Origin of the sequence: Pseudomonas sp. DVZ6, assembly GCF_024259445.1 — a bacterium.
GTDB classification, from domain to species: Bacteria; Pseudomonadota; Gammaproteobacteria; order Pseudomonadales; family Pseudomonadaceae; genus Aquipseudomonas; species Aquipseudomonas peradeniyensis.
Window position 1 is genome coordinate 56,698 of sequence record NZ_JANCLM010000017.1, and the last position, 47,444, is coordinate 104,141.

44 protein-coding genes (1 of these 44 running past the window's edge) are annotated in these 47,444 nt (G+C 64.8%); 12 read left to right on the forward strand and 32 right to left on the reverse strand.

Annotation, left to right across the window (positions count from 1 at the left end; genetic code table 11):
- Positions 1-1,074 carry the 3' end of a heavy metal translocating P-type ATPase gene (locus NMG10_RS12145; protein ID WP_232855008.1) on the forward strand. It extends 1,158 nt beyond the left edge of the window, so the window shows 1,074 of its 2,232 coding nt (coding positions 1,159-2,232); its start codon lies off the left edge, out of view; it ends in the stop codon at positions 1,072-1,074.
- Between the two features lie 32 nt (positions 1,075-1,106).
- On the forward strand, positions 1,107-1,976 hold the full coding sequence (locus NMG10_RS12150; protein WP_232855007.1) for a LysR family transcriptional regulator: 870 nt from the start codon (positions 1,107-1,109) through the stop codon (positions 1,974-1,976).
- Between the two features lie 58 nt (positions 1,977-2,034).
- On the opposite strand, the gene NMG10_RS12155 is transcribed toward NMG10_RS12150, so the two are convergent.
- Positions 2,035-2,511, reverse strand: coding sequence for a DUF4399 domain-containing protein (locus tag NMG10_RS12155; protein ID WP_254464428.1), 477 nt, complete (start codon positions 2,509-2,511; stop codon positions 2,035-2,037).
- 228 nt (positions 2,512-2,739) lie between these two features.
- Here NMG10_RS12155 and NMG10_RS12160 point away from each other — a divergent pair, with 228 nt between their 5' ends.
- Positions 2,740-3,222 carry a transporter substrate-binding domain-containing protein gene (locus tag NMG10_RS12160; protein ID WP_232855006.1) on the forward strand — a complete coding sequence of 161 codons (483 nt, stop codon included), beginning with the start codon at positions 2,740-2,742 and terminating at the stop codon, positions 3,220-3,222.
- A 156-nt stretch (positions 3,223-3,378) separates the two neighbouring features.
- Here the strand turns inward: NMG10_RS12160 and NMG10_RS12165 are convergent, their stop codons facing one another.
- Together NMG10_RS12165 and NMG10_RS12170 are read right to left on the reverse strand one after the other, a co-directional pair.
- Positions 3,379-3,882, reverse strand: coding sequence for a DUF523 domain-containing protein (locus tag NMG10_RS12165; protein ID WP_203649637.1), 504 nt, complete (start codon positions 3,880-3,882; stop codon positions 3,379-3,381).
- On the reverse strand, positions 3,869-4,492 hold the full coding sequence (locus tag NMG10_RS12170; RefSeq protein ID WP_232855005.1) for a 2OG-Fe(II) oxygenase: 624 nt from the start codon (positions 4,490-4,492) through the stop codon (positions 3,869-3,871). The genes NMG10_RS12165 and NMG10_RS12170 overlap by 14 nt, the downstream gene beginning before the upstream one ends.
- A 121-nt stretch (positions 4,493-4,613) precedes the next feature.
- On the opposite strand from NMG10_RS12170, the gene NMG10_RS12175 reads away from it, so the two are divergent.
- The gene (locus tag NMG10_RS12175) at positions 4,614-5,366 is read left to right on the forward strand and encodes a DUF2059 domain-containing protein (protein WP_232855004.1); all 753 of its coding nucleotides are present in this window, start codon (positions 4,614-4,616) and stop codon (positions 5,364-5,366) included.
- On the opposite strand, the gene NMG10_RS12180 is transcribed toward NMG10_RS12175, so the two are convergent.
- The gene (locus NMG10_RS12180) at positions 5,367-6,293 is read right to left on the reverse strand and encodes an alpha/beta hydrolase (protein ID WP_203649631.1); all 927 of its coding nucleotides are present in this window, start codon (positions 6,291-6,293) and stop codon (positions 5,367-5,369) included.
- A gap of 192 nt (positions 6,294-6,485) precedes the next feature.
- Between NMG10_RS12180 and NMG10_RS12185 the strand changes: the two genes are divergently transcribed.
- Together NMG10_RS12185 and NMG10_RS12190 are read left to right on the forward strand one after the other, a co-directional pair.
- Complete coding sequence (locus tag NMG10_RS12185; protein ID WP_232855003.1) at positions 6,486-7,043, forward strand: DUF6436 domain-containing protein; 558 nt, start codon at positions 6,486-6,488, stop codon at positions 7,041-7,043.
- Positions 7,044-7,159: 116 nt separating this feature from the next.
- Positions 7,160-9,526: a penicillin acylase family protein gene (locus tag NMG10_RS12190; protein ID WP_254464429.1), complete on the forward strand. Its 2,367-nt coding sequence runs from the start codon at positions 7,160-7,162 to the stop codon at positions 9,524-9,526.
- A gap of 201 nt (positions 9,527-9,727) precedes the next feature.
- Here the strand turns inward: NMG10_RS12190 and NMG10_RS12195 are convergent, their stop codons facing one another.
- The 18 genes from NMG10_RS12195 to NMG10_RS12280 form a co-directional block, all read right to left on the reverse strand.
- Positions 9,728-10,600 carry a transporter substrate-binding domain-containing protein gene (locus NMG10_RS12195; protein ID WP_203649622.1) on the reverse strand — a complete coding sequence of 291 codons (873 nt, stop codon included), beginning with the start codon at positions 10,598-10,600 and terminating at the stop codon, positions 9,728-9,730.
- Positions 10,597-11,370 (reverse strand): amino acid ABC transporter ATP-binding protein, encoded by a 774-nt coding sequence (locus NMG10_RS12200; RefSeq protein ID WP_254464430.1) that lies wholly within the window; start codon positions 11,368-11,370, stop codon positions 10,597-10,599. Before NMG10_RS12200 ends, NMG10_RS12195 begins: the two co-directional genes overlap by 4 nt.
- Positions 11,367-12,026, reverse strand: coding sequence for an amino acid ABC transporter permease (locus tag NMG10_RS12205; protein WP_203649617.1), 660 nt, complete (start codon positions 12,024-12,026; stop codon positions 11,367-11,369). Before NMG10_RS12205 ends, NMG10_RS12200 begins: the two co-directional genes overlap by 4 nt.
- On the reverse strand, positions 12,007-12,672 hold the full coding sequence (locus NMG10_RS12210) for an amino acid ABC transporter permease (protein WP_254464431.1): 666 nt from the start codon (positions 12,670-12,672) through the stop codon (positions 12,007-12,009). The genes NMG10_RS12205 and NMG10_RS12210 overlap by 20 nt, the downstream gene beginning before the upstream one ends.
- A 554-nt stretch (positions 12,673-13,226) precedes the next feature.
- Positions 13,227-14,012: a MetQ/NlpA family ABC transporter substrate-binding protein gene (locus NMG10_RS12215; protein WP_050707418.1), complete on the reverse strand. Its 786-nt coding sequence runs from the start codon at positions 14,010-14,012 to the stop codon at positions 13,227-13,229.
- Between the two features lie 180 nt (positions 14,013-14,192).
- A complete protein-coding gene (locus tag NMG10_RS12220) occupies positions 14,193-15,140 on the reverse strand; it encodes a sigma 54-interacting transcriptional regulator (RefSeq protein WP_203649613.1) in 948 nt (315 codons plus the stop codon).
- Positions 15,141-15,203: 63 nt separating this feature from the next.
- Entirely contained in the window at positions 15,204-15,785 is a 582-nt protein-coding gene (locus NMG10_RS12225; protein WP_203649611.1) for an alpha/beta hydrolase, read from the reverse strand.
- 341 nt (positions 15,786-16,126) lie between these two features.
- On the reverse strand, positions 16,127-16,528 hold the full coding sequence (locus tag NMG10_RS12230; protein WP_254464432.1) for a biopolymer transporter ExbD: 402 nt from the start codon (positions 16,526-16,528) through the stop codon (positions 16,127-16,129).
- A 1-nt stretch (position 16,529) separates the two neighbouring features.
- Positions 16,530-17,252, reverse strand: coding sequence for a MotA/TolQ/ExbB proton channel family protein (locus NMG10_RS12235; protein WP_254464433.1), 723 nt, complete (start codon positions 17,250-17,252; stop codon positions 16,530-16,532).
- A 30-nt stretch (positions 17,253-17,282) separates the two neighbouring features.
- Positions 17,283-18,065, reverse strand: coding sequence for an energy transducer TonB (locus NMG10_RS12240; protein WP_254464434.1), 783 nt, complete (start codon positions 18,063-18,065; stop codon positions 17,283-17,285).
- A gap of 386 nt (positions 18,066-18,451) precedes the next feature.
- Positions 18,452-19,441 (reverse strand): sulfate/molybdate ABC transporter ATP-binding protein, encoded by a 990-nt coding sequence (locus NMG10_RS12245; RefSeq protein ID WP_011536261.1) that lies wholly within the window; start codon positions 19,439-19,441, stop codon positions 18,452-18,454.
- Between the two features lie 3 nt (positions 19,442-19,444).
- On the reverse strand, positions 19,445-20,317 hold the full coding sequence (gene cysW / locus NMG10_RS12250) for a sulfate ABC transporter permease subunit CysW (RefSeq protein WP_234560613.1): 873 nt from the start codon (positions 20,315-20,317) through the stop codon (positions 19,445-19,447).
- Between the two features lie 12 nt (positions 20,318-20,329).
- A complete protein-coding gene (gene cysT / locus NMG10_RS12255) occupies positions 20,330-21,148 on the reverse strand; it encodes a sulfate ABC transporter permease subunit CysT (RefSeq protein ID WP_110734244.1) in 819 nt (272 codons plus the stop codon).
- Between the two features lie 185 nt (positions 21,149-21,333).
- Positions 21,334-22,341, reverse strand: coding sequence for a sulfate ABC transporter substrate-binding protein (locus NMG10_RS12260; RefSeq protein ID WP_186732399.1), 1,008 nt, complete (start codon positions 22,339-22,341; stop codon positions 21,334-21,336).
- Between the two features lie 48 nt (positions 22,342-22,389).
- Complete coding sequence (gene oscA, locus NMG10_RS12265; RefSeq protein WP_016489716.1) at positions 22,390-22,572, reverse strand: sulfur starvation response protein OscA; 183 nt, start codon at positions 22,570-22,572, stop codon at positions 22,390-22,392.
- A 259-nt stretch (positions 22,573-22,831) separates the two neighbouring features.
- A complete protein-coding gene (locus tag NMG10_RS12270; protein ID WP_203649602.1) occupies positions 22,832-25,897 on the reverse strand; it encodes an efflux RND transporter permease subunit in 3,066 nt (1,021 codons plus the stop codon).
- Complete coding sequence (locus tag NMG10_RS12275; protein ID WP_254464435.1) at positions 25,894-26,961, reverse strand: efflux RND transporter periplasmic adaptor subunit; 1,068 nt, start codon at positions 26,959-26,961, stop codon at positions 25,894-25,896. The genes NMG10_RS12270 and NMG10_RS12275 overlap by 4 nt, the downstream gene beginning before the upstream one ends.
- A complete protein-coding gene (locus NMG10_RS12280; protein ID WP_203649598.1) occupies positions 26,958-28,046 on the reverse strand; it encodes an efflux RND transporter periplasmic adaptor subunit in 1,089 nt (362 codons plus the stop codon). Before NMG10_RS12280 ends, NMG10_RS12275 begins: the two co-directional genes overlap by 4 nt.
- A 140-nt stretch (positions 28,047-28,186) precedes the next feature.
- On the opposite strand from NMG10_RS12280, the gene NMG10_RS12285 reads away from it, so the two are divergent.
- Positions 28,187-29,353, forward strand: a complete 1,167-nt coding sequence (locus NMG10_RS12285) for an AAA family ATPase (protein WP_232854991.1) — start codon at positions 28,187-28,189, stop codon at positions 29,351-29,353.
- Between the two features lie 73 nt (positions 29,354-29,426).
- Here the strand turns inward: NMG10_RS12285 and NMG10_RS12290 are convergent, their stop codons facing one another.
- The 7 genes from NMG10_RS12290 to NMG10_RS12320 form a co-directional block, all read right to left on the reverse strand.
- Positions 29,427-30,320 (reverse strand): ABC transporter permease subunit, encoded by an 894-nt coding sequence (locus NMG10_RS12290; RefSeq protein ID WP_203649594.1) that lies wholly within the window; start codon positions 30,318-30,320, stop codon positions 29,427-29,429.
- A complete protein-coding gene (locus NMG10_RS12295; protein ID WP_203649591.1) occupies positions 30,317-31,237 on the reverse strand; it encodes an ABC transporter permease subunit in 921 nt (306 codons plus the stop codon). Before NMG10_RS12295 ends, NMG10_RS12290 begins: the two co-directional genes overlap by 4 nt.
- Entirely contained in the window at positions 31,234-32,376 is a 1,143-nt protein-coding gene (potA, locus tag NMG10_RS12300) for a polyamine ABC transporter ATP-binding protein (protein ID WP_110734228.1), read from the reverse strand. Before potA ends, NMG10_RS12295 begins: the two co-directional genes overlap by 4 nt.
- Positions 32,377-32,433: 57 nt before the next feature.
- Positions 32,434-33,528 (reverse strand): polyamine ABC transporter substrate-binding protein, encoded by a 1,095-nt coding sequence (locus NMG10_RS12305; protein WP_232854990.1) that lies wholly within the window; start codon positions 33,526-33,528, stop codon positions 32,434-32,436.
- A 161-nt stretch (positions 33,529-33,689) separates the two neighbouring features.
- A complete protein-coding gene (locus NMG10_RS12310; protein WP_232854989.1) occupies positions 33,690-34,787 on the reverse strand; it encodes a polyamine ABC transporter substrate-binding protein in 1,098 nt (365 codons plus the stop codon).
- Positions 34,788-34,956: 169 nt separating this feature from the next.
- On the reverse strand, positions 34,957-36,318 hold the full coding sequence (locus NMG10_RS12315; RefSeq protein WP_254464436.1) for an aspartate aminotransferase family protein: 1,362 nt from the start codon (positions 36,316-36,318) through the stop codon (positions 34,957-34,959).
- A 48-nt stretch (positions 36,319-36,366) separates the two neighbouring features.
- Entirely contained in the window at positions 36,367-37,725 is a 1,359-nt protein-coding gene (locus NMG10_RS12320) for a glutamine synthetase family protein (protein ID WP_028688542.1), read from the reverse strand.
- A 667-nt stretch (positions 37,726-38,392) separates the two neighbouring features.
- On the opposite strand from NMG10_RS12320, the gene NMG10_RS12325 reads away from it, so the two are divergent.
- Positions 38,393-39,769, forward strand: a complete 1,377-nt coding sequence (locus NMG10_RS12325) for a glutamine synthetase family protein (protein WP_110734219.1) — start codon at positions 38,393-38,395, stop codon at positions 39,767-39,769.
- A gap of 207 nt (positions 39,770-39,976) precedes the next feature.
- Here NMG10_RS12325 and argA read toward each other — a convergent pair whose 3' ends face one another.
- Both argA and argE read right to left on the reverse strand, forming a co-directional pair.
- Positions 39,977-41,275: an amino-acid N-acetyltransferase gene (gene argA, locus NMG10_RS12330; protein WP_254464437.1), complete on the reverse strand. Its 1,299-nt coding sequence runs from the start codon at positions 41,273-41,275 to the stop codon at positions 39,977-39,979.
- A gap of 109 nt (positions 41,276-41,384) precedes the next feature.
- A complete protein-coding gene (gene argE, locus NMG10_RS12335; RefSeq protein ID WP_254464438.1) occupies positions 41,385-42,530 on the reverse strand; it encodes an acetylornithine deacetylase in 1,146 nt (381 codons plus the stop codon).
- Between the two features lie 237 nt (positions 42,531-42,767).
- On the opposite strand from argE, the gene NMG10_RS12340 reads away from it, so the two are divergent.
- Positions 42,768-44,147, forward strand: a complete 1,380-nt coding sequence (locus NMG10_RS12340) for an inorganic triphosphatase (RefSeq protein ID WP_254464439.1) — start codon at positions 42,768-42,770, stop codon at positions 44,145-44,147.
- A gap of 57 nt (positions 44,148-44,204) precedes the next feature.
- Here the strand turns inward: NMG10_RS12340 and NMG10_RS12345 are convergent, their stop codons facing one another.
- On the reverse strand, positions 44,205-44,675 hold the full coding sequence (locus NMG10_RS12345; protein ID WP_050707492.1) for an Lrp/AsnC family transcriptional regulator: 471 nt from the start codon (positions 44,673-44,675) through the stop codon (positions 44,205-44,207).
- Between the two features lie 126 nt (positions 44,676-44,801).
- Here NMG10_RS12345 and NMG10_RS12350 point away from each other — a divergent pair, with 126 nt between their 5' ends.
- From NMG10_RS12350 to NMG10_RS12360, 3 genes are all read left to right on the forward strand, one after another.
- On the forward strand, positions 44,802-45,116 hold the full coding sequence (locus NMG10_RS12350) for a hypothetical protein (protein ID WP_203649577.1): 315 nt from the start codon (positions 44,802-44,804) through the stop codon (positions 45,114-45,116).
- A gap of 99 nt (positions 45,117-45,215) precedes the next feature.
- Positions 45,216-46,898 carry a GspE/PulE family protein gene (locus NMG10_RS12355; RefSeq protein WP_254464440.1) on the forward strand — a complete coding sequence of 561 codons (1,683 nt, stop codon included), beginning with the start codon at positions 45,216-45,218 and terminating at the stop codon, positions 46,896-46,898.
- A gap of 92 nt (positions 46,899-46,990) precedes the next feature.
- Positions 46,991-47,305, forward strand: coding sequence for a DUF2388 domain-containing protein (locus NMG10_RS12360; RefSeq protein ID WP_028688550.1), 315 nt, complete (start codon positions 46,991-46,993; stop codon positions 47,303-47,305).
- Positions 47,306-47,444: the final 139 nt, after the last annotated feature.

Consider the following 47,444-nt stretch of genomic DNA (forward strand, 5'->3'; position numbering starts at 1 on the left):
CGCGCCCTGGTGCTGCTGGTGGTGGCCTGCCCGTGCGCGCTGGTGATCTCGACCCCGGTGACCATCGTCAGCGGCCTGGCGGCAGCGGCGCGCAAGGGCATCCTGATCAAGGGCGGCGTGTACCTCGAAGGCGGGCGCAAGCTGGACTTCCTCGCCCTGGACAAGACCGGCACCATCACCCACGGCAAGCCGGTGCAGACCGACAGCAAGGTACTCGACCCGCTGTTCGAAGGCCGGGCCCAGGCCTTGGCCGCCAGCCTGGCTGCCCGCTCCGATCACCCGGTGTCCGGTGCCATCGCCCTGTTTGCCAAGGACCAGAGCCTGACCTTGAGCGAGGTCAGCGATTTCGCCGCCCTGGCCGGTCGCGGTGTGCGCGGTGATATCGAGGGCCAGACCTACCACCTGGGCAACCATCGCCTGGTGGAAGAGCTCGGCCTGTGCTCCCCGGAGCTTGAAGCGCAGCTCGATGTGCTGGAGCGCCAGGGCAAGACCGTGGTGCTGTTGCTCGACCGCTCCGGCCCGCTGGCGCTGTTCGCCGTGGCTGATACGGTCAAGGACAGCAGCCGCCAGGCCATCGCCGAACTGCACGCGCTGGGCATCAAGACTGTCATGCTGACCGGCGACAATCCCCACACCGCCCAGGCCATCGCCGCCCAGGTGGGGATCGATCGCGCCGAGGGCAACCTGCTGCCGGCGGACAAGCTGGCCAGCATCGAGCGCCTGTACGGCGAGGGCCACCGGGTCGGCATGGTCGGAGACGGCATCAACGACGCACCGGCCCTGGCCCGTGCCGAAATCGGCTTCGCCATGGCCGCCGCCGGCACCGACACCGCCATCGAGACCGCCGACGTGGCGCTGATGGACGATGACTTGCGCAAAATCCCGGCGTTCGTCAGGCTGTCGCGCCAAAGCGCGGCGATCCTCACCCAGAACATCGTGCTGGCCCTGGGGATCAAGGCGATCTTCCTGGCAATCACCTTTGCCGGCATGGCCACCATGTGGATGGCGGTGTTCGCCGACATGGGCGTGAGCCTGCTGGTGGTGTTCAACGGCTTGCGCCTGCTGCGCAAATAGGCGCACGCAGCGCAGAACAGAGGTTATCCACAATGCTGAGCGCCGAGCTCAAAGCCTTCTACATGGTGGCCCGTCTGGGCAGCATCACCCTGGCGGCGAAGAAGCTCGGGCTCAGCCAGCCGACGGTGACCACGCAGATTCGCAATCTCGAAGGCCAATACAACGTCGAGCTGTTCTACCGCGGTGGCCGGCGCCTGGTGCTGAGCGAGGAAGGCGTGCGCCTGCTGCCGATGGTCAAGGCACTGCTGCAGCAGGAGGCCGACATCGAGTTCGAGCTGCGCAACAGCGGTCAGGCCCAGGGCAGCCTGCGCATCGCCGCCACGGCGCCCTACTACATCCTCGACCTGGTGAAGATCTTCCGCGAGCGCCTGCCCCAGGTGGAAGTGGCAGTGGAAATCGGCAACTCGCAGCAGGTGCTGGAGATGCTCGAGGATTACCGGGTGGATATCGCCGCGTCCTCACAACTGCTCGAGGATGCGCGCCTGGTGCGCCGGGTGCTGGGCACCGACCCGCTGGTGGTGGCGGTGCACCGCAATCATCCGCTGGCCCAGCGTCAGGCGGTGTCCATCGACGTGGTGGCCGGGCATTGCCTGCTGATGCGCGAGCAGGGCTCGACCACGCGCAAGCTGACCGAGCAGATGATGCAGGAGGCCAACGTGAAGGCTGGAGCGCAACTAGAGATCGGCAGCCGCGAATCAATACGCGAGGCGGTGCTACGCAACATCGGCATCAGCATCATTGCCCGCCACGAGGTGCCGCATAACCCGGAGCTACGGGTGCTGGTGCTGGAGGATGCGCCGGTGATGCACGAGTACCTGTATTGCCTGAAGGAGCGGCGCCAGGCGCGGTTGCCGGCGGCTTTTCTGGGCGTGGCGCAGGAAGTGGTTGGCTCGCAGTTCTGAAACGGCCTGCAATGACCTTATCGCCGGCAAGCTGGCCTGCCGGCGATGGCGCAGTGGGTTATTTCACGTTGACGGTGATCTTCTGCGACTCGACGCTCGGCTTGAACGGCACGTGGTACTTGTCACCCAGCACCAGTTGCAGGGTGTGCTTGCCCGGCGTGAGAGTGATGCTCGCCTCGGTCTGCGCCTTGCCGAAGTGCAGCACTTGCGGACCTGCCGGCAACGGCGCGTTGTTCTCCGGCATCAGGCTGGTGGGCAGCGGCTGGTCGGCCAGGGGGGCCTTGTCCACGTCCACCAGCAGGTGGTGATGGCCAGAGTGCGGGGTCTGGTCACCCGCAGGCTTGAGGTCCATGCCTTCGATGCCGAACTTGACGGTGAAGGTCTTGTCGACCGTGGCCCCGTCGGCGGGCGAAACGATGAAGACCTTGGCGCCTTCCGGTGGCTGCTCGCTCTTCAGGGCATCCGCGGCACTGGCGAACACCGACGCCCCCATCAGCAGACCGGCGACGGCACCACGCGAAAATAGGCTTTTCATTCACTTCTCCTGTGATTCACTTCAATTGACCGCTATCACTTAAACGAAGTACGGCGGTACTTCACCATAGTCCAGCTCGGCCGGCAGAGGTTCAAAAACAGGGACAGAAATATTTCAGGGCAGAAGAAAACCTTGCCGCGACCTGGAGGTCATAGGCTGCGTTCGACCGGGGCAGACGAGAAAGCCACGGCGAATGCACTTCATCTGCCGAACAAGAAAGGGGCACTCATGCGTTTGACCATTGGCATTCTGCTGGCGGTACTGTTCAGCCCACTGGCCCAGGCCGAACTGATCGACGAAATCAATGACCGTGGCGAACTGCGCATCGCCGTGCTTGGCGACGCGCCACCCTATGCGTTCAAGGAGAACGAACACCTGACCGGCTTCGAGATCGAGTTGGGCCAGGCCCTGGCCAAGGAGCTGGATGTGCGGGCCGAGTTCGTCGAGATCGCCGCCGAAGAGGTGCTTCCTGGGGTGGAGAGCGGCAAGTTCGACATGACCTTCAACCAGCAAGACGCCAAACTGAGCGATAAGCTCGACGCCATTCGTACCCCGGCCAACCAGAAACTGGTGATCCCGTACCAGAAGGGTAATCCAGCCTTCGAGACGGCGGTGACCAATGCCCTGCAGCGGATCAAAGACGATGGGCGGTTGGCTGAGCTGGAAAGCAAATGGCTTACGGCTGCGCGCGAGACTAGCGCCGAACAATAGTAATGCTAACAATGCAGGTCTGCACCGACCTGTAGGAGCGGCCTTGCCGAGGCGTCGGACCGGCCGGAAAGGGCTGCGTAGCAGCCCCAGGATTGCAGTGTTGACGCAGAGATAGCCGGGGCCGCTTTGCGGCCCTTTCGCGGCACGAGGCCGCTCCTACAGGTGGGGACCAAGCAACGCTCGCTGCGCGTCTTCCAGCTCCAGCTCGCTGAACACCTGCACCCCTTCTCTACGCAGCAAGGCCGTGGTCACCCCTTCCCCCGCCACCTTTACACCGCTGAAGCTGCCGTCATAGGTCTGCAGGTTGCCACACGACGGGCTGCCGGACTTGAGCACCGCCACACGGATGCCATGCCGGCGCACCAGCTCCAGCGCCAGTCGGGCCCCGGCCAGAAACGCCTCGCTGACATCGTCGCCGGTCACCGTCAGCACCTGTGCCTGCCCATCCAGTACCTGGCCGCCCTGCCCGCCCGGAATCTCCGCAGGCGGTCGCGGCGTCGGCAAGCCACCGGCCACCTCCGGGCACAGCGGCACCACCCGGCCTTCGGCCTGCCAGCGCTGCAAGATGTCGGGATGGCCGCTGGCACGCCCGTCATAACGCACCGGCTGGCCCAGCAGGCAGGCGCTGACCAGCACCTTCGGCCGCTCAGAACGGGTCATTGCCACGGCGCCGGAACCAGCCGGTCAACGACAGGCGCTCACGCCCGGCCGGGAGCACTTCGTGCGGCACTTCACCCGACAGGAACACCACCAGGCTGCCCGCCACCGGCTGCACGTCGTGTTCGACACCGTCCTGCAGGAACATCCGCAGCTGCCCGCCATCCTCCGGCTGCCAGCCTTCATTGAGGTAGAACACGGCCGACACCATGCGCCGGTCGTCGTCACGGAAACGGTCGAGATGACGCTTGTAGAAAGCCCCCGGCGGATACAGGGCAAAATGACATTCGAAGTCCTCCAGCCCCAGGAACAAGCCCTGATTGATGGCCTGGCGCAGGCTGTCCATCGCGCCCAGGTAGCGGTCGCAGACCGCCGACTCGCCGGGGTCGAGCCACTGGATCTGGTCGCCACGGATCGCCTCGCGGATCTCCTGCGCGGCACCGCGACCAATGCTGGCAGGGTTGAGCTCGCCTTCGGCGTGACGGCGACGGCATTCGGCCGCCAGCGCGCGCGACAGCTCGTCGGGCAGGAAGAGAGGTTGCTGCGACCAGCCACGGGTGGCCAGGTCGTCGACGATCGTCGACAGCAGAGGATGTTCGAAAGGAGTGTGCATGGCGCATCATAGCCATTCGCTAATCGCTCGCACAGCGCCACTTGGTCAGGAAGCGCCGCTGGCGACTCGACAAAGCCCCGCCACGCCTAGGACAATAGCGGCCTGCCGACAGGAGTCCTGAATGCGCCGTCTGTTTTCCCTGCTTCTGCTGATGATCTGCACCATGCCTGTCTGGGCAGACAGCCTCGATCAGCTGTACAAGGCCGCCGGCTGGCCCGACCAGCGCGCCCATTTCAACGATGCCGTGAGCGCCGCCCAGCAGCGCTACCGCAACAGCCTGCCGCCTGCCGTCTACCAGGCGCTGGTCAACAACAGCAACCAGCGCTTCCAGGCCCAGGCCATGGACCGCCGGGCCCAGGCGCAGCTGCGGGCCAACCTGGCGAACCCCTCGCCGGCCCTGGCGTTCTTCCAGTCGCCACTGGGGCGCAAGGTGGTGGCCGCCGAGCTGCTGGCCACGCGCAAGGACCAGCTGGCGAAGAACGCCAAGGGCCTGCCGAAGGTCCAGGCCAGCGACAACCGCCTGCTGATCGTCGGCCACCTGGCCCAGGCCCTGCCGGCCCGCGAAGCCGGCGCCGAGGTCAGCCTGGCAATCGCCGGGGTGGCGGCCGACAGCCTGAGTTCGATGCTGCCCGGCCTGTTCGGCGGCGGCCAGGCGCAGAATCTGCTCGATGGCCAGCGCCAACGCCTGATGAACCAGGTCGGCGAAGACCTGAACAACACCCTGCTGTACGTCTATCGCGACCTGTCGGACGCCGAGCTGGAGCAATTTGCCACCTTCGCTGAGTCCCCCGACGGCCAGGCCTACTACAAGGCGGCAGTGGCCGCGGTACGCGCGGCTCTGGCCGTGGGCCAGAACGCCGCCGAGCTGAAGTGATCAACCCAGGCGCTGGCCGATGAAGTCGAAGTAGCGCTGGCGAATGCCGGGCAGCTCGTTGGCCAGGTGATGCCGCGCCTCGGGCAGCATGAGGATCTGCGGCTCGGCGAACTTGGCCTTGAGCACCTTGAGGTTGTAGGGCCAGTCCACCGTGCCGTCCGCCTCGCCCTGCACGATCAGGGGCTGGCGTGTGCTGCGCGGCGCAGCTTCGATACGCCGGACCCACTTCATCAGCGCCCCGACCCAGGCGGTCGGCAGGCGCCGTGGCTGCAGCGGATCGGCCTCGAGAAAGGGCAGGAAGGCCGGGTCATTGGTGTTTTCACTGAAACGCCGCTCGATGCCGTTGACGAAGTGGCGCAGCACCCGATAGCTCAGTTTCGACCAGTGCCAGGCACGCGGGCGCACCAGGGGCGCCAGCAAGATCACCTGGCCGTCGACCGGGCTGCGCTCGCCCTGATGCAACAGGTGATCAACCGCGATCGCCCCGCCGGTGCTCTGTCCACACAGATGCCAGGGTCGCGGCAGTTCCAGCAGACGGGCCTGCTCAAACAGCGCATCGAGCACCTGCTGGTAGATGCCGAAATCATCGATGCTGGCACGCTCGCCGCTGGACAGGCCATGGCCGGGCAGGTCGCAACCGATCACCGCGTAGCCCTGGCCCAATGCCCACGCGATCACATGCCGGTACAGGCCCATGTGATCGTAATAGCCGTGCAGCAGGAACAATGTCGCCACCGGTTGCTCCGGCAGCCAGAGCTGGCCGACCAGATCGAAGCCCGCCACCTGGAAGCCACCCAGCCAACTGCGCGCGGGCAGATCCAGGCCGTAGAAGCGCTGGTAGGCCTGGCCCTGGGCGGACAATGGCTGGCGATCGACGAGGGGCGACAGGCTGGTACGCAGCGGGTCGGGATTGAAGCTGGCGGGCATCGGTACATCCAGTGTGCAGCAAGTATTGATCTGCGATATTCAGCTCTGGGCTGCGTCATGGCAAGCTTGGCTCCTCCCTCCGACGAACAATGCGACCTCGTGGGAGCGGGCTTGCCCCGCGATGGCAGCGCCAGACTCACAGGCGCCATCGCGGGGCAAGCCCGCTCCCACGCAAATCGCGCCAAGGCCCCCATGGCGAAGCGACTTCTCACACTCCTTGTACTGCTACTCTGCGCCACCGTCCTCTGGTGGGCCTACGACAGCTTCCAGTCCCGCTACCTGCGCACCTTCGACAACCAGACCACCTTCTTCGACGGCAGCCAACTGCGCCTGCCCCCCGAGCTGGCAGGCCCGGGCCCGATCCGCGTGGTGCACTTCTGGGACCCGGCCTGCCCCTGCAACGTCGGCAACCAGCAGCACCTGGGCGAACTGGTCGAGCACTTCGCGCCGCAGGGCGTCAGCTTCCATGTCGTGCAGCGCCCGGGCAGCCACGGCCAGTTGCCGGCCAACCTCGCCGCGCTCAAGCCCCTGGCCAGCCTGCCCGGCAGCGAGCAGCTGCCAGCCACCCCCGCCGTGGCGATCTGGGACCGCGACGGTAACCTCGCCTACTTCGGCCCCTACAGCGAAGGCGCGGTGTGCAACTCCAGTAACAGTTTCATCGAGCCGATCCTCACGGCGCTAAATGAAGGCCGCCGGGTGCAGGCATCCAATACCCTGGCCGTCGGCTGCTATTGCCCCTGGACCGAATGACGCGCCCACGCTGTTTTTTACCGAGGGGCATGAAAGTGCCTTCCGGGGCTATGCTCAGTTCGCGCATCCGCCGATGATCGGCGCACATTTTTCGCTCGAACGTACAAGGAGTCTCGATGAAGCGCAGCCTGACCTTGCTGGCGGTGGTGATCGCCGTGGCCGCCGCAGGCACCGGTTACTGGTACGTGCAAGGCAAACAACCGCAACGTGACGGCGAGGTGGCCGTCGGCGGGTTGCAGGCGCCGGTCAGCGTGCGCTTCGATGCCCGCGGCGTGCCGCACTTGCAGGCGCAGAACGAGCAGGACCTGTACCGCGCCCTGGGCTACGTGCATGCCCAGGACCGCCTGTTCCAGATGGAGATCATGCGCCGCCTGGCCCGCGGTGAACTGGCCGAAGTGCTGGGCGACAAGCTGCTGCCCACCGACACCCTGTTCCGCAGCCTGCGCATCCGCGACCAGGCGGCCCTGATGGCGCAGCGCCAGGACCGCCAGTCGCCGGCCTGGCAGGCGCTGCAGGCGTACCTGGACGGCATCAACCAGTGGCAGGCCGGCCACCCCAAACCGATGGAGTTCGACCTGCTCGGCATCCCGCCACGCCCCTTCACCGCCGAGGACACCCTGAGCATCGCCGGCTACCTCGCCTACAGCTTCGCCGCGGCATTCCGTACCGACCCTGCGCTGACCTACATCCGCGACCAGCTCGGCCCCGAATACCTGAAGATCTTCGACCTCGACTGGCAGCCCGACGGCGCCGTGGCCACGCCCCTGGCCGCCGCCGACTGGCGCAGCCTCGAGCAGCTGGCGCGGCTGAGTCACGACGCCCTGGGCGACGCCGGCATCCCGCAGTTCGAGGGCAGCAACGCCTGGGCCGTGGCCGGCAGCCGCACCCGCAGTGGCCGGCCGCTGCTGGCGGGCGACCCGCATATCAGCTTTGCCGTGCCGGCAATCTGGTACGAGGCGGAGCTGTCGGCGCCGGGGTTCAACCTGTATGGCTACTTCCAGGCACTCAACCCGTTCGCCCTGCTCGGCCACAATCGCGACTTCGGCTGGAGCCTGACCATGTTCCAGAACGACGACGTCGACCTGATCGCGGAGCGGACCCATCCGCAGGATCCCGAGCAGGTGATGGTCGATGGCCGCTGGCAGCCACTGGAAAAGACCGAGCAGAAGATCGCGGTCAAGGGCGCGGAACCTGCCAGCATCACTCTGCGCCGCTCGCCCCACGGGCCGATCGTCAACAGCGTGCTCGGCGATACCGCAGGCCCGACGCCCATCGCCATGTGGTGGGCGTTCCTGGAAACCGACAACCCGATTCTCGAAGGCTTCTACCAGATCAACCGCGCCGACACCCTGGGCAAGATGCGCGAGGCGGCGGCCAAGGTCCAGGCGCCTGGATTGAACCTGGTATGGGCCAACGCCCGGGGTGACATTGGCTGGTGGGCAGCGGCGCGCCTGCCGATCCGCCCGGACGGCGTCAACCCGGCGTTCATTCTCGATGGCGCCAGCGGCCAGGCCGCCAAGCCGGGCTTCTACCCGTTCAGCGCCAACCCGCAGCAGGAGAATCCGGCGAGCGGCTACATCGTCTCGGCCAACTACCAGCCGCCCGGCGCAATCCCCGTGCCCGGCTACTACAACCTGGCCGATCGCGGTCGTCAGCTCGATCGCCAGCTGAGCGACCCGGACATCAAGTGGGACACCCAGAACAGCCAGGCCCTGCAACTGGACACCAGCACCGACTATGGCCCGCGCACCCTGGCGCCGCTGCTCGGCACCTTGCGCAATATCGCCCAGGGCGACGAGGAGAAGGAGCTGGTCGAGCAGTTGGCTGCCTGGCGCGGTGATTATCCGCTGGACTCCACCAGTGCCACGCTGTTCAACCAGTTCCTCTACGAACTGGCGTTCGCCGCCCTGCACGACGAGCTGGGCGACACCTGGTTCCCGGTGCTGATCAGCACCCGCGCCATCGACGCCGCCCTGCCGCGCCTTGCCGCGGACCCGACATCGCCCTGGTGGAACCAGCGCGGCGCCAGCGAACGCACCGACCGTGGCGCCATCGTGCGCCAGGCCTGGCAACGCAGCCTCAAGCACCTGCGCGAGACGTTCGGCAAGGATCCGGCCAGCTGGCAATGGGGCAAGGCCCACACCCTCACCCACAACCATCCGCTGGGGGTGAAGAAGCCGCTCAACCTGCTGTTCAATGTCGGCCCGTTCGCCGCCCCCGGCACCCACGAGGTGCCGAACAACCTGTCGGCGAAGATCGGCCCGGCGCCCTGGCCGGTCACCTATGGGCCTTCCACCCGTCGGGTGATCGACTTTGCCGACGCAGGCGCCGCGTTGACCATCAACCCGGTCGGGCAGAGTGGCGTGCCGTTCGACCGGCATTACGGCGATCAGGCCGAGGACTATATCGAGGGGCGCTATCACAAGGCTCGGATGGGGGTGATTCCGGCGCAGAGTACGTTGCGGCTGGTGCCGGCTGATTGATTCATCCCATCGTGGGGCAAGCCCGCTCCCACGCACGACCTTTGCCACCTGTGGGGGTAAGCCCGCTCCCACGTACGACCTTTGCCACCTGTGGGGGCAAGCCCGCTCCCACGCATGACCTTTGCCATCTGTGGGGGCAAGCCCGCTCCCACGCTTGACCTTTGCCAGTTGTGGGCTTGTCCCGCGATCAGCAGACGAGGCTCAACCCTGCCACTTGCCGCCTTCGACGATGACGCTCTCAGGCTTGGTGTCGTCGCTCAATTCCTTGCGCACGTACTGGTCGTACAGCTTGAGCAGGAATTTCTCCTCGCCCAGCTTGGCCAGCTCGCTGTTCACCCAGTCACGCAACTCGGTGTTGCCCTTCTTCACTGCCGGAGCAATCGGCGCCTCGTCGCCCAGCAGCTGCGGCAGCACGCGGTAGCCCGGGTTCTGCTTGGCCCAGCTGAACAGGATCAGGTTGTCCTGGGCATAGGCATCGCCACGACCATTGGCCAGGGCGGCCAGCGACTCGGTGTTCTTCTCGAACTTGAGCAGCTTCCAGTCCGGGTGATTCTTGGTCAGCCAGATATCGGCGGTGGTGCCGGTGGTGACGATGATGGTCTTGTCGGCCAGGTCGTCGAGCTTCTGTACCGGGCTGCCGTCGGCGACGATGGCCTGCACCGCCACGCGCAGGTTGGGGTTGGTGAAGTCCACCGCGTCCTTGCGCTCGGGGGTGACGGTCATGTTGGCGAGGATCAAGTCGACCTTGTCGCTCTGCAGGAACGGAATGCGGCTGGCGGGCTCGACGGCGACGAACTCGACCTTGCTTTCATCGCCCAGCAGGTCCTTGGCGAAGCGGCGGCCGATGTCGGTGTCAAAGCCCACGTAGCGGCCGCTTTCATCGACGAAGCCGAACGGTGGCTTGTCGGTGAACACGCCGACGATCAGCTTGTCGCGGGCCTTGATGGTTTCCAGGTAGCTGGTGGCCGGCGAGGCCGCGGCGGGCTTGGCCGGGTCTTCGGACTTGTTGCAGCCGACCAGCAGGGCCAGGCCAAGCAGTGGAGCGAGCAGTTTGGCGAACGGGGCAGTCTTCATGACAGTTCCTTGTGCAGTGTCTTGGGCAGGCTTTCGACGAACGAGAATTTCTCCAGGAACTGCTGCGCGCGTGCGGTCTGCGGTTGGGTGAAGAAGCGCTCAGGGTGGTTCTGTTCAAGGATCCTGCCGGCCTCCATGAACACGATGCGATCGGCCACCGCGCGGGCGAAGGCCATTTCGTGGGTGACGATGAGCAGGGTCATGCCTTCGCGGGCCAGGCCCTGGATCACCTGCAGCACTTCCTTGACCATTTCCGGGTCGAGGGCGGCGGTGACCTCGTCGAACAGCATCACCTGGGGGTTCATGCACAGCGAGCGGACGATGGCGATGCGTTGCTGCTGGCCACCGGAAAGCTGGCGGGGAAAGGCGTCGCGCTTGTCCAGCAGGCCTACCCGGGCCAACAGCGCCTCGGCCTGGGCCTGGGCCTCGCGGCGTTCGCGCTTCTGCACCTTCAGCGGGCCCAGCAGCAGGTTGTCGATCACGCTCATGTGGCCGAACAGGTGGTAGCTCTGGAACACCATGCCGACCCGCTGGCGCACCTGGCGCCAGTCGGTGCCGGGGCCGAGCAGCTCCTGGCCGTCGAGGCGCAGGCTGCCGCCCTGGGCCTCCTCCAGGCCGTTGAGGCAGCGCAGCAGGGTGCTCTTGCCGCAGCCGCTGGGGCCGAGGATCACCACCACCTCGCCGGCCTGGACCTTGAGGTCGACGTCCGCGAGCACCTGGTGCTGGCCGAAGAACTTGTTGAAGCCTTGGAATTCGATCAATGGATTCATGCGTGGGCCCAGCGACGCTCCAGCACGCGGGAGGCGGCCGACAGCGGATAGCAGACAAGAAAGAAGAACAGCAACAGCGCGCCGTAGATCAGCACCGACTCGTAGGTGCGCTCGATGATCTGCTGGCCCGCCTTGATCACTTCGACCACGCCGATCAGCACCGCCAGCGAGCTGGTCTTGATGATCCGCGTGTAGATGTTGATGGTTGGCGGGGTCATGCGCTTGAGTGCCTGGGGCAGCAGCACGTAGCCATACAGCTGCCAGCCGCCCAGGCCGATCGACAACCCCGCCTCGCGCTGCCCGCGTGGCAGCGACTGCAAGGCGCCGCGCACCACCTCGCCGACCTCGCTGGCCCCCCACAGGCCCAGCACCAGCACCGCGCACCAGAAGCTGGGGATGCTCAGGCCGAAGAAGATCGGCAAGCCGAAGAACACCAGGTACAGCCAGACCAGCACCGGGATCGCACGGAACAGCTCCAGGTACACCTGCAGCAGGATGTTCAGCCAACGGTTGCCGAGGGTCGCCAGCACGCCGTAGAGCACACCGCCCAGGGTCGCGAGCAGAATGCTCAGCGCCGAGATTGCCAGCGTCTGCCCCGCGCCCGTGGCCAGTTGCGGCAGCGAAACCAGCAGCAGCTCAATGCCCGAACTGGCCATGTTGCAGCCTCCGTTCCAGGTAGCGCAGCAGCAGCGACAGCGGCAGGAAGATCAGCACGCAGAGCAGGGTCAGCACGGCGAGCATTTCGTAGGTCTTGTAGAACAGGGCGATGTAGTTCTTGGTGGTGTAGAGGATCTCCGGCACCGCCACCGCCGACACCACGGTGGTCTCCTTGAGCAGGAAGATGAAGTTGGCGAACAGCGCCGGCAGGCTGAGGATGCCGGCCTGGGGCAGGATCACATGGCGCAGCAACTGGCCCTCGGAGAGCCCTATGGAGCGCCCGGACTCCAGCTGCGCCCGCGGCACGGCCTCGACCCCGGCGCGCAGCACCTCGGTGAGATAGGCACCGCCCATGAAGGTCATGGTGATGATCGCGGCGGCAAAGCCCGACACTTTCACGCCCAGGCCGGGCAAGGCGAAATAGACGAAGAACAGCTGGATCAGCAGCGGTGTGTTGCGGGCCAGTTCCACGTAGCCCTTGACCAGGCGCCACAGGTACGGCGTGCGCAGCACCAGGATCGTCGCGTTGAGCAGGGCCACCAGCAGCGAGGTGACGATGGCGATCGCCCCGACTTGCAGGGTGACACCAACGGCCTTGAAGAAGGCCGGCAGTGTGCTAAGCATGAAAGCGGTGTCGAAGCTCATGGAAGGGGCCTCGACACGAGGTCACGAAGGTACGGCATGGGGCAGGTCCAGGATCGGCACGAGGGTGGCTCGGCGTCGTTTCACGAATAGTGGCGCTGTGCCGGTAAGCACGATTCCTAGACTCTAAAGGTATAAAAACATTTTTATAAATATCTTTATTGCATATCTATATCACCGCTTCGTGACGTTCGGAAATTTCCTTCATGACATACGGATCTTTCCGAATAAATCACCCTCCAAGGGGTTTCAAACTGTGACTTGCACGGCCCATCACACTCAACAAGGAAGACAACGATGAACAGCCCCTGCTTGCCTGCCTCGAATGAACAACTGCTGTGGCTCCTGGCCCTGCGCCGGGCGCTGGCCAGTCAGCGCTGAAAACACCATCGCGGGGCAAGCCCGCTCCCACAAGCGCCCCCCACTTTTGCGGGAGCGGGCTGCGTGGGAGCGGGCTTGCCCCGCGATAGGGCCGGACCTGCCGAGCTCTCTTCAAGCCAGCCCAAACAAAAACGCCGACGCAAAATGCGCCGGCGTTTTTCGTACCAGGCCGCGTATCAGAACGCCGGCAGTACCGCACCGCTGTATTTCTTCTCGATGAACGCCTTCACCTCCGGGCTGGTCAGCGCCTTGGCCAACTTCTGGATAGCCTCGCTGTCCTTGTTGTCCGGGCGGGCGACCAGGAAGTTAACGTAAGGCGAGTCGCTGCCTTCGATCACCAGGGCGTCCTTGGCCGGGTTCAGGCCGGCTTCAAGAGCGTAGTTGGTGTTGATCATGTCCAGGTCGACCTGATCCAGCACACGCGGCAGCATGGCCGATTCCAGCTCGCGGAACTTGAGCTTCTTCGGGTTCTCGGCGATGTCTTTCGGCGTGGCCAGGGCGTTCTTCGGATCCTTCAGGGTGATCAGGCCAGCCTTCTGCAGCAGAAGCAGGGCGCGGCCGCTGTTGCTGCCTTCGTTGGGGATGGCGACGGTGGCGCCGTCCTTCAGCTCGGCCAGGCTCTTGACCTTCTTCGAGTAGCCACCGAACGGCTCGACGTGCACGCCGATCACGGTTTCCAGGTGGGTGCCCTTGCCTTCGTTGAAGTTCTTCAGGTACGGCAGGGTCTGGAAGTAGTTGGCATCCAGGCGCTTCTGGTCGACCTGCACGTTGGGTTGGACATAGTCGGTGAAGACCTTGATCTGCAGGTCCACGCCTTCCTTGGCCAGGGTCGGCTTGATCAGTTCGAGGATTTCGGCATGCGGCACGGGCGTGGCGGCGACCACCAGTTTCTCGGCGGCATTGGCCAGGCCAGCAAACGACAGGGCGGCGGCCAGGGCGGTGGTCAGCAGGGTCTTTTTCATGGTGATCCTTGTTCTAAAGCTGGGCCATCGCAGATGGCGAGTCGGGTGCCCATCCGTTCGGGTGGGCGTAAACGGACAATACCGAGATTTTTTATTCCGTAACAATATCTTTTGATTAGCTGCTTATTCCAAAAACAAATAGCCATCACGGCCTTTGCTTATGAGCGGCCAGGCACAGCTCTACGGCGCGGATTCGCCCAATTGCGCCAAGGCTGCGCCCAGCAGCCCGCGCAGGTCGGCCAGGGTTTGCGGCTCCCGACTGGCACCCAGTTGCGCTAGCTGGCGAGCCAGGCTGGCCAAGGGTGCGGTATCCGGAAGGTCGAGGTGCGCCGGGAGAATTTCCTCACCATCACTGACCAGCAGGGCAAAATGGATGACGTTCTCCAGTTCACGGGTATTGCCCGGCCAGGCATGGGCCTCCAGCGCCTGCTGGGCTGCCTCGCTGATCAGGGGCAGCGGCCGATCCAGGCGCACGCTGTAGATGCCGACGAAGTACTCGGCCAGCGGCAGGATATCGCCGACCCGATCACGCAATGCCGGCAGCTCGAGCTCACCCTCGTGCAGGTAATGGTAGAGCCGCTCGTTGAAGCGCCCGGCGCGCACGGCCTGGGCCAGGTCGATGCTGGAAGCGGCCACCAGCCGCACATCGACCGCCTGTGGCTGGGCGGCGCCGACCCGGGTTACCTCGCGGTTCTCCAGGGCCGCCAGCAGCTTGCCCTGGATCGCCAGGGGCAGGTCGGCGATCTCGTCCAGGTACAGCGTGCCGCCGTTGGCCGAGCCGAACCAGCCGGCTCGACTGCTGGCGGTGCCGCCCTGGCTGCCGGCGCTGTAGCCGAACAATTCGGCATCGGCGTAGGTCGGGCTGATGGCAGCGCAGTTGACCGACACGAACAACCCGCCGCGGTCACTGGCGCGATGGATCTGCCGGGCCAGGAGCTCCTTGCCGGTGCCGGTTTCGCCACGGATCAGCACCGGCAGCGGTTGTGGCGCCAATCGCTCCAAGGCCTGGCGCAGCGACTGGGAACGCGGATCGACGAACACCAGCGCCTTGGCGCGGATGCTCAACGGGCTCTTGTCCAGCTCGGGGAAGGTCAGCAGCGGCTGGCCGAAAGCAGTGTGGAATGTCATGGAATGCTCCCGCCCCGGCCGCAGGCGGCCGGGGATTCGATTCGTTCGATGAAAACCGGCGGATCAGGCGCGGCGCAGCGCGCGCTGATCGATACGGGCCTGCAAGCGGTAGAGGTAGGCAAAACCCTGTTCCCAACGCTCATGGCCCGACTTGACGTTGATATGTCCGGCGTCGGCCAGCAGCCCGGCCTCGGCGCCCCAGGCCTGGGCCAGGTACAGCGCACGCGGCACGCTCACCGCCGGGTCGTTGTCGGAGCTGACCACCTGGCTGGGGAACGGCAAGGCCTGCAGTGGAATCGGCGCGAAATTGCGCAAGGCCGGTGCGCAGGTCGGCCGTTCGACATCTGCCGGCGCCACCAGCAGCGCACCGCGCACCCGGCGCAGCAGCTCGGGGCTGGCCTGGGCGGCCCAATGGGCGACCGTGACACAGCCCAGACTGTGGGCAATGAGAATCACCGGCGAGCGTTCGGCGGCAATCGCCTGCTCCAGCGCCTGGACCCAGTCGCGCCGCTGCGGGGTCAGCCAGTCATGCTGCTCGACCCGGGCGCTGTTGGGCAGGCTGCGCTGCCAGTGACTCTGCCAATGGTTGTCTGGCGATCCTTGCCAGCCCGGCACAATCAGGTAACGAATCGACTCATTGCGCATGGGGACGCCTCCGGAAGTTTGCGTGCTTGGGTGCAAGTATAGGGAGGGGGTTATATTCGTAAAGGAATAAGAAGCTATTTATTAATAACTATAAATTCAAAGCCACAGTGTTCGAGCCCTGCGCCTCTCCCCTGTAGGAGCGGCCTTGTGCCGCGAAAGGGCTGCGTAGCGGCCCCGCGATCTGTGCATGTCGCCAATACATTGGGGCCGCTTTGCGGCCCTTTCGCGGCACAAGGCCGCTCCTACAGGGGTATGCATGGCTTTCAGCGGGCATAAAAAAAGGGCCATCCCCTGCCAAGGAAAATGGCCCCTAAGCACTTGCCTGAAGAGGGTATCGCCGGTCAGCGGGCGGTGATCACCGCCAGCTTGCTGATCCCGGCACGCTCGATCGCCGCCATCGCGCGGGCGACCTCGCCGTAGTTCACACCATCGTCGGCCTGCAGCTGCACACGCAGCTCGGCGTCCTTGTCCTTGGCAGCCTTGAGGTTGGTCTCCAGCAAGTCGGCCTGGATCTCGTCCTTGTTGATGAACAGCTTGCCGCTGCCGTCGATGCTCACCACCAGCGGGGCCTTCTGCTCCACCGGGGCGACGGCCTCGGTCTTGGGCAGGTTGATCGGGATGGCATTGGTCAGCAATGGCGCGGTGACGATGAACACCACCAACAACACCAGCATGACGTCCACCAATGGCGTGACGTTGATTTCACTCAACACTTCATCGCTGTCCTGGGTCGAGAAAGCCATCTCAGGAGGCCTCCTTCACCGGCTGGGTGAAACCGGCCTGCGGCCTGTGCGCCGTCGGGTGCACCAGCACGCGGAAGGCACTCTTCTGCGCCAGGCTGTAGAAGTCGTGGGCAAAGTCGTCCAGGTCGGCGGCGGTCAGCTTGAGACGACGGAGGAAGTAGTTGTAGACCAGCACCGCCGGCACCGCGACGGCGATACCCACGCCGGTGGCGACCAGCGCCGCGCCGATCGGGCCGGCCACGGTTTCCAGGCTCGCCGAGCCCGCCGCGCTGATGCCCTTGAGCGCCTCCATGATGCCCCACACGGTGCCGAACAGGCCGATGAACGGCGAGGTGCTGCCGATACTGGCCACCACTGCCAGGCCGGTCTCCAGCGAACGGCGCTCGCGGACGATCTGCTGGCGCAGGGCGCGCTCCAGGCGATCCTGGTGGTTGATGGCCTGGCTGAGGTCACTGGCCTGGCCTGGCTCGCCAACCGCGATCGCCGCAAAGCCCGCCTGGGCGACACGGGCAGCCGGGCCGGGCAGATCGTGGGCGGGCTCGGCGGCGGAGTCGAGGCTGGACGCGGCCCAGAACTGCTGGTGGAAGCGTTTGTCCTGGTTCTTCAGGCGCACGAACTGCACGACCTTGACCAGGGCCAGCGCCCAGGTGGCGACAGAGAAACCGACCAGCAGCCAGATGACCGCGCTTTCAACGGATTCGAGGGGAGATGCCAACAAGCTCATGATGAAGTCCTTCCTGTATGCGGTCGCAAGTTAACGAAGCTTGAAATCGATCGGTACGCTGACCCAGCCCACCTGGGCCACGTCGCCCTGCTTGGCCGGGACGAAGCTCCAGCGCTTCACCGCGGCCAGCGCGGCGGCGTCCAGGGCGTCGCGGCCACTGCTCTTCTGGATCTGGATCTGCCCTGGCTTGCCACTGGGCAGCACTTCCACGCGCAGCAGCACGGTGCCTTCCCAGCCACGGCGCTGGGCCATCTGCGGATACTCCGGCGCCGGATTCTTCAGGTACGCGGCGTTAGCCGAGGCCGGGGTCACTGGCGCAGGTGCCGGCGCCGGGGGTGCTGGCGCGGCAACCGGTGTCGGCGGTGGCGCCTCGACTGGCTTGGGCTGCGGCTTGGCCACGGGCTTGGGCACTGGCTTGGGTTTCGGGACCGGCTTGGGCGCGGGCTTGGCAGCCAGTTCGTCGACCACTGGTGGCGGTGGCGGCGGCTGGACCACAGGGGCCGGTGGCGGCGGCTCGACTACCGGTGGTGCGGGCGCGGCGAACTCGATGGTCATGGGCGGAATCTTCGGCGGGATGACCGGCAGCTCAGGGGTCGGCTGGTGGCTGACCCAGTACGCCGCCGCGCCGTGCAGCACCAGCACCAGCAGGCCCAGCACCAGCTTGTCGCGACGCTTGAGGCCGCTGACCGGCGTGCGTTGCAGGCGCAACTGGCCCAGCGGCAGGCGCAGCGTGCGTCCGAGCTCGACCAGGTCACCCGATGCCGGGCGCCATGGCTGGTCGTAGGCCCTGACGGCCGTCTGGACATTGCCCATTGCTAAAACTCCTGGGGTTCTTGATTCAGGTGTGTGGCTGAATCATCGGTGCCAGGTGCTTAGCTCATAAAGAAATGTTTAAACTTAAAATTAGACCTTGATGGAATAATGATTTTCATGGTCTGTCCATAGCCCGCGTCGTTCGCGGCCTGCCGCAGAACAGCTCAAGAATGATGCCTTATAGGCATTCAAAATATTCGTTCAAGGCATCAATTCACCGCGAGGGCTTCGCCCTCGATCGCGGCACAAGGCCGCTCCTACACAAGAGATCGCGGTGCCCTGTAGGAGCGGCCTTGTGCCGCGATGGGCTGCGCAGCAGCCCCGGCAATCTCGCAGGCAATAAAAAACCCGGGACCATGCCCGGGTTTACCATCACAAGCGCCGGCTCAGATATCCGCCACCTTCTGCCACACCTTCGGCCGGAAGAACAACGTCTCCCCCCGCGCCAGCCCGGTGAGGCTGTCGTGATCCTTGACCACCTCGGCCTCGATCAGCTCGCTCTGCCCTTCCACCTTCAGCGTCACCCGCGTGGTCGCACCCAGCGGACGGATATCACGCACTTCGGCGGCATGATGCCCCTCAGTCTCATGGCGCGACAGCGACACCTCGTGCGGACGGAACAGCACGTGGTGCCCTTCGCTCAGCGCCAGGCGGTTGGAATCGCCAAGGAAGTGATAGACGAAGTCGTTGGCCGGTTTCTCGTACACCTCGCCGGGCGAACCGATCTGCTCGATCACGCCCTTGTTCATCACCACGATGCGGTCGGCGACTTCCATGGCCTCTTCCTGGTCGTGGGTGACGAACACCGAGGTCAGGTTGATGTCCTCGTGCAGCCGCGCCAGCCAACGGCGCAGCTCCTTGCGCACCTTGGCATCCAGCGCCCCGAACGGCTCGTCGAGCAGCAGTACCTTGGGCTCCACCGCCAGGGCACGGGCCAGGGCGATACGCTGGCGCTGGCCACCGGACAGCTGCTCGGGGTAGCGGTCGGACAACCAGTCGAGCTGGACCATGTTCAACAGTTCATGGACCTTCTCGGCGATCTTGCTCTCGCTCGGGCGCTCGCCCTTGGGCTTCATGCGCAGGCCGAAGGCGACGTTGTCGAACACGCTCATGTGGCGGAACAACGCGTAGTGCTGGAACACGAAACCGACGTTACGATCGCGCACATCATGGCCGGACACGTCCTCGCCGTGGAACACGATGCTGCCGTTGTCCGGGGTCTCGAGGCCGGCGATGATGCGCAAAAGGGTGGTCTTGCCGCAGCCGGACGGGCCGAGCAGAGCCACCAGCTCGCCGCTGTGGATATCCAGGTTGATGTTGTCCAGGGCCTGGAAGCTGTTGAAGCGCTTGCTGACGTTACGAACTTCGATCGACATGAATCATTCCTCCGCGGCGCTGTGGCGCAGGCGGTTAATACGGTTCTCGCTCCACTGCTTGAGCAGCAGGATGAAGAGCGCCAGGATCAGCAGCAGGCTGGCCACGCTGAAGGCCGCGACGTGGTTGTACTCGTTGTAGAGGATCTCCACGTGCAGCGGCAAGGTGTTGGTGACGCCGCGGATATGGCCCGACACCACCGACACCGCGCCGAACTCGCCCATGGCCCGGGCGGTGCACAGCACCACGCCGTAGATCAGGCCCCATTTGATGTTCGGCAGGGTGACGTGCCAGAACATCTGCCAGCCGTTGGCGCCGAGCAGGCGCGCGGCCTCCTCTTCTTGCGTGCCCTGCTCCTGCATCAGCGGGATCAGTTCACGGGCGACAAACGGCACGGTGACGAAGATGGTCGCCAGGACGATGCCCGGCAGGGCGAAGACGATCTGGATATCGTGATCCTGCAGCCACGGCCCGAACAGGCCTTGCGCGCCGAACATCAGCACGTAGACCAGGCCGGCGATCACCGGTGACACCGAGAACGGCAGGTCGATCAGGGTTACCAGCACGCTCTTGCCGCGGAACGTGTACTTGCTCACGCACCAGGCGGCGGACACGCCGAACACCAGGTTCAGCGGCACCGAGATGGCCACGGCCAGCAGGGTCAGCTTCAATGCCGACAACGCGTCGGCCTCGAAGATCGCTTCGAAGAACGTGCCGAAGCCGTTCTTCAGCGCCTGCGACACCACGATCACCAGCGGCAGCGCCAGGAACAGCGCGAAGACGATCCAGGCCAGGGTGATCAGCACCCGGCGCGAGGTGGCGCTGCTGCGTCGGGCGGCGTTGGCGGCGGCGGTTGCGCTCATGGGTTGACTAGACATTGCCGGCCTCCTTCAAGGGGTTTCGATGCGTCGCTGCAGCAGGTTGATCAGCAGCAGCAGGATGAAGGAAACCACCAGCATCAGCACGCCGATGGCGGTGGCGCCGGTGTAGTCGTACTGGTCGAGCTTGACCATGATCAGCAACGGCAGGATCTCGGTCTTCATCGGCATGTTGCCGGCGATGAAGATCACCGAACCGTACTCGCCCACGCCCCGGGCGAAGGCCAGGGCGAAACCGGTCAGCCAGGCTGGCAGCAAAGCCGGCGCCAGCACATGACGGAACACCTGCAAGGGCTTCGCACCCAGGCAGGCGGCGGCCTCTTCCACTTCACGTGGGATGTCGGCCAGCACCGGCTGCACCGTACGCACCACGAACGGCAGGGTGACGAAGGTCAGCGCCAGGGTGATGCCCAGGGGGGTGTAGGCGATTTTGAAGCCGAGGTCGGTGGCGAACTGGCCGACCCAGCCCGCCGGAGCGTACAGGGCGGTCAGGGCGATGCCGGCGACGGCAGTGGGCAAGGCGAACGGCAGGTCGATCATCGCATCGATGATCTTGCGCCCGGGGAAGGTATAGCGCACCAGCACCCAGGCCAGCAGGGTGCCGATCACACCGTTGATGATGGCGGCGAACAGGGCGGTGCCGAAACTCAGTTTCAGCGCGGCGATGACCCGTGGCGCGCTGACGATATTCCAGAACTGCTCCCAGGTGAGCTGCGAGGCATGGATGAACATGGCCGCCAGCGGTATCAGCACGATCAGGCTGAGGTACACCAAGGTGTAGCCCAGCGTCAGCCCGAAGCCGGGTATGACGGGGGAAATGCGACGTGACATAAAGGTCCCTGGTTGAACGCACGAAGCCCGGAAAGGCTCCCGGGCTGGTGCTAGCTTCTGAATCCCGGGGCTGCTGCGCAGCCCTTTCGCGGCACAAGGCCGCTCCTACAACAGCACGCGATCTCCTGTAGGAGCGGCCTTGCGCCGCGAAAGGGCCGCACAGCGGCCCCGCTTTTCCCTGGCGTTTACTGTGCCTGATAGATCTGGTCGAACACCCCACCATCATTGAAGAACTTCGGCTGTGCAGTCTTCCAGCCCCCGAAGTCCTTGTCGATGGTCACCAGGTCCAGTTTCGGGAACTGCTTGCCGAATTCGGCGGCGACCTTGGCGTCACGCGGACGGTAGAAGTTTTCTGCGGCGATCTTCTGGCCAGCCGGGCTGTACAGGTGCTTGAGGTATTCCTCGGCGATCTTTTCGTTGCCCTTCTTCTCGGCGTTCTTGTCGACCACCGCCACCGGTGGCTCGGCCAGGATCGACAGCGAAGGCACGACGATCTCGAACTTGTCGGCGCCGCCGTCCTCCTTCAGCGCCAGGAAGGCCTCGTTCTCCCAGGCCAGCAACACATCGCCCTGGCCGTTGTTGACGAAGGTGATGGTCGAGCCACGGGCACCGGTATCGAGCACCGGCACGTGCTTGAACAGCTCCTGCACGTAGGCCTTGGCCTTGTCTTCATTGCCGCCGGCCTTGAGGCCATAGGCCCAGGCGGCGAGGAAGTTCCAGCGGGCGCCGCCGGAGGTTTTCGGGTTGGGGGTGATGACCGAGACGTCCTTCTTGATCAGGTCGCCCCAGTCCTTGATGCCTTTCGGGTTGCCCTTGCGCACCAGGAACACGATGGTCGAGGTATAGGGGGTGCTGGCGTCCGGCAGGCGCTTCTGCCAGTCCTCCGGCAGGGTCTTGCCGAGCTTGGCGATCTCGTCGATGTCGCCGGCCAGGGCCAGGGTCACCACATCGGCGCGCAGGCCGTCGATCACCGCGCGCCCCTGCTTGCCCGAACCACCGTGGGACTGCTGGATCTTCACCTTGTCGCCCGGGTGAGCGGCTTGCCAGTGCTTGATGAACTCGGCGTTGTACTGCTGGTACAGCTCGCGGGTCGGGTCATAGGACACGTTCAGCAGTTCGTAGTCCTTGGCGATCGCGGAACCGGCAAAAACGGCACTGGCCAGGGCGGCAAGCGCATAACGGCGGATGGACATGGTGAAGCTCCCGATTGGCATTTTTCTAGTTTTTGAAGTGATGCGGTGTCAGCCGGACTTGTTGCCGGGCTGCTGCAGGCGGAACTTCTCCTTGCGTTCGATCTGCACCACCTGGGCGTTGTGCACGGTGATCTCCACCGCGCCGAAGCGCAGGTCGCGCAGCGCGCTCTGGATTTCACGCAGAATGGTGGCTTCGTCCTGACCGTCGATGCTGCGCAGAGATGCACTCATGCTCGTTCTCCTGTGAGTAAGGGTGCCGGGCAGAGGTTTGAAGGGGATTAGCGCCTGGCTTGAAGGCAATAGTAGTGAGGCGCGGATATTCTTAAAAATACTGTTTAAGAATGTTTATATAACCAACTTTAGGTAGATACCCTGTAGGAGCGGCCTTGCGCCGCGATGGGCTGCGCAGCAGCCCCGACAATTCTGCAAGATGCCCAGATCCTGGGGCTGCTACGCAGCCCATCGCGGCACAAGGCCGCTCCTACAAGGGTCAATGTGGTCGCGGAGTTTTGTCCTCGGGCTCGCGGATCTTGTACCAGGCCACATACAGCGCCGGCAGGAACAGCAGCGTCAGCAGCGTTGCACTGATGATGCCGCCAATCATGGCGTAGGCCATCGGCCCCCAGAACACTTCCCGGGCGATCGGGATCATGCCCAGGCTCGCCGCCGCCGCCGTCAGCAGGATCGGCCGACGGCGGTGATTGGTCGCCTCCACCACCGCATCCCAGGGCGAATAGCCCTGCTCCTCGAACTCGTCGATCTGGGTCACCAGGATCACCGAGTTGCGGATGATGATACCGGCCAGGGCAAGAATCCCGAGGATCGCCACAAAGCCCATCGGCGTGCCCGTGGGCACCAATGCCAGCACCACGCCGATCAGCCCCAGGGGCGCGACGCTGACCACCAGGAACAGCTTCTGCACGCTGTGCAGCTGGATCATCAGGAAGGTCGCCATCAGGAACAGCATCAGCGGGATCACGGCGGCGATCGGCCCCTGGGCCTTGGCGCTCTCTTCCACCGTACCACCGGTGGCCACGTCGTAGCCCACCGGCAGCTTGCCGGCGAAGTCATCGATGCCGGGCTTGAGTTCGGCCACCAGGTCGGTGGGCTGGATGTCACCGACCACCGAGGCCTTGATGGTGATGGTCGGCTTGCGGTCGCGGCGCCACACCAGCGGCTGCTCCTGCTCGTAGCGCACGGTGGCGAAGGCCAGCAGCGGGATCGAGGCGCCGCTGGGCGTGACGATCTGCAGGTTCTGCAAGGTATCCGGCGAGCCGCGTTCGCTGTCCTCGGCGCGGGCCACCACGTTGACCAGGTAGATGTTGTCGTTGACCTGGGTGACCGGCACGCCGCTGACGATGCTGTTCATCACATTGGCCACGTCCTCGGACGACAGGCCCAGCTGGCGCGCCTTGTCCTGGGCGATCTCGATGCGCAGCACCTTGCCGGGCTCGTTCCAGTCGTAGATCATCTCGCCGATGTGTTCGTTGCTGTCGAGCAGGGTCGCCAGCTCGATGGCATGCCGGCGCACCTGGTCGATGTCCTTGCCGCTGACCCGGTACTGGATCGGCCGGCCCACCGGTGGACCCATCTCCAGCGACTGGACGTTGGTACCGATACCGACGAACTCCTCGTGCAGCAGCTTCTGCAGGCGCTCCATCATGCCTGCGCGCTCCTCGAAGCCCTTGCTGACGATCACCAGCTGGGCGTAGTACGGGTTCTGCAACTGCTGGTCGAGGGGCAGGTAGAAGCGAATCGCGCCCTGGCCGATGTAGGTACTCCAGCGCACTAGGTCCGGGTCGTCCTTGATCCTCGCCTCCAGGCGGTCGACGACCTTGCGCGTTTCCTCGATCGAGGCGTTCTGCGGCAGGTTCAGGTCGACCAGGATCTCCGGCCGGTCCGACGACGGGAAGAACTGGTTCTGCACGAAACGCATGCTGAAGATCGACAGGGCGAACAGCAGCACCGTGCCGATGATGGTCAGCCAGCGGTGGCGCATGCACCACAGCAACCCGCCCTCGAATGCCCGGCCGACACGCCCGGGCTCGGCCTCGTGCGCCTTGAGCTTGCTGCTGCTGAGAATGTGCACACCCAGCACCGGTGCGAAGAACACCGCCACCACCCAGGACACCAGCAAGGCCACGGCGATCACCGCGAACAGGGTGTAGGTGTACTCGCCCGCGGAGCTGGCATTAAGACCGATCGGCACGAAGCCGGCCACCGTCACCAGGGTGCCGGTGAGCATGGGGAACGCCGTGGAGGTGTAGGCGAAGGTGGCCGCCTGCTCCTTGGTCTCGCCCATCTCCAGGCGCGTGACCATCACCTCGACGGTGATCATCGCGTCATCCACCAGCAGGCCCAGGGCGATGATCAGCGCACCAAGCGAGATCCGCTGCATGGTGATGTCGCTGTATTCCATGAACACGAAGACCATGGCCAGCACCAGCGGGATCGAGCAGGCCACCACCAGCCCCGCGCGGATGCCGAGGCTGACGAAGCTCACCGCCAGGACGATCACCACGGCTTCGAACAACGCGCTGGTGAAGCCGCCGACCGCCTGCTTGACCACCACCGCCTGGTCGGACACGTTGTGCACGCCAACGCCCACCGGCAGGTCGCGGACGACGCGGTCCATCCGCGCCTTCAGGGCCGCGCCGAACACCTCGATGTTGGCGCCGGCCTTCATGCCGATCGCCAGGCCGATGGCGGTCTGGCCGTTGAAGCGGAACATCGGCGACGGCGGATCGACATAGCCGCGCTCGATATCGGCGATGTCGGCCAGGCGGAAGAAGCGGTCGTTGATGCGCAGGTTCACCGTCTGCAGGTCCTTCTCCGAGGCGAACTGCCCGGTGGTGCGCACCGAGATGCGCTCGGGCCCGGCCTCGATCACCCCGGCCGGGGTCACCGCGTTCTGCTGCTGCAGGGCCTGCATGGCCTGGCCCTGGTCGATGCCCAGCGCGGCCAGCTTGCGGGTGGAGAAATTCAGGTACAGCACTTCGTCCTGGGTACCGATCAGCTCGACCTTGCCGATATTGGGCACTTCGCGCACTTCGGCCCGCGCCACCTCGACATAGTCGCGCAGCTGGCGCAGGGTGAGGCCGTCGGCGGTGAAGGCGTAGATCGAACCGAACACGTCACCGAACTCATCGTTGAAGGCGGGCCCCTGGATGCCTGCGGGGAACTGTCCGCGGATGTCCTGGATCTTCTTGCGCACCTGGTACCAGATCTCGGGGATGTCCTTGGCCTTGGTGGTGTCGCGCAGGTAGACGTAGACCGTGGATTCGCCCGGGCGGGTATAGCTTTTCACATAGTCGAGCGAATCGAGCTCTTCGAGCTTCTTCTCGATGCGGTCGGTGACCTGATACAGGGTCTCGTCCTGGGTGGCGCCGGGCCAGCGGGTCTGGATGACCATGGTCTTGATGGTAAAGGACGGGTCTTCCTCACGGCCGAGGTTGAAGTAGGAGAAGATCCCCATCAGCAGGCCGACGAACATCAGGTACCAGACGAAGGACTGGTGCTTCAGCGCCCACTCCGAGAGGTTGAAGCTTCCTTTCATTGCGCGTCCTCGTCGAAGGTGACCTTCTGGCCGGGCTTGAGGCTGTTCACTCCAGCGGTCACCACGCGCTCGCCGGGCTGCACGCCGGAGGCCAGGACGATGCTGTCGGCGGTACGCTCGATCAACGCGACGTCACGGGTGGCCACGGTTTTCTGCTGCGGATCGACCACCCACACCTGGGTCTTGCCGTCACGTTCGAGCAGCGCGGTCAGCGGCAACTCGCTGCGCGGGCTCACCGCCGAGGTCAGGGTGACGCTGACCGCGGTGCCCAGGTGGAAGGCATCGGGCGTGCTGGTCAGGGTCAAGCGGGCGCGACGGGTACGGGTGGTGGCGTCGGCCTGTGGCTCGAGCTCGCGCAGCGTGGCGGTGGTATTGATGGCTGGGTCGAGCTGCGAGGCGACGGTGAAGGTGAGGTCCTTGTTCAACTGTTCGGCGAGCGGAATCGGCAGGTCGATCACCGCCTCCTTGACGTCCGGACGGGCCAGGGTGACCACGGCCTGACCGGCGCTGACGGTCTGCCCCGCCTCGGCCTGCCAGGCGGTGACCACCGCCGCATGATCACTGCGCAGGGTGCTGTAGCCAAGCTGGTCGCGGGCCTGGCTGACCGCCGAGCGTGCCTGCTCCAACGCGGCGCCGGTGGTCTTCAGGTCGGTCTGGGCGATGTCCAGCTGGGCCTGGGCGCCGACTCCACGGTCGTACAGCTGCTGCTGGCGGCGGGCATTGGCCTGGGCGTTGATCCATTGCGCCTGGACCTTGGCCAGGTCGCCTTCGGCGGCGCGCAGCTGGTTTTGCTGGTCGGTAGGGTCGAGGGTGGCCAGGGTGTCGCCAGGGCCTACCCGGGCGCCGACATCCAGCCAGCGTCGGGCAATGCGTCCGGACACCCGGAACCCCAGGGTGCTTTCGTAGCGGGCCTGGATGGCGCCGGCAAAGCGGCCCAGCTGCGACTGTACCTGCGGCTCGACCAGCGTCGACAGCACCGGGCGTATCGCCTCAGGCGGCGCCTCATCGCCCCCGCAGGCAGCGAGCATCAGGCTGGCGGACACTATCAGCAACTGACGCTTCATGGTGCAGCCCCTCCGTCCTTGGCGCTGACCTTCTCGACCTGCATGCCCGGGTGCAGCAACTGCCCACCGCCCACCACCACGGTCTCGCCGCCCTTGATACCATCAGCGATCACCACCTTGCCGGTGAGGTAGCGCGCCACCTGGACCTTGCGCAACTCGACCTTGTCGCCCTCGCCCACCACCCACACCGCCGGCTCCTTCAGCGCCTTGGTCAGCGCCGACCACGGCAATTCGATGCTGGGCCGGCCCTGAGTGTTGCCGGTGGCCGTGACCGGTGAGCCCAACTGCATGCCCGCCGGCACGTTGCGCAGCGCGACCTTGACCTGCACCGTGCCGCTCTCGGCGGACACCGTCGGAGTGATCTCGCGGACCCGGCCCTCGGCCTTGATCGCCGGGTTGTCCAGCAAACTGACGACGACGCCCTCATCACTGGGGGACTTCACCAGCAGCGATTCGTAGACATTGAACACCGCGTCACGGTCGCCATCGACCGCCAGGCTGAAGATCGGCATGGTCGCCTGCACCACCTGGCCAACCTCGGCCTGGCGCGCGGTGATCACCCCGTCGGCTTCGGACACCAGCGCCGTGTAGCTCAGCTGCTCGTTGGCGTTGGCCAACTGCGCCTGGGCGGCCTTCAGCGCGCTCTGGCTGCTGCGCAGCGCGGCTTCGGCGGAATCGTACTCACTCTGGCTGGTGTAGCCCTTGGGCAGGAGCTTCTGTTGGCGCACGAACGCGGCGCTGGTCTGGGTGACCCGCGCCTGCTCGGCGAACACCTCGGCCTTGGCCGAATCAACGGTGTTCTGCAGGTCCTTCGGATCCAGGCGCGCCAGCACCTGGTTGGCCTTGACGTGGTCGCCGACATCGACGCCGCGGGCGATGATCTTGCCGCCTACGCGGAACGAAAGGTCGGTCTGCACCCGCGCCTGCACGTCACCGGTCAAGGTGACCCGGGCGGCAAAGTCGGTGGGCTGCACCTGTTGCACCGCGACCCGGGGCAATACCGGGGCAGCTTCTTCCTTGCCACAGCCCGAAAGCATGAACAGCAGCCCCAGGCAAACGACCATCGGCGGACGCGTTACCGTCATGCAGGCTCCTTGCTTCGACAAAGGGTGAGAGGGATGCGTTTGAAGCGTAGATCAGGGATGGACAAACGACACCGATGTCGGCTCAACAAAGCACAGCGCTATCGGCGATACTGCCAGCCAGACGCTCAAGGACACCGCCGATGCTGACCACCCTGGCCATTGCCAACTACCGCTCGATCAACCAGCTGGTGATGCCGCTGGGGCGGCTCAACGTGATCACCGGTGCCAACGGCAGCGGCAAGTCCAACCTGTACAAAGCCTTGCGCCTGCTGGCCGAGACCGCCCGCGGCGGTGTGGTCAATGCGCTGGCTGCCGAGGGCGGGCTGGAGTCGACCTTCTGGGCCGGCCCCGAGAAGCTCACCCGGCGCATGCTCAACGGCGAGGTGCCAGTGGAGGGCGGGCCACGCCAGCAGGCCAGGCGCCTGAAGATGGGCTTTGCCAGCGAAGACTTCGGCTACGCGATCAGCCTCGGCCTGCCCGAACCCAGCCGGTCGCAGTTCGCCCTGGACCCGCAGATCAAGCAGGAGACGATCTGGGCCGGCCCCCTGTGCCGCCCCTCCAGCCAGCTGGTGCAACGCAACGCAGGGATGGTCAAGGCCCGTGACGGTCGCCAATGGCAGGTGCTGCACCAGCACATGACCGAATTCGACAGCCTGTTCGACCAGGTCGGCAGTCTCCAGGGCTCCCCCGAGGTGCCGCATCTGCGCGAGCAGATCCGCAGCTGGCGCTTCTACGACCATTTCCGTACCGATGCCGAAGCCCCAGCCCGGCAATCGCGACTGGGAACGCGCACGCCGGTGCTGCATCACGACGGCCGCGACCTCGCCGCCGCGCTGCAGACCATCGACGAGATCGGTGACCTGCAGGCCCTGCAGGACGCGGTGGGCGACGCCTTTCCCGGCGCCCGGCTCGCGGTCGACGCCCAGCCTGGCGGCCTGTTCGGCCTGCGTTTCCACCAGGCCGGGCTGCTGCGGCCGCTGAGCGCTGCGGAGTTGTCCGACGGGACCTTGCGCTACCTGTTGCTGGTGGCTGCCCTGCTCACGCCGCGCCCGCCGAGCATGATGGTGCTCAACGAGCCGGAAACCAGCCTGCACCCGGACCTGTTGCCAGCACTGGCGCGCCTGATCCGCCGAGCGGCGCAGCAATGTCAGGTGTGGGTGGTATCGCACGCGCCCCGGCTGGTGGCGGCGCTGGAGGAGGACGAGGGCTGCAACTCGATCCACTTGGAGAAAACGCTGGGACAAACCGGGATCGTCGGGCAGGGCATGCTCGATGAACCGGCCTGGTACTGGCCGGACCAAGGCTGAAAAGATCGCGGGGCAAGCCCGCTCCCACGCCGGTCATTGGCGTGGGAGCGGGCTTGCCCCGCGATGGGTTGGCTCAGGCCTGCGCTGCGGCCTGGGCCGGACGGCGGGTCTGCGGCTGCGAGACGTTAGCCGCGGCGCCTTCTTCGATAGCCTGCTGGATCGCCCGGCGGCGACGCTCTTCGGCCTGGCGGCTGAAGTACCAGACCAGGAAGGTCACCAACGACACCGACAGCAGGATCAGGCTGGCCACGGCGTTGATCTCCGGCTTCACGCCCAGGCGCACGGCCGAGAACACTTCCATCGGCAGGGTGGTCGAGCCCGGGCCGGAGACGAAGCTGGCCAGCACCAGGTCATCCAGCGACAGGGCGAACGACATCATGCCACCCGCCGCCAGCGATGGCGCGATCATCGGGATGGTGATCAGGAAGAACACCTTCCACGGCTTGGCGCCCAGGTCCATGGCCGCCTCCTCGATGGACAGGTCCAGCTCGCGCAGGCGCGCCGACACCACCACCGCCACATAGGCGGCGCAGAACGTGGTGTGGGCGATCCAGATGGTGACGATGCCCCGTTCCTGCGGCCAGCCGATCATCTGTGCCATGGCCACGAACAGCAGCAGCAGCGACAGACCGGTGATCACCTCGGGCATCACCAGCGGCGCGGTGACCAGGCCTCCGAACAGGGTGCGGCCCTTGAAGCGGGTGACCCGGGTCAGCACGAAAGCCGCCAGGGTACCCAGCGCCACGGCGGCGACCGCCGTATAGCAGGCGATCTCCAACGAGCGCATCACCGACCCCATCAGCTGGGTGTTGTCGAGCAGGCCGACGTACCACTTCACCGACCAGCCGCCCCACACCGTCACCAGCTTCGAGGCGTTGAAAGAGTAGATCACCAGGATCAGCATCGGCAGGTAGATGAACAGCAAGCCGAGCACCAGCATCAGCTTGGAGAAACTGAAGCGTTTCATGCGCGGCCCTCCATCTCTTTGGCCTGGCTACGGTTGAACAGCAGGATCGGCACGATCAGGATCGCCAGCATCACCACCGCCAGGGCGGACGCCACCGGCCAGTCGCGGTTGTTGAAGAACTCCTGCCACAGCACTTTACCGATCATCAGGGTTTCCGGGCCGCCCAGCAGTTCAGGGATGACGAACTCGCCCACCACCGGGATGAACACCAGCATGCAGCCGGCGATGATGCCGTTCTTCGACAGCGGCACGGTGATTTTCCAGAAGCTGTTGAAGGTGCTCGAACCCAGGTCCGATGCGGCTTCGAGAAGGCTCTCGTCGTGCTTCACCAGGTTGGCGTACAGCGGCAGGATCATGAACGGCAGGTACGAATAGACCACGCCGATATACACCGCCAGGTTGGTGTTGAGGATCTGCAGCGGCTGGTCGATCAGGCCCAGCCACAGCAGGAAGCTGTTGAGCAGCCCGTTGTTGCTGAGGATGCCCATCCAGGCATAGACGCGGATCAGGATCGCGGTCCAGGTCGGCATCATGATCAGCAGCAGCAGGACGGTCTGCGACTCCTTCCTGGCCTTGGAGATGGCGTAGGCCATCGGGTAGCCAATCAGCAGGCACAGCAAAGTGCTGAAGAAGGCCACCTTCAAAGAGCCGAGGTAAGCCGCGATGTACAGCTCGTCCTCGGTCAGCAGGCCGTAGTTGGCCAGGTTCAGCACCAGCTGCACCTTGCCTTCGAGATAGGTATAGATCTCGGTGTACGGCGGAATCGCCACGTCAGCTTCGGCGAAGCTGATCTTCAGGACGATGAAGAACGGCAGCATGAAGAACAGGAACAGCCAGATGAACGGCACACCGATCACCAGGTGCCGCCCCTCGGGAACAAGGCGCTGGAAGGCTCGCTTGAGCTTGCGAAGTTTCATGACCGCAGTACCACGCCGCTGTCGTCTTCCCACCACACGTAGACTTCGTCATCCCAGGTCGGGCGGGTGCCCTGGCGCTCGGCGTTGGCAACGAACGACTGGACGATCTTGCCGCCGGGCAGCTCGACGTAGAACACCGAGTGACCGCCGAGGTAGGCGATGTCGTGGACCTTGCCGCGCGACCAGTTGTGTTCGCAGGTCGGCTGCTCGGTGGTGACCAGCAGCTTCTCCGGACGCAGGGCGTAGGTGATGTGCTTGTCCTCGACCGAGGTGGTGACGCCATGGCCGACGTAGATCTTGCGCTCCAGCTCCGGGCTGGCGATGACCGCATGGCCTTCGGCGTCGTCGACCACTTCGCCTTCGAACAGGTTGACGTTGCCGATGAACTCGCAGACCAGGCGGCTGGTCGGGGTTTCATAGATATCAATCGGGCTGCCAATCTGGGCGATCCAGCCCAGGTGCATGATGGCGATGCGCTGGGCCATGGTCATGGCCTCTTCCTGGTCGTGGGTCACCATCACGCAGGTCACGCCCACGCGCTCGATGATCTCCACCAGTTCCAGCTGCATCTGCGAGCGCAGCTTCTTGTCCAGCGCGCCCATGGGCTCGTCGAGCAGCAGCAATTTCGGACGCTTGGCCAGCGAACGGGCCAGGGCCACGCGCTGGCGCTGGCCACCGGACAGCTGGTGCGGCTTGCGCTTGGCGTACTGGGTCATGTGCACCAGCTTGAGCATCTCGGCCACGCGGGCGTCGATCTCGGCCTTGGGCATCTTGTCCTGCTGCAGGCCGAAGGCGATGTTCTGCGCCACGGTCATGTGCGGGAACAGCGCGTAGGACTGGAACATCATGTTGATCGGCCGCTCGTAGGGCGGCATGTCGGTGATGTCGACGCCATCGAGGAAGATCCGCCCTTCGGTCGGACGCTCGAAGCCGGCCAGCATGCGCAGCAAGGTCGATTTGCCGGACCCGGAGCCACCCAGCAGGGCGAAGATCTCACCCTTGCGGATTTCCAGGGACACATCGTCCACGGCTACCGTTTCGTCGAATTTTTTCGTGACCCGGTCGATCTTGACCAGCACCTGCTTGGGTTGCTGGCCACCCTCGAGGGCTTTCTTATAGGCACCGGAGGCAACTGCCATGAGTGAAACTCCCAACAAGATTTATGTGCCCGCCACTGCGCTGGCGGGCCTGGATTGTTACTTGCCCGACTTGACCTTGGTCCAGCTGCGGGTCATCAAACGTTGCACCTTGGGTGGCAACTCGGCGTTGACGAACATCTTGTCCAGCACTTCCTGCGGTGGGTAAACCGCGGCGTCAGTCCTCACGGCCTGGTCCATCAGGTCGCCAGCCTTGGGGTTCGGGTTGGCGTAACCGACGTAATCACTGACCTGGGCGATCACCTCAGGTTTCAGCAAATAGTTGATGAAGGCGTGGGCCTCCTTGACGTTGCGGGCGTCCTTGGGAATCGCCAGCACATCGAACCAGAGGTTGCCGCCTTCCTTGGGAATGGCGTAGGCCAGTTTCACGCCCTTTTTCGCCTCTTCGGCGCGGGCTTTGGCCTGGAACACGTCGCCGGAGAAACCGGCGGCCACGCAGATATCGCCGTTGGCGAGATCGGAGATGTACTTCGAGGAGTGGAAGTAGGTCACGTACGGGCGCACGGCCAGCAGTTTCTCTTCCGCCTTCTGGTAGTCCTTGGGGTTGCTGCTGTTTGGGTCCAGGCCCATGTAGTTGAGCACCGCCGGGAGCATCTCGTCGGCCGAGTCGAGGAAGGCCACGCCGCATTTGCTGAGCTTCTTCATGTTCTCGGGCTCGAACAGCACCGCCCAGGAGTCGATCTGGTCGGTGCCCAGTACCGCCTTGACCTTCTCGACGTTGTAGCCGATGCCATTGGTGCCCCACAGGTAGGGGACGGCGTACAGGTTGCCCGGATCGTTCTTTTCCAGGCGCTTCATCAGCGCCGGGTCGAGGTTCGCGTAGTTGGGCAGCAGGTTGCGGTCGAGCTTCTGGAACGCGCCCGCCTTGATCTGCTTGCCGAGGAAATGGTTGGACGGCACGACCACGTCATAGCCGGTGCGTCCGGCCAGCAGTTTGCCTTCCAGCGTCTCGTTGCTGTCGAAGACGTCGTATTTCGGGGTGATGCCGGTTTCCTTCTGGAACTCGGCGAGGGTATTCGGGCCAACGTAGTCGGACCAGTTGTAGATGTGCACCGTGGGCGCCGCTTGGACGCTGCAAGCCAGCGTCAGACCCGCTCCGGCCATCAAGGCCTTGCGAAAAACAGAAATAGACAAGTGGGTGGTCCTCACAATCAGTGCCTCAAGTGGCGGAAAAACTCGGCCGCACACGCAAAACCGGCGCGCAACTTACCTTCACGGCGTGGATGCCGCAAACTTATTTGCCGTTACCTGCCTCTGGGCCGGGAACCCCCGGCCCAGAGGGCCTTGCATCGGGCTTACTTGCCCGACTTGATCTTGGTCCAGCTGCGGGTGATCAGGCGCAGGGTGCCTGCATCCTGGTCAGAGATCGCATACAGCTGCTTCTTCACTTCAGCCGACGGGTAAATGGCCGGGTCGCTGGTGATGTCCTTGTCCACCAGCGGCGTGGCCGCCTTGTTACCGTTGGGGAAGCGCACAGCATTGGTGATCTCGGCCATGACTTCCGGCTGCAGCAGGAAGTTCATCCATTGATAGGCGGCGTCGACGTTCTCGGCATCTTTCGGAATCGCAACCATGTCGTAGAAGGTACCGGCACCTTCTTTCGGAATGGTGTAGGCCAGCTTGACCTTGTCACCGGCCTCATGAGCACGGGCCTTGGATTGCTCCAGATCGCCCGAGTAGCCGACGGCTACGCAAATATTGCCGTTGGCCAGGTCGGAAATGTACTTGGACGAGTGAAAGTAGGTAATCGAAGGACGGATCTTAAGGAACAGATCTTCAGCGGCTTTCAGATCAGCCTTGTCCTTGCTGGCGGTCGGTTTGCCCAGGTAGTGCAGGGCGGCCGGAATCATTTCGGTCGGCGCATCCAGGAAGCTCACGCCGCAGCTCTTGAGCTTGGCGATGTTCTCGGGCTTGAACACGACATCCCACGAGTCGATCTTGTCCACGCCCAACGCGGCCTTGACCTTCTCCGGGTTGTAGCCAATACCGATGGAGCCCCACATGTACGGGAAGGCGTGCTTGTTGCCTGGGTCGCTGGCGTCGCCGACGGCCTTGAGCAAGTCTTCGTCAAGGTTCTTCCAGTTCGGCAGTTTGCTCTTGTCCAGTTCCTGATATACGCCGGCCTTGATCTGCTTGGCCAGGAAGTTGTTGGACGGCACGACGATGTCGTAACCCGACTTGCCCGCCAGCAGCTTGGCTTCCAGGGTCTCGTTGCTGTCAAAGACGTCGTAGACCACCTTGATACCGGTCTGCTTCTCAAACTTGGCCACGGTTTCTGGTGCGATGTAGTCCGACCAGTTGTAGACGTGCAGCACCTTGTCGTCAGCCTGAACAGCGGTGGCCATGGCACCCATCAGGGCGGCGGCCAGCAGCGTCTTGCCCAATTTCTTCATGCGTAATGCTCCAGAATTTATTATCAAGCCATCTGTTCAGCAGCCAGGTACCACGGGACGCGCGTTGGGCGACTAAACAGCCGTTAGTCTGGCAAGTTACAAGGCGCTGTTTCAACAGAAGCAGGGCCTTGCAACGACATTAATGTCACCTCGCCAGCCTAGCAGACTGTCATTTCACCGCTTCGTAGGTCAGATCCAGGCACTTGCGCGCCTTTTCCACCAGTTCGTCGATCTCTTCGCGACTGATCATCAGCGGCGGCGCGATGATCATGGTGTCGCCCACCGCGCGCATCACCAGGCCGTTCTCGAAGCAGTGGGTGCGGCAGATCATGCCGACGCCCTTGCCCTCGTAGCGGCTGCGGGTGGCCTTGTCCTTGACCAGCTCGATCGCGCCGAGCAGGCCCAGGCCGCGTACCTCGCCCACCAGCGGGTGGTCCTGCAGCTCACGCAGTCGTTTTTGCAAATACGGTGCCGTTTCGGTGCGGGCACGCTCGACAATCTTCTCGTCACGCAGGATGCGCAGGTTTTCCAGGCCCACCGCCGCCGCCACCGGGTGGCCGGAGTAGGTGAAGCCGTGGTTGAAATCGCCGCCTTCGCTGATCACCTTGGCCACTTTGTCACGCACGATCACACCGCCCATGGGGATGTAACCGGAAGTCAGGCCCTTGGCGATGGTCATCAGGTCGGGCGCAAGGTCGTAGTAGTCGGAGCCGAACCACTCGCCGGTGCGACCAAAACCGCAGATCACTTCGTCGGCGACGAACAGGATGTCGTACTTGGCGAGGATCTCCTTGACCTTCGGCCAGTAGGTGTCCGGCGGAATGATCACCCCACCCGCGCCCTGGATCGGCTCGGCGATGAACGCGGCGACGTTGTCCTCGCCGACTTCGAGAATTTTCTTCTCCAGCTGTTCGGCCGCCCACACGCCGAACTCGTCCGGGGTCATGTCGCCACCCTCGCCGAACCAGTACGGCTGCGGGATATGCACGATGCCCGGGATCGGCAGACCGCCCTGCTCGTGCATGCCGCTCATGCCGCCGAGGCACGCACCTGCGAAGGTGGAGCCGTGGTAGCCGTTGATGCGGCCGATGATGGTCTGCTTGTGCGGTTTACCCTTGAGCGCCCAGTAGTGGCGAACCATGCGCAGCACGGTGTCGTTGCCCTCGGAACCGGAGCCGGTGAAGAACACATGGGTCATGCCCTCGGGCGCCACGTCGGTGATCGCCTTGGCCAGCTCCAGCGCCGGCGGGTGGGCGGTCTGGAAGAACAGGTTGTAGTACGGCAGTTCGCGCATCTGCTTTTCTGCCGCCTGCACCAGCTCTTCGCGGCCATAGCCGACCGCCACGCACCACAGGCCAGCCATGCCGTCGAGGATCTTGTGCCCCTCGCTGTCCCACAAATGCACGCCCTGCGCCTTGGTGATGATGCGCGGCCCCTTCTCCTTCAGCTGCTTGTAGTCACTGAAAGGTGCAAGGTGGTGCTCGCCGCTCAGGGTTTGCCATTCACGGGTTTGCGGGTTGTTGACGCTCATGTGCCTCTCCATTTTCCGGTGGCCGCCCGCAGGCGGCCTCAGGGTTGATCACACAGCAAACAGCAGGAACTCACGCTCCCAGGAGCTGATGACGCGCTTGAAGTTCTCATGCTCGGCGCGCTTGGTGGCGACGTAGCCGGTGATGAATTTCTTGCCCAGGTACTGCACCAGCGCGCGGCTGTTCTCCATGCGCTCCAGGGCGTCCTCGATGGTCAGCGGCAGGCGCAGGTTGCGCCGCTCGTAGCCACGGCCCTGCACCGGCGCGCTGGCCTCGATGCCCTCGACCATGCCGATGTAGCCACACAGCAGGCTGGCGGCGATGGCCAGGTAGGGGTTGGCGTCGGCGCCCGGCAGGCGGTTCTCGACCCGGCGGTTCTGCGGGCCGGCATCCGGCACGCGCAGGCCGACGGTACGGTTCTCTTCGCCCCACTCGACGTTCACCGGCGCCGAGGTGTCCGGCAGGAAGCGGCGGAACGAGTTGACGTTGGGGGCGAACAGCGGCAGCGCCTCGGGGATGAACTTCTGCAGGCCGCCGATGTGGTGCAGGAACAGCTCGCTCATGCTGCCGTCGGCGTTGGAAAAGATGTTCTTGCCGGTGGCCACGTCGACCACGCTCTGGTGCAGGTGCATCGCGCTGCCCGGCTCGCCGGTCATGGGCTTGGCCATGAAGGTGGCGGCCACGTTGTGCTTGAGCGCGGCCTCGCGCATGGTGCGCTTGAACACCAGGATCTGGTCGGCCAGGTGCAGGGCATCGCCGTGACGGAAGTTGATTTCCATCTGCGCGGTGCCGTCTTCGTGGATCAGCGTGTCGAGGTCCAGCTGCTGCAGTTCGCACCAGTCGTAGACATCTTCGAACAGCGGGTCGAATTCGTTGGCCGCCTCGATGGAGAACGACTGTCGGCCAGTTTCCGGGCGGCCGGAACGGCCCACCGGCGGCTGCAGCGGAAAGTCCGGGTCTTCGCTACGCTTGGTGAGGTAGAACTCCATCTCGGGCGCGACGATCGGCTGCCAGCCCTTGTCGGCATAGAGTTTCAGGACCTTCTTCAATACGTTGCGCGGCGACAGCTCGACCGGGTTGCCCTTCTTGTCGTAGGTGTCGTGGATCACCTGGGCGGTCGGCTCGATGGCCCATGGCACGAGAAACACCGCGTTCTCGTCGGGGCGGCAGATCATGTCGATGTCGGCCGGGTCGAGCAGTTCGTAATAGATGTCGTCGTCGACGTAGTCGCCGGTCACGGTCTGCAGCAGCACGCTCTCGGGCAGGCGCATGCCTTTCTCGGCGATGAATTTGTTGGTGGGCGAGATCTTGCCGCGGGTGATGCCGGTCAGGTCGCTGATCAGGCATTCCACTTCGGTGATCTTGTGCTCTTTCAACCAATCGGTGAGCTGGTCGAGGTTGTGACTCATAAATACCTCAGGAGGTAATGTGGCGCGATTGCAGGCAACCGGCGGCCACTGACGCCAGGCGTCGGGCAAAGTCGGCGCGCAGGGCGCCGAGGGGCCTGGAAAGGCCCGCGCCTTGATTCTGGATGCTGTGCATGGCTAAAGCAAAACCCCACGCGCGGGACCACAGCGGATACACACCGCGAGTGCGTGTCCGAGCAGAAAGCGAAGGGCAGAAGGAAAGGAGGTGTAGCGGTAAAGCGTTACGAGGTATGGTTTTTTTACGCGAACCGTCAATTATTGCGGCCAGCGCGGCGCCCCTTCGATGCAGGCGTGCGATGACCGGACGGCAACCGGGAGATGTACCTGAACGCACCGTGCATGCGGCGCTGACAGGTCTCGGCAAGCAGACCATGTGACCCTCGTATTATTGTGTTCTGGGTTGTGACCGAGCTTATCCTCGTTCATTTTTTTACACAACCTCTCCGTAAAAAATAAAACACGCCCTGCTCGGGATAACCCTTCAGGGCGAAAATAGCGGATAATGGCACGCCCCGATATGCAGCAAATCTGCCGTAGATGTGCCATTTAAGGGCATCATGGGCTTGGCTTGACTTCACCTGGTCTTTCCGATTGACTGGGGTTGCAAGCCCCCCTTGATTGATATTTTTAACAACAAAGGTGTTGCATCATGTCGGTACCCCCGCGTGCCGTTCAGCTTAACGAAGCGAACGCGTTCCTTAAGGAACATCCTGAGGTTCTCTACGTTGACCTTCTGATTGCAGATATGAATGGTGTGGTGCGCGGCAAGCGCATAGAGCGCACCAGCCTCCACAAGGTTTACGAGAAAGGCATCAACCTGCCTGCCTCCCTCTTCGCCCTGGATATCAACGGTTCGACCGTCGAAAGCACCGGCCTTGGCCTGGACATCGGCGACGCCGACCGCATCTGCTACCCCATCCCCGGCACCCTCTCCAACGAACCCTGGCAGAAGCGCCCGACCGCGCAGCTGCTGATGACCATGCACGAAATCGAAGGCGAGCCGTTCTTCGCCGACCCGCGTGAAGTGCTGCGCCAGGTGGTGAGCAAGTTCACCGACATGGGCCTGACCATCTGCGCCGCGTTCGAGCTGGAGTTCTACCTGATCGACCAGGAGAACGTGAACGGCCGTCCACAGCCGCCGCGCTCGCCGATCTCGGGCAAGCGCCCGCAGTCGACCCAGGTGTACCTGATCGACGACCTCGACGAATACGCCGACTGCCTGCAGGACATCCTCGAAGGCGCGAAAGAACAAGGCATCCCGGCCGACGCCATCGTCAAGGAAAGCGCCCCGGCGCAGTTCGAAGTCAACCTGCACCACGTCGCCGACCCGCTCAAGGCCTGTGACTACGCAGTACTGCTCAAGCGCCTGATCAAGAACATCGCCTACGACCATGAAATGGACACCACCTTCATGGCCAAGCCCTACCCGGGCCAGGCAGGCAACGGCCTGCATGTACACATTTCCGTGCTGGACAAGGATGGCAACAACATCTTCACCAGCGAGGATCCCGAGCAGAACGCCGCGCTACGTCACGCTGTCGGCGGTGTGCTCGAGACCCTGCCCGCTTCGATGGCGTTCCTCTGCCCGAACGTCAACTCGTACCGCCGTTTCGGTGCGCAGTTCTACGTGCCCAACGCACCGAGCTGGGGCCTGGACAACCGTACCGTGGCCCTGCGCGTGCCGACCGGCTCGCCTGATGCCGTGCGCATCGAGCACCGGGTGGCCGGCGCCGACGCCAACCCGTACCTGATGATGGCGGCCGTGCTGGCCGGCGTGCACCATGGTCTGACCAACAAGATCGAACCGGGCGAGCCGATCGAAGGCAACTCGTACGAGCAGCTGGAGCAGAGCCTGCCGAACAACCTGCGTGATGCCCTGCGCGAGCTGGACGACAGCGAGATCCTCAACAAGTACATCGATCCGAAGTACATCGACATCTTCGTCGCGTGCAAGGAGAGCGAGCTGGAGGAGTTCGAGCATTCGATCTCCGACCTCGAGTACAACTGGTACCTGCACACCGTGTAAACGAAAACGCCGCCCACAAGGGCGGCGTTTTTCTTTGGCCCGCAGATACGCCCATCCATGTGTAGGAGCGGCCTTGCGCCGCGAAAGGGGTGCGAAGCGCCCCCAAGATTTGTGCATCAATTCTGAAATTGCCGGGGCCGCTGCGCGGCCCTTTCCGGCCGGTCCGACGCCTCGGCAAGGCCGCTCCTACAGGGGCCGTACTTGCTGTCAGAGCGACTTCTCGAAAATCTTCGAATTACGCTGGTAGTTGTACAGCGACGCCCGCGCCGCCGGCAGCCGCTCCACACCACTGGGTGCGAAGCCGCGCTCACGGAACCAGTGCGCAGTCCGGGTCGTCAACACGAACAGGGTATTGAGCCCCAGCTTGCGCGCCCGCTCCTCGATGCGCTCGAGCAACTCGTCGCCACGCCCGCCATGCCGGTACTCCGGGTTCACCGCCAGGCACGCCAGCTCCCCGGCCTCGGAGTCGGCAATCGGGTACAGCGCCGCGCAGGCGATGATCATGCCCTCGCGCTCGACCACGCTGAACTGCTCGATCTCCCGCTCCAGCACCTCGCGCGAACGGCGCACCAGAATGCCCTGCTCTTCCAGCGGGCTGATCAGCTCCAGCAGGCCGCCGACATCCTCGATGGTCGCCTCGCGCACCACCTCGAACTGCTCCTGGGACACCAGCGTGCCGCCACCGCCACGGGTGAACAGCTCGGTCAGCAGCGCGCCGTCCTCGGCATAGCTGACGATATGGCTGCGCGCCACGCCGCCCTTGCAGGCCTCGGCGGCGGCATCCAGCAGCTCGGCCTGGTAGTCGCTGCCCAGGCGCTGCAGGTGCGGCGCAATGTGTTGTGGCCGCAGCTCGCGCACCAGCTGGCCATGGGCGTCCAGCAGGCCCGGCTCGGCGCCGAACAGCAGCAGCTTGTCGGCACCCAGCTCGATGGCGGCGCGGGTGGCCACGTCCTCGCAGGCGAGGTTGAAGATCTCGCCGGTCGGCGAATAGCCCAGCGGCGACAGCAGCACGATGGAGCGCTCGTCGAGCAGGCGGTTGATCCCCTTGCGGTCGACCCGGCGCACTTCGCCGGTGTGGTGGTAGTCGACCCCCTCGAGCACACCGATCGGCCGTGCCGTGACCAGGTTGCCGGAGGCTACCCGCAGGCGCGAGCCCTGCATCGGCGAGGCCGCCATGTCCATCGACAGGCGCGCCTCGATGGCCAGGCGCAGGGCGCCGACTGCATCGATCACGCAGTCAAGCGTTGCCGCGTCGGTGATGCGCATGCCGTGATGGTAGTGCGGGGTCAGGCCGCGCGCGGCCAGGCGGCTTTCGATCTGCGGGCGCGAGCCGTGGACCAGCACCAGGCGCACGCCAAGGCTGTGCAGCAGCACCAGGTCGTGGACGATGTTGCCGAAGTTCGGGTGTTCGACGCCGTCACCGGGGAGCATGACCACGAAGGTGCAGTCGCGGTGGGCGTTGATGTAGGGAGACGCATGACGCAGCCAGTTGACGTAATCGGGCATGACAGGGCCTGTGGATAAGTGAACGGAGAACGAAAAGGCGCACAACGTTCGAAAGTCATCGTCGGAACAGGCTTGCGGTCACGCGCGGTCTCCTCTGGTCAGGGAAAGATCAATGGCTCAGGCAATAGTGCCGGATCAGGTCACGCAATAGACGCACGGTAGGCTCGATTCGTGACATTTCAAGGTATTCGCCGGGCTGGTGGGCACAGGCGATGTCACCCGGGCCGAGCACGATGGTCTGGCAACCGAGCTGCTGAAGATAAGGTGCTTCGGTGCCAAAGGCCACCGCTTCGGCGCGGTGGCCGGTCAGACGCTCGGCCACCCGCACCAGTTCGCTGTCGGCGTTCTGCTCGAACGGCGGCACTTCGGGGAACAGCGGCGCATAGTCGATACGCACTTCATGGCGCTCGGCCAATGGCGCGAGCTTGCCGCGGATCGCCGCGCGCAGCTGCTCGACATCCATGCCCGGCAGCGGGCGCAGGTCGAACTCCAGGGCGCACTGGCCACAGATGCGGTTGGGGTTGTCGCCACCGTGGATGCAGCCGAAGTTCAGGGTCGGCGTCGGCACCGTGAACTGCGGGTTGCGGTACTGCTCCTGCCAGGTGCGACGCAGGCCCATCAGCTCGCCCATCACCGCGTGCATGGCTTCCATGGCACTGCGGCCCAGGCTCGGATCCGACGAATGGCCACTGCGGCCGAGGATGTCGATGCGGTCCATGAGGATGCCCTTGTGCATCCTGATCGGCTTGAGCCCGGTGGGTTCGCCGATAACCGCCGCCCGTCCGAGCGGCTGGCCGGCCTCGGCCAGGGCGCGGGCGCCGGACATCGAGCTTTCCTCGTCGCAGGTGGCGAGGATCAGCAGCGGTTGCTTGAAATCGTGTTCGAGCAGCGGGATCACCGCATCGATGACCAGGGCGAAGAAGCCTTTCATGTCGCAGCTGCCCAGCCCGACCCAGCGGCCATCGACCTCGGTCAGCTTGAGCGGATCGCTGCTCCACAGCTGCGGGTCAAAGGGCACGGTATCGCTGTGCCCGGCCAGCACCAGGCCGCCCGGGCCGGTGCCGCGGCTGGCCAGGAGGTTGAACTTGCCGGGGCTGACCTGCTGGATCTCGCAGGTGAAGCCCAGGTCATCCAGCCAGCCGGCCAGCAGGTCGATGACCGCGCGGTTGGACTGGTCCAGCGCGGGTTGAGTGCAACTGACCGAGGGCGCGGCGATCAGGGCGGCGAACTGGTCTTTCAGCGACGGCAACGGCATGCGCGGACTCCTTGGAAGCATGGCCCATCATAGCAACGCGAAAGCCTCGCGGGGCAAGCCTGCAAACCCCAAGAGGAGGCCTTCGTGGAAGCGGGCTTGCCCCGCGATGGCGCAAGCCTGCACACCCTCGCATTCGGATCTGGCAGCATCGCCGGACAAGCCCGCTCCCACGAACAAGGAATCAGGCCGTAACTGCGGTAGACTGCACGCCTACGACGCCCCCTTCCCGAGCCCGCGATGCACAAAGAAACCGAACTCAAACTCCGCGCCAGCCGCGAGACCCTTGCCGCGCTGCGCGAGCACCCCCTGCTGAAGAAGCGCAACAAGTCCGGCTGGCAGACCCGCGAACTGCTCAACCAGTACTTCGACACCCCGGAGCGCGACCTGTCCGCCGCCCGTGTTGCCCTGCGCCTGCGTCGCGATGGCGAGGTCATCATCCAGACCCTCAAGTGCCGTGGCCAGAGCGTCGCCGGGCTGTCCGAGCGCAACGAGCACGAGTGGCACCTGGACAAGGCCAAGCTCGACCTGAAGAAGCTCGACGCCGCCTGCTGGCCCGAGCAACTGGCCGAGCTGGACAAGAAGACCATCAAGCCGCTGTTCACCACCGACTTCACCCGCGAGTACGCCGAGATCTCCTGGGGCCGCGGCAAGGCGAAGGTGGTGATCGAGGCTGCGCTGGACCAGGGTTTCGTCATCGCCGGCAAGCGCAAGGAAGAGATCTGCGAGCTGGAGCTGGAGCTGCGTGAAGGGGCCCCGGAAGCGCTGCTGGAGCTGGCCGCCGAGCTGTCCGCCAGCCTGGCCCTGATGCCCTGCGACATCAGCAAGGCCGAGCGCGGCTACCGCCTGCTCGATCCGGACAGCTACGAGCTGGGCCTGCCGGTGACCGAACTGCAGGCCGAGATGCCGCTGGACGACGCCTACGCCGCCCTCGCCTGGCAACTGCTGGGCAGCAGCCAGCGCCTGGCCGAGCAGTATCGCCACAATGGCCACTGGCGCCTGCTGCAGGACTGGGTTCGCTGCCTGGCCGAACTGCGCGCCCTCACTGCCAGCCTCGGCCAGGCCGCGCCGCGCCCGACCACCCGCGCCCTGCGCGCCAGCCTCGACGCGCTGCTGGAAGACTGGCGCCCGCTGGTGCTGGCCGGCAACGATGACGAGGACATTCGCCGCGCCGCCCCCGAGCAGTTCGCCGAAGAGCTGGAAGACCCGCGCTGGGGCCAGTTCTCCCTGGAGACCGCGCGCTGGCTGAGCGCCCGCGCCTGGACCGCCGAGCGCAAGGGCCGTGGCGAGCGCCAGGGCAACGCGCAGCTGGCCAGCTGGCTGCAGCACCTGCTGGGCGAGGAGTCCCGCGCCCTGAAGCTGCCGCTGTACGTGCAGCGCCCGGAAGACCTGGCCGAGCAGCTGCCGCGCATCGAATGCGTGCAGGCGTGGCTGCACCACGCCCGCCAGGTGCTGGACCTGCCGCAGCAGGACCGTCTCTACGGCGAGCTGAACAAACTGCACGAGCTGGCCGAGCTGCCGCTGGTCGAAGAAGGCAAGGAAGAACTGCTCGAAGCCCGCATCGAGCAGGCCCGCGCCATCGAGCAGAACCGCGCCTGGAAGCATCTGCTCAAGGCCTGAGTCCGCGCCGCCCGCTCCTGCACTGCGTGGGAGCGGGCTTGTTCCACGATCGACGCTTCAGGGTCTCAACGGCAAGCTGGTGGTCGACTTGATCTCCGACAAGGCCACGATCGAGTTCACCTCCTGGATACCCGGCACGTTCGACAGCTTTTCGAAGAAGAACCGCTCGTAAGCCTCGATATCCGAGGTGACGATGCGCAGCAGGAAGTCCACCGCCCCCATCAGCACGTAGCATTCCAGCACTTCGGGAAAACCGCGGATGGCCTCGGTGAACTCGGCGAAATTCGACCGCCCGTGGGCGTTGAGCTTTACCTCGGCGAAGATCTGCGTGTTCAGCCCCACCTTCTTGCGATCCAGCAGGGTCACCTGCCCGCGGATCACACCCTCCTCCTTCAAGCGCTGGATGCGTCGCCAGCACGGCGATTGCGACAGGCCCACGCGCTCGGCGATCTGCGCGCTGGACAGCGACGCGTCCTCCTGCAGCAATTCGAGGATCCGCCGATCATAGGCATCCAATTCGCCATGCATTATCAATTCTCCAAAGCTCAAATTAGCGAATTGAATTATTCATAATGAATGCAAAACACTCAAATCATAGCGAAAAAATGCCACCGCCAACGTGCAAGAATTTCTCCACTTTCGCGGAGAAACGCCATGCACGCAGCCGAACATCCCAGGATCGACGCCTGGGCCGCCAACACCGCCCACAGCACCGTCCACTACCGCCTGCAGGCCGAGGCGGAACCGGACAGCCTGTGCCGGGTGCTCAACCTGTTCGCCCTGCAGTTCCTCACGCCGCACAGCGTGCAGGTCAGCCAGTGCGATGACCTGCTGGACATGGAAATCGGCATCGGCGGCCTGAGCTGGCACCGCGCCGAAGTCATCGCGCAGAAGCTGCGCAACCTGGTCTGCGTGGCCGATGTCAGCCTGGAGTGCCGGCCACGCCTGGCGCAGGCCGCCTCGGCCTGATCGCGCTCCGGCAAGATTCCGAAACCCTTTATTCACCCGACCGCCGCGCCCTCTGGCTAGCCTTGCCAGCGTCATGGATCACCTGGCAGGGATATCGCCATGTTCGCCAACGCTAGCCAAGACCTGGACCTGAACCGCCTGCTCGACGCCTTGCTCGCCGAACAGCGGATCGCCGCCTGCGACGCGCTCAAGGCGCTCGAACGGGCCAGGCAGCACCCTGACAAGCATCCCCTGGAGCTGATTGCCGAGCTGGCCCTGGCAGACCCGTTGCACCCTGGCCAGCACCTGAGCCTCGACGCGCTCTGCCACTGGCTGGCGGGCGTGGTGGGCCAACCGTTCCTGCACATCGACCCGCTGCGGGTCGACCTGACACAGATCGCCAACCTGATGTCCGCGGCCTTCGCCGAACGCCACGGCATTCTCGCCGTGGCAGTGGACGACAGCAGCGTCACCGTGGCCAGCGCCCAACCCTATCGACGTGACTGGGAAGCCGACCTGAGCCAAGCCCTGGGCAAGCGCGTGCAACGGGTGCTGGCCAGTCCACGGCAGATCCGCCAGCTGACGCCCACCTTCTTCGGCCTGGCGCATTCGCTGCGCGGTGCCGGACAGCCCCCTACACCCGGGCTCGGCGAGCTGGAGCAACTGCTGGAGCTCGGCGCTAGCCAAGCGCAGGCGGATGCCGACGATCAGCATGTGGTGCGCATCGTCGACTGGATACTGCAATACGCCATCGAACAGCGCGCCAGCGATATCCACCTGGAACCGCGCCGTGAACTGGGTCACCTGCGCCTGCGCATCGATGGCCTGCTGTACCCCGTCTATGCCTTCCCGGCCGGCGTCGCCCTGGCCATGGTCAGCCGCCTCAAGCACCTGGGCCGGATGAACGTGGCGGAGAAACGCCGGCCACAGGACGGCCGCCTGAAAAGCCGCCTGGCGGATGGCGCGCAGATCGAACTGCGCCTGTCCACGCTGCCCACGCCATTCGGCGAAAAGCTGGTGCTGCGCCTGTTCGATCCGCAGCTACGCCACGAAACCCTCGAGCACCTTGGCCTGGAGGCGCCCTTGCTCACCCAGTGGAAAGCCCTGCTGCAGCGACGCCAGGGTATCCTGCTGGTGACCGGGCCCACCGGCTCGGGCAAGACCAGTACCCTGTACGCCAGCCTGCGCCACCTGGCCACGCCCCAGGTCAACCTGTGCAGCATCGAAGACCCCATCGAGCGACTGGAGCCTGCGATCAACCAGCTGCAGGTGCAACCAGGCCTGGGCCTGGGCTTCGCCGATGGCGTGCGCGCCCTGCTGCGGCAGGACCCGGACATCATCATGATCGGCGAGATCCGCGATCAGGAAACCGCCCAGGTGGCAGTACAAGCGGCCCTGACCGGCCACCTGGTGCTGTCCACCCTGCACACCGACGATGCCTGCGCGGCGATCACCCGCCTGCAGGAGCTGAAGGTGGCCGACTACCTGATCAGGGCCACGTTGCTCGGGGTCATGGCCCAGCGACTGGTGCGCACCCTGTGTCCGTCCTGCCAAGGCATGGAGCACACTGATCGCCCGGCCTGCCAGACCTGCAGGGGCAGCGGCTTTCATGGCCGCACCGGGCTGTTCGAGCTGCTCCGGGTCGGCAGCGCGCTGCGCCAGCGCATTACCCCGGGCGCCGATCTGGAGGCGCTGCGCCAGCAGGCGGCCGCCGATGGCCTGCACGACCTGCGCCGCTGCGGGCGCAGGCTGGCCGAGCAACGGCTGACCTCCCTCGAGGAAGTGCTGCGGGTCTGTGGATAAGTAAGAAATCCCCTGTGTGGTCGGGAACTTGGCAGCGGAAAACCGGATCAAACCGGCATTCCGACAGCCCTCATCGACCGAGGTGATTCATCATGCGTTTCAAAACAGCCATCGCAGCCACCGTCCTCTGCTCGCTGCCCCTTGGCTCCGCCATGGCCGACACGTTCTGGCGCAACATCATCTCCTCCGGTGCCACCACTGCCTCGACCTACCTGACCTTCAAGGATCACAAGCTGATCGTCGCCGCCCAGGACGACGCCGGCAGCTTCGTCGCCAGCGAAGGCGCCATCCGCGGGCCGTTCCTGGAAGCCGCGATCCGCCAGGTGCGCGCGGACAACCCGGGCGTCCAGGCCAGCGACATGGAGCTGGCCAACGCGATCCTGGCCAAGAACGCCGTGGCCGAGTAATCATTCAAAACAATCGCTCCCTTCTGTAGGAGCGGCCTTGTGCCGCGAAAGGGCCGAAAGCGGCTCCGGCGATATCAGCTTGGTCCACGAATCGCCGGGGGTGCTTCGCACCCCTTTTCGCGGCACAAGGTGCACCCCT

Bases quoted from the DNA above. Each gene is read 5' to 3' on its own strand.
- NMG10_RS12350 (WP_203649577.1), top strand. From the start codon at position 44,802: ATGCACGCAGCCGAACATCCCAGGATCGACGCCTGGGCCGCCAACACC.
- NMG10_RS12320 (WP_028688542.1), bottom strand. From the start codon at position 37,725: ATGAGTCACAACCTCGACCAGCTCACCGATTGGTTGAAAGAGCACAAG.
- NMG10_RS12295 (WP_203649591.1), bottom strand. From the start codon at position 31,237: ATGAAACTTCGCAAGCTCAAGCGAGCCTTCCAGCGCCTTGTTCCCGAG.
- NMG10_RS12270 (WP_203649602.1), bottom strand. From the start codon at position 25,897: ATGAAAGGAAGCTTCAACCTCTCGGAGTGGGCGCTGAAGCACCAGTCC.
- NMG10_RS12210 (WP_254464431.1), bottom strand. From the start codon at position 12,672: ATGAGCTTCGACACCGCTTTCATGCTTAGCACACTGCCGGCCTTCTTC.
- NMG10_RS12160 (WP_232855006.1), top strand. From the start codon at position 2,740: ATGCGTTTGACCATTGGCATTCTGCTGGCGGTACTGTTCAGCCCACTG.
- NMG10_RS12195 (WP_203649622.1), bottom strand. From the start codon at position 10,600: ATGAAGACTGCCCCGTTCGCCAAACTGCTCGCTCCACTGCTTGGCCTG.
- NMG10_RS12245 (WP_011536261.1), bottom strand. From the start codon at position 19,441: ATGTCGATCGAAGTTCGTAACGTCAGCAAGCGCTTCAACAGCTTCCAG.
- NMG10_RS12325 (WP_110734219.1), top strand. From the start codon at position 38,393: ATGTCGGTACCCCCGCGTGCCGTTCAGCTTAACGAAGCGAACGCGTTC.
- NMG10_RS12215 (WP_050707418.1), bottom strand. From the start codon at position 14,012: ATGAAAAAGACCCTGCTGACCACCGCCCTGGCCGCCGCCCTGTCGTTT.
- NMG10_RS12225 (WP_203649611.1), bottom strand. From the start codon at position 15,785: ATGCGCAATGAGTCGATTCGTTACCTGATTGTGCCGGGCTGGCAAGGA.
- NMG10_RS12190 (WP_254464429.1), top strand. From the start codon at position 7,160: ATGAAGCGCAGCCTGACCTTGCTGGCGGTGGTGATCGCCGTGGCCGCC.
- NMG10_RS12200 (WP_254464430.1), bottom strand. From the start codon at position 11,370: ATGAATCCATTGATCGAATTCCAAGGCTTCAACAAGTTCTTCGGCCAG.
- NMG10_RS12170 (WP_232855005.1), bottom strand. From the start codon at position 4,492: ATGCACACTCCTTTCGAACATCCTCTGCTGTCGACGATCGTCGACGAC.
- NMG10_RS12205 (WP_203649617.1), bottom strand. From the start codon at position 12,026: ATGGCCAGTTCGGGCATTGAGCTGCTGCTGGTTTCGCTGCCGCAACTG.
- argA (WP_254464437.1), bottom strand. From the start codon at position 41,275: ATGCCCGATTACGTCAACTGGCTGCGTCATGCGTCTCCCTACATCAAC.
- NMG10_RS12315 (WP_254464436.1), bottom strand. From the start codon at position 36,318: ATGAGCGTCAACAACCCGCAAACCCGTGAATGGCAAACCCTGAGCGGC.
- NMG10_RS12310 (WP_232854989.1), bottom strand. From the start codon at position 34,787: ATGAAGAAATTGGGCAAGACGCTGCTGGCCGCCGCCCTGATGGGTGCC.
- NMG10_RS12345 (WP_050707492.1), bottom strand. From the start codon at position 44,675: ATGCATGGCGAATTGGATGCCTATGATCGGCGGATCCTCGAATTGCTG.
- NMG10_RS12280 (WP_203649598.1), bottom strand. From the start codon at position 28,046: ATGACGGTAACGCGTCCGCCGATGGTCGTTTGCCTGGGGCTGCTGTTC.
- NMG10_RS12360 (WP_028688550.1), top strand. From the start codon at position 46,991: ATGCGTTTCAAAACAGCCATCGCAGCCACCGTCCTCTGCTCGCTGCCC.
- cysT (WP_110734244.1), bottom strand. From the start codon at position 21,148: ATGTCACGTCGCATTTCCCCCGTCATACCCGGCTTCGGGCTGACGCTG.
- NMG10_RS12230 (WP_254464432.1), bottom strand. From the start codon at position 16,528: ATGGCTTTCTCGACCCAGGACAGCGATGAAGTGTTGAGTGAAATCAAC.
- oscA (WP_016489716.1), bottom strand. From the start codon at position 22,572: ATGAGTGCATCTCTGCGCAGCATCGACGGTCAGGACGAAGCCACCATT.
- NMG10_RS12240 (WP_254464434.1), bottom strand. From the start codon at position 18,065: ATGGGCAATGTCCAGACGGCCGTCAGGGCCTACGACCAGCCATGGCGC.
- NMG10_RS12175 (WP_232855004.1), top strand. From the start codon at position 4,614: ATGCGCCGTCTGTTTTCCCTGCTTCTGCTGATGATCTGCACCATGCCT.
- potA (WP_110734228.1), bottom strand. From the start codon at position 32,376: ATGGCAGTTGCCTCCGGTGCCTATAAGAAAGCCCTCGAGGGTGGCCAG.
- NMG10_RS12185 (WP_232855003.1), top strand. From the start codon at position 6,486: ATGGCGAAGCGACTTCTCACACTCCTTGTACTGCTACTCTGCGCCACC.
- NMG10_RS12150 (WP_232855007.1), top strand. From the start codon at position 1,107: ATGCTGAGCGCCGAGCTCAAAGCCTTCTACATGGTGGCCCGTCTGGGC.
- NMG10_RS12235 (WP_254464433.1), bottom strand. From the start codon at position 17,252: ATGAGCTTGTTGGCATCTCCCCTCGAATCCGTTGAAAGCGCGGTCATC.
- NMG10_RS12340 (WP_254464439.1), top strand. From the start codon at position 42,768: ATGCACAAAGAAACCGAACTCAAACTCCGCGCCAGCCGCGAGACCCTT.
- NMG10_RS12165 (WP_203649637.1), bottom strand. From the start codon at position 3,882: ATGACCCGTTCTGAGCGGCCGAAGGTGCTGGTCAGCGCCTGCCTGCTG.
- NMG10_RS12220 (WP_203649613.1), bottom strand. From the start codon at position 15,140: ATGACATTCCACACTGCTTTCGGCCAGCCGCTGCTGACCTTCCCCGAG.
- argE (WP_254464438.1), bottom strand. From the start codon at position 42,530: ATGCCGTTGCCGTCGCTGAAAGACCAGTTCGCCGCCCTGATCGCCGCG.
- NMG10_RS12355 (WP_254464440.1), top strand. From the start codon at position 45,216: ATGTTCGCCAACGCTAGCCAAGACCTGGACCTGAACCGCCTGCTCGAC.
- NMG10_RS12275 (WP_254464435.1), bottom strand. From the start codon at position 26,961: ATGAAGCGTCAGTTGCTGATAGTGTCCGCCAGCCTGATGCTCGCTGCC.
- NMG10_RS12285 (WP_232854991.1), top strand. From the start codon at position 28,187: ATGCTGACCACCCTGGCCATTGCCAACTACCGCTCGATCAACCAGCTG.
- NMG10_RS12260 (WP_186732399.1), bottom strand. From the start codon at position 22,341: ATGTCCATCCGCCGTTATGCGCTTGCCGCCCTGGCCAGTGCCGTTTTT.
- NMG10_RS12155 (WP_254464428.1), bottom strand. From the start codon at position 2,511: ATGAAAAGCCTATTTTCGCGTGGTGCCGTCGCCGGTCTGCTGATGGGG.
- cysW (WP_234560613.1), bottom strand. From the start codon at position 20,317: ATGTCTAGTCAACCCATGAGCGCAACCGCCGCCGCCAACGCCGCCCGA.
- NMG10_RS12290 (WP_203649594.1), bottom strand. From the start codon at position 30,320: ATGAAACGCTTCAGTTTCTCCAAGCTGATGCTGGTGCTCGGCTTGCTG.
- NMG10_RS12180 (WP_203649631.1), bottom strand. From the start codon at position 6,293: ATGCCCGCCAGCTTCAATCCCGACCCGCTGCGTACCAGCCTGTCGCCC.